64 protein-coding genes and 1 tRNA gene (2 of these 65 only partly in view) are annotated in these 57671 nt (G+C 42.1%); 46 read left to right on the forward strand and 19 right to left on the reverse strand.

Annotation, left to right across the window (positions count from 1 at the left end; translation table 11 throughout):
* The 4 genes in view from MgSA37_RS15500 to MgSA37_RS15515 are tightly spaced (at most 7 nt apart) and all read right to left on the reverse strand, a layout consistent with a single transcriptional unit that may run on beyond the window.
* A protein-coding gene (locus tag MgSA37_RS15500; protein WP_096353160.1) for an HAD family hydrolase crosses the window boundary here: on the reverse strand, positions 1-103 show its start. 491 nt of this gene lie to the left of the window's left edge; 103 of the gene's 594 nt are visible here — the first part of the coding sequence; it begins with the start codon at positions 101-103; the stop codon falls past the left edge of the window.
* Complete coding sequence (locus tag MgSA37_RS15505) at positions 100-831, reverse strand: SDR family oxidoreductase (RefSeq protein ID WP_096353161.1); 732 nt, start codon at positions 829-831, stop codon at positions 100-102. Before MgSA37_RS15505 ends, MgSA37_RS15500 begins: the two co-directional genes overlap by 4 nt.
* Positions 832-838: 7 nt before the next feature.
* The gene (locus tag MgSA37_RS15510) at positions 839-2176 is read right to left on the reverse strand and encodes an FAD-binding oxidoreductase (protein ID WP_096353164.1); all 1338 of its coding nucleotides are present in this window, start codon (positions 2174-2176) and stop codon (positions 839-841) included.
* Positions 2173-3069: a decaprenyl-phosphate phosphoribosyltransferase gene (locus tag MgSA37_RS15515; RefSeq protein WP_096353165.1), complete on the reverse strand. Its 897-nt coding sequence runs from the start codon at positions 3067-3069 to the stop codon at positions 2173-2175. Before MgSA37_RS15515 ends, MgSA37_RS15510 begins: the two co-directional genes overlap by 4 nt.
* A gap of 164 nt (positions 3070-3233) precedes the next feature.
* Here MgSA37_RS15515 and coaD point away from each other — a divergent pair, with 164 nt between their 5' ends.
* Positions 3234-3695: a pantetheine-phosphate adenylyltransferase gene (coaD, locus tag MgSA37_RS15520; protein WP_096353167.1), complete on the forward strand. Its 462-nt coding sequence runs from the start codon at positions 3234-3236 to the stop codon at positions 3693-3695.
* Between the two features lie 35 nt (positions 3696-3730).
* Here coaD and MgSA37_RS15525 read toward each other — a convergent pair whose 3' ends face one another.
* Positions 3731-4351 (reverse strand): NUDIX hydrolase, encoded by a 621-nt coding sequence (locus MgSA37_RS15525; RefSeq protein ID WP_096353168.1) that lies wholly within the window; start codon positions 4349-4351, stop codon positions 3731-3733.
* Here MgSA37_RS15525 and pyrE point away from each other — a divergent pair.
* The 6 genes from pyrE (at position 4350) to MgSA37_RS15555 (ending at position 8373) form a co-directional block, all read left to right on the forward strand.
* Positions 4350-4991: an orotate phosphoribosyltransferase gene (gene pyrE, locus MgSA37_RS15530; RefSeq protein ID WP_096353170.1), complete on the forward strand. Its 642-nt coding sequence runs from the start codon at positions 4350-4352 to the stop codon at positions 4989-4991. The genes MgSA37_RS15525 and pyrE overlap by 2 nt on opposite strands.
* A 67-nt stretch (positions 4992-5058) precedes the next feature.
* On the forward strand, positions 5059-5454 hold the full coding sequence (locus MgSA37_RS15535) for an SRPBCC family protein (protein WP_096353171.1): 396 nt from the start codon (positions 5059-5061) through the stop codon (positions 5452-5454).
* A 334-nt stretch (positions 5455-5788) separates the two neighbouring features.
* Entirely contained in the window at positions 5789-7417 is a 1629-nt protein-coding gene (locus MgSA37_RS15540; RefSeq protein WP_096353173.1) for an ABC-F family ATP-binding cassette domain-containing protein, read from the forward strand.
* Positions 7418-7541: 124 nt separating this feature from the next.
* Positions 7542-7614: transfer RNA gene (locus MgSA37_RS15545), tRNA-Lys, on the forward strand.
* A gap of 154 nt (positions 7615-7768) precedes the next feature.
* Entirely contained in the window at positions 7769-7996 is a 228-nt protein-coding gene (locus tag MgSA37_RS15550; protein WP_096353175.1) for a hypothetical protein, read from the forward strand.
* Entirely contained in the window at positions 7981-8373 is a 393-nt protein-coding gene (locus MgSA37_RS15555; protein ID WP_096353177.1) for a type II toxin-antitoxin system VapC family toxin, read from the forward strand. Before MgSA37_RS15550 ends, MgSA37_RS15555 begins: the two co-directional genes overlap by 16 nt.
* 278 nt (positions 8374-8651) lie before the next feature.
* On the opposite strand, the gene MgSA37_RS15565 is transcribed toward MgSA37_RS15555, so the two are convergent.
* On the reverse strand, positions 8652-9125 hold the full coding sequence (locus MgSA37_RS15565; RefSeq protein WP_096353178.1) for a hypothetical protein: 474 nt from the start codon (positions 9123-9125) through the stop codon (positions 8652-8654).
* Between the two features lie 437 nt (positions 9126-9562).
* Here MgSA37_RS15565 and MgSA37_RS15570 point away from each other — a divergent pair, with 437 nt between their 5' ends.
* From MgSA37_RS15570 to MgSA37_RS15645, 16 genes are all read left to right on the forward strand, one after another.
* Positions 9563-10180: a YhcH/YjgK/YiaL family protein gene (locus MgSA37_RS15570; RefSeq protein WP_096353180.1), complete on the forward strand. Its 618-nt coding sequence runs from the start codon at positions 9563-9565 to the stop codon at positions 10178-10180.
* Positions 10181-10200: 20 nt separating this feature from the next.
* Positions 10201-11226: a GntR family transcriptional regulator gene (locus MgSA37_RS15575; RefSeq protein ID WP_096353181.1), complete on the forward strand. Its 1026-nt coding sequence runs from the start codon at positions 10201-10203 to the stop codon at positions 11224-11226.
* Between the two features lie 468 nt (positions 11227-11694).
* Positions 11695-12807, forward strand: a complete 1113-nt coding sequence (gene rhaT / locus MgSA37_RS15580) for an L-rhamnose/proton symporter RhaT (RefSeq protein WP_096353183.1) — start codon at positions 11695-11697, stop codon at positions 12805-12807.
* Positions 12808-12947: 140 nt separating this feature from the next.
* Positions 12948-15068, forward strand: coding sequence for a bifunctional aldolase/short-chain dehydrogenase (locus MgSA37_RS15585; protein WP_096353184.1), 2121 nt, complete (start codon positions 12948-12950; stop codon positions 15066-15068).
* Positions 15069-15090: 22 nt separating this feature from the next.
* Entirely contained in the window at positions 15091-15405 is a 315-nt protein-coding gene (gene rhaM, locus MgSA37_RS15590; RefSeq protein ID WP_096353186.1) for an L-rhamnose mutarotase, read from the forward strand.
* Between the two features lie 17 nt (positions 15406-15422).
* Positions 15423-16697: a TIM barrel protein gene (locus MgSA37_RS15595; RefSeq protein ID WP_096353188.1), complete on the forward strand. Its 1275-nt coding sequence runs from the start codon at positions 15423-15425 to the stop codon at positions 16695-16697.
* Between the two features lie 12 nt (positions 16698-16709).
* Positions 16710-18095 (forward strand): FGGY-family carbohydrate kinase, encoded by a 1386-nt coding sequence (locus MgSA37_RS15600; RefSeq protein WP_096353189.1) that lies wholly within the window; start codon positions 16710-16712, stop codon positions 18093-18095.
* A complete protein-coding gene (locus tag MgSA37_RS15605; RefSeq protein WP_096353191.1) occupies positions 18092-18826 on the forward strand; it encodes a (Fe-S)-binding protein in 735 nt (244 codons plus the stop codon). The genes MgSA37_RS15600 and MgSA37_RS15605 overlap by 4 nt, the downstream gene beginning before the upstream one ends.
* 7 nt (positions 18827-18833) lie before the next feature.
* Positions 18834-20213 (forward strand): lactate utilization protein B, encoded by a 1380-nt coding sequence (locus MgSA37_RS15610; protein WP_096353192.1) that lies wholly within the window; start codon positions 18834-18836, stop codon positions 20211-20213.
* Positions 20213-20800: a LutC/YkgG family protein gene (locus MgSA37_RS15615; RefSeq protein WP_096353194.1), complete on the forward strand. Its 588-nt coding sequence runs from the start codon at positions 20213-20215 to the stop codon at positions 20798-20800. Before MgSA37_RS15610 ends, MgSA37_RS15615 begins: the two co-directional genes overlap by 1 nt.
* Positions 20801-21019: 219 nt before the next feature.
* Complete coding sequence (locus MgSA37_RS15620; protein WP_096353195.1) at positions 21020-21817, forward strand: M90 family metallopeptidase; 798 nt, start codon at positions 21020-21022, stop codon at positions 21815-21817.
* A 115-nt stretch (positions 21818-21932) separates the two neighbouring features.
* Entirely contained in the window at positions 21933-22508 is a 576-nt protein-coding gene (locus MgSA37_RS15625; protein ID WP_096353197.1) for a PhnA domain-containing protein, read from the forward strand.
* Positions 22509-22604: 96 nt separating this feature from the next.
* Positions 22605-23207 carry a class I SAM-dependent methyltransferase gene (locus MgSA37_RS15630; RefSeq protein WP_096353198.1) on the forward strand — a complete coding sequence of 201 codons (603 nt, stop codon included), beginning with the start codon at positions 22605-22607 and terminating at the stop codon, positions 23205-23207.
* A 225-nt stretch (positions 23208-23432) separates the two neighbouring features.
* Positions 23433-23624, forward strand: coding sequence for a cold-shock protein (locus MgSA37_RS15635; RefSeq protein ID WP_096353200.1), 192 nt, complete (start codon positions 23433-23435; stop codon positions 23622-23624).
* A 6-nt stretch (positions 23625-23630) separates the two neighbouring features.
* On the forward strand, positions 23631-24080 hold the full coding sequence (locus MgSA37_RS15640) for a cold-shock protein (RefSeq protein ID WP_096353201.1): 450 nt from the start codon (positions 23631-23633) through the stop codon (positions 24078-24080).
* A gap of 2 nt (positions 24081-24082) precedes the next feature.
* The gene (locus tag MgSA37_RS15645; protein ID WP_096353203.1) at positions 24083-24322 is read left to right on the forward strand and encodes a hypothetical protein; all 240 of its coding nucleotides are present in this window, start codon (positions 24083-24085) and stop codon (positions 24320-24322) included.
* 101 nt (positions 24323-24423) lie between these two features.
* On the opposite strand, the gene MgSA37_RS15650 is transcribed toward MgSA37_RS15645, so the two are convergent.
* A complete protein-coding gene (locus MgSA37_RS15650) occupies positions 24424-24672 on the reverse strand; it encodes a hypothetical protein (RefSeq protein WP_096353204.1) in 249 nt (82 codons plus the stop codon).
* Between the two features lie 16 nt (positions 24673-24688).
* Between MgSA37_RS15650 and MgSA37_RS15655 the strand changes: the two genes are divergently transcribed.
* Positions 24689-25369 carry a 2OG-Fe(II) oxygenase gene (locus MgSA37_RS15655; RefSeq protein ID WP_197706004.1) on the forward strand — a complete coding sequence of 227 codons (681 nt, stop codon included), beginning with the start codon at positions 24689-24691 and terminating at the stop codon, positions 25367-25369.
* An 11-nt stretch (positions 25370-25380) separates the two neighbouring features.
* Here the strand turns inward: MgSA37_RS15655 and MgSA37_RS15660 are convergent, their stop codons facing one another.
* A complete protein-coding gene (locus tag MgSA37_RS15660) occupies positions 25381-26499 on the reverse strand; it encodes a Gfo/Idh/MocA family protein (RefSeq protein ID WP_096353206.1) in 1119 nt (372 codons plus the stop codon).
* A gap of 199 nt (positions 26500-26698) precedes the next feature.
* On the opposite strand from MgSA37_RS15660, the gene MgSA37_RS15665 reads away from it, so the two are divergent.
* Positions 26699-28195 carry a nicotinate-nucleotide adenylyltransferase gene (locus MgSA37_RS15665; RefSeq protein ID WP_096353207.1) on the forward strand — a complete coding sequence of 499 codons (1497 nt, stop codon included), beginning with the start codon at positions 26699-26701 and terminating at the stop codon, positions 28193-28195.
* Between the two features lie 15 nt (positions 28196-28210).
* Here the strand turns inward: MgSA37_RS15665 and MgSA37_RS15670 are convergent, their stop codons facing one another.
* The 5 genes from MgSA37_RS15670 to MgSA37_RS15690 all read right to left on the reverse strand — a co-directional run bounded on the left by MgSA37_RS15670 (position 28211) and on the right by MgSA37_RS15690 (position 32572).
* The gene (locus tag MgSA37_RS15670) at positions 28211-28999 is read right to left on the reverse strand and encodes a DUF4261 domain-containing protein (protein WP_096357529.1); all 789 of its coding nucleotides are present in this window, start codon (positions 28997-28999) and stop codon (positions 28211-28213) included.
* 208 nt (positions 29000-29207) lie between these two features.
* Positions 29208-29669 (reverse strand): VOC family protein, encoded by a 462-nt coding sequence (locus MgSA37_RS15675; RefSeq protein WP_096353209.1) that lies wholly within the window; start codon positions 29667-29669, stop codon positions 29208-29210.
* Positions 29670-29840: 171 nt separating this feature from the next.
* Positions 29841-30836 carry an L-glyceraldehyde 3-phosphate reductase gene (gene mgrA, locus MgSA37_RS15680; protein ID WP_096353211.1) on the reverse strand — a complete coding sequence of 332 codons (996 nt, stop codon included), beginning with the start codon at positions 30834-30836 and terminating at the stop codon, positions 29841-29843.
* 438 nt (positions 30837-31274) lie between these two features.
* A complete protein-coding gene (locus tag MgSA37_RS15685; RefSeq protein ID WP_172885329.1) occupies positions 31275-31952 on the reverse strand; it encodes a hypothetical protein in 678 nt (225 codons plus the stop codon).
* A gap of 5 nt (positions 31953-31957) precedes the next feature.
* Positions 31958-32572, reverse strand: coding sequence for a glycosyltransferase family 39 protein (locus tag MgSA37_RS15690; RefSeq protein ID WP_096353214.1), 615 nt, complete (start codon positions 32570-32572; stop codon positions 31958-31960).
* Between the two features lie 191 nt (positions 32573-32763).
* Between MgSA37_RS15690 and idi the strand changes: the two genes are divergently transcribed.
* Positions 32764-33285, forward strand: a complete 522-nt coding sequence (idi, locus tag MgSA37_RS15695) for an isopentenyl-diphosphate Delta-isomerase (RefSeq protein ID WP_096353216.1) — start codon at positions 32764-32766, stop codon at positions 33283-33285.
* 30 nt (positions 33286-33315) lie between these two features.
* On the opposite strand, the gene MgSA37_RS15700 is transcribed toward idi, so the two are convergent.
* From MgSA37_RS15700 to ppsA, 5 genes are all read right to left on the reverse strand, one after another.
* Entirely contained in the window at positions 33316-34272 is a 957-nt protein-coding gene (locus MgSA37_RS15700) for a 1-phosphofructokinase family hexose kinase (protein ID WP_232010658.1), read from the reverse strand.
* Between the two features lie 7 nt (positions 34273-34279).
* Positions 34280-35383, reverse strand: a complete 1104-nt coding sequence (locus MgSA37_RS15705) for a baeRF3 domain-containing protein (protein ID WP_096353217.1) — start codon at positions 35381-35383, stop codon at positions 34280-34282.
* 112 nt (positions 35384-35495) lie between these two features.
* Positions 35496-36635, reverse strand: coding sequence for a sensor histidine kinase (locus MgSA37_RS15710; protein ID WP_232010659.1), 1140 nt, complete (start codon positions 36633-36635; stop codon positions 35496-35498).
* A 46-nt stretch (positions 36636-36681) separates the two neighbouring features.
* Positions 36682-37248 carry an HdeD family acid-resistance protein gene (locus tag MgSA37_RS15715; protein WP_096353221.1) on the reverse strand — a complete coding sequence of 189 codons (567 nt, stop codon included), beginning with the start codon at positions 37246-37248 and terminating at the stop codon, positions 36682-36684.
* 22 nt (positions 37249-37270) lie between these two features.
* Positions 37271-39685, reverse strand: coding sequence for a phosphoenolpyruvate synthase (gene ppsA, locus MgSA37_RS15720; RefSeq protein WP_096353222.1), 2415 nt, complete (start codon positions 39683-39685; stop codon positions 37271-37273).
* Between the two features lie 247 nt (positions 39686-39932).
* Here ppsA and MgSA37_RS15725 point away from each other — a divergent pair, with 247 nt between their 5' ends.
* The 19 genes from MgSA37_RS15725 (at position 39933) to MgSA37_RS15810 (ending at position 56558) form a co-directional block, all read left to right on the forward strand.
* Positions 39933-40274, forward strand: coding sequence for a hypothetical protein (locus MgSA37_RS15725; RefSeq protein ID WP_096353224.1), 342 nt, complete (start codon positions 39933-39935; stop codon positions 40272-40274).
* A gap of 64 nt (positions 40275-40338) precedes the next feature.
* Entirely contained in the window at positions 40339-41790 is a 1452-nt protein-coding gene (locus tag MgSA37_RS15730) for an MBL fold metallo-hydrolase RNA specificity domain-containing protein (RefSeq protein ID WP_197706005.1), read from the forward strand.
* 26 nt (positions 41791-41816) lie between these two features.
* Entirely contained in the window at positions 41817-42587 is a 771-nt protein-coding gene (locus MgSA37_RS15735) for an MlaE family ABC transporter permease (protein ID WP_096353225.1), read from the forward strand.
* Positions 42587-43360, forward strand: a complete 774-nt coding sequence (locus tag MgSA37_RS15740; RefSeq protein ID WP_197706006.1) for an ABC transporter ATP-binding protein — start codon at positions 42587-42589, stop codon at positions 43358-43360. The genes MgSA37_RS15735 and MgSA37_RS15740 overlap by 1 nt, the downstream gene beginning before the upstream one ends.
* A gap of 6 nt (positions 43361-43366) precedes the next feature.
* Positions 43367-44380 (forward strand): MlaD family protein, encoded by a 1014-nt coding sequence (locus tag MgSA37_RS15745; RefSeq protein ID WP_096353227.1) that lies wholly within the window; start codon positions 43367-43369, stop codon positions 44378-44380.
* Positions 44381-44605: 225 nt separating this feature from the next.
* On the forward strand, positions 44606-45262 hold the full coding sequence (locus MgSA37_RS15750; RefSeq protein ID WP_096353228.1) for a BON domain-containing protein: 657 nt from the start codon (positions 44606-44608) through the stop codon (positions 45260-45262).
* An 80-nt stretch (positions 45263-45342) separates the two neighbouring features.
* The gene (locus tag MgSA37_RS15755) at positions 45343-46200 is read left to right on the forward strand and encodes a universal stress protein (RefSeq protein ID WP_096353230.1); all 858 of its coding nucleotides are present in this window, start codon (positions 45343-45345) and stop codon (positions 46198-46200) included.
* A 29-nt stretch (positions 46201-46229) separates the two neighbouring features.
* Entirely contained in the window at positions 46230-46832 is a 603-nt protein-coding gene (locus MgSA37_RS15760; RefSeq protein ID WP_096353231.1) for a DUF4136 domain-containing protein, read from the forward strand.
* A 78-nt stretch (positions 46833-46910) separates the two neighbouring features.
* Positions 46911-47681 carry a porin family protein gene (locus MgSA37_RS15765; protein ID WP_096353233.1) on the forward strand — a complete coding sequence of 257 codons (771 nt, stop codon included), beginning with the start codon at positions 46911-46913 and terminating at the stop codon, positions 47679-47681.
* A gap of 141 nt (positions 47682-47822) precedes the next feature.
* A complete protein-coding gene (gene ftsH / locus MgSA37_RS15770; RefSeq protein WP_096353234.1) occupies positions 47823-49733 on the forward strand; it encodes an ATP-dependent zinc metalloprotease FtsH in 1911 nt (636 codons plus the stop codon).
* 221 nt (positions 49734-49954) lie between these two features.
* On the forward strand, positions 49955-50656 hold the full coding sequence (locus MgSA37_RS15775) for a DUF6629 family protein (RefSeq protein WP_096353236.1): 702 nt from the start codon (positions 49955-49957) through the stop codon (positions 50654-50656).
* A 123-nt stretch (positions 50657-50779) separates the two neighbouring features.
* Positions 50780-52297, forward strand: a complete 1518-nt coding sequence (locus MgSA37_RS15780; protein ID WP_096353237.1) for a PAS domain-containing protein — start codon at positions 50780-50782, stop codon at positions 52295-52297.
* A gap of 191 nt (positions 52298-52488) precedes the next feature.
* A complete protein-coding gene (locus MgSA37_RS15785) occupies positions 52489-52866 on the forward strand; it encodes a response regulator (RefSeq protein WP_096353239.1) in 378 nt (125 codons plus the stop codon).
* A 104-nt stretch (positions 52867-52970) separates the two neighbouring features.
* Positions 52971-53114, forward strand: coding sequence for a hypothetical protein (locus MgSA37_RS28270; protein ID WP_157750589.1), 144 nt, complete (start codon positions 52971-52973; stop codon positions 53112-53114).
* A 50-nt stretch (positions 53115-53164) separates the two neighbouring features.
* Complete coding sequence (locus MgSA37_RS15790) at positions 53165-53794, forward strand: hypothetical protein (RefSeq protein WP_096353241.1); 630 nt, start codon at positions 53165-53167, stop codon at positions 53792-53794.
* Between the two features lie 11 nt (positions 53795-53805).
* The gene (locus tag MgSA37_RS15795) at positions 53806-54099 is read left to right on the forward strand and encodes a DUF3892 domain-containing protein (RefSeq protein ID WP_096353242.1); all 294 of its coding nucleotides are present in this window, start codon (positions 53806-53808) and stop codon (positions 54097-54099) included.
* 398 nt (positions 54100-54497) lie between these two features.
* Positions 54498-54857, forward strand: coding sequence for a response regulator (locus MgSA37_RS15800; RefSeq protein WP_157750590.1), 360 nt, complete (start codon positions 54498-54500; stop codon positions 54855-54857).
* A 181-nt stretch (positions 54858-55038) separates the two neighbouring features.
* The gene (locus tag MgSA37_RS15805) at positions 55039-56184 is read left to right on the forward strand and encodes a PAS domain-containing sensor histidine kinase (protein WP_096353246.1); all 1146 of its coding nucleotides are present in this window, start codon (positions 55039-55041) and stop codon (positions 56182-56184) included.
* Positions 56185-56189: 5 nt separating this feature from the next.
* Positions 56190-56558, forward strand: a complete 369-nt coding sequence (locus MgSA37_RS15810; protein ID WP_096353247.1) for a response regulator transcription factor — start codon at positions 56190-56192, stop codon at positions 56556-56558.
* Between the two features lie 2 nt (positions 56559-56560).
* On the opposite strand, the gene MgSA37_RS15815 is transcribed toward MgSA37_RS15810, so the two are convergent.
* Positions 56561-57226, reverse strand: coding sequence for a nitroreductase (locus tag MgSA37_RS15815; protein ID WP_096353249.1), 666 nt, complete (start codon positions 57224-57226; stop codon positions 56561-56563).
* Positions 57227-57482: 256 nt separating this feature from the next.
* Between MgSA37_RS15815 and MgSA37_RS15820 the strand changes: the two genes are divergently transcribed.
* On the forward strand, positions 57483-57671 hold the 5' portion of the coding sequence (locus tag MgSA37_RS15820) for a DUF3943 domain-containing protein (RefSeq protein ID WP_157750591.1). Its footprint extends 1170 nt past the window's final position; the window shows 189 of its 1359 coding nt (coding positions 1-189); the start codon lies at positions 57483-57485; its stop codon lies beyond the right edge, outside the window.

The raw sequence follows: 57671 nt of genomic DNA on the forward strand, positions 1-57671 counted from the left end.
CGGTATAAAATTTTGTTTTGCCTTTATGATGCTTTATGACTTCAAAAAGGGTATCCCTGGTAGTTATAGTACCATCAAAATCAAAAAACGCAATCTTCCTCACAGTTTCATCTTTTTAAATTGAAATTCGGGGATATTTTTGATAATGAGCATAATATACCGCCAGAACCATTTGATGTAAACCACATTTTTCCTTTTTTCAAAACTCTTAAAAACGCTCTCAGCAACCTGGTTTGGTGTTGAAGTGAGCAGTGCCGGGAGCTTCATATTTTCAGTCATCCGCGTATAAACAAAACCTGGCTTAACCGTCATCACATGCACATTATCATCATAACATCTATTACGCAAGGCAGATAAATAGGCGTTAAAAGCCGCTTTTGAGCTACCGTAGATCATTTTACTTGCCCTGCCACGGTCGCCTGCTACTGAACTGACACCGATGATAGTTCCGTTTTTCCGCTTTATATAAAATTTAGCTGCAATATTCAATACGGATACAGCCCCGGTATAGTTGGTGTCGATCATCCGCTGGGTAAGGTTCCAGTTCTCAAATGCAACATCTTCCTCATCCATAATACCAAATATAGAAATAGTAATATCGGGTTTGGGGTTTAAATTTTCAAAGAACAGTGAATGCGTATGGTATTGCAGCGCGTCGAAAGCGTGTATGGTGCAATCTACGCCAAACCTGATCTTTATGTCAGACTGTACAGCTTCCAATTGAGCAGGTCTCCTGGCGGCCAGTTGTATATTATATTTTTCGGCAGCGAATTTTTTTGCTATCGCGATGCCGATGTCAGAAGTAGCGCCCAGGATCAAAACAGTTTCCATGTTATTTTTAGTTACCGGCAGTTAATAATAAACGATCAGACTGCGCAGACCTGATCTTTCCGTCAGGGTTATATTTTTTGATGATTTTTTTAAATTTTTCTAATTCCGGGTAACCGGCAACCAGCATTCCGGGTTTCATCCGGGCATCTTTTGACATATACAGCCGACCATGGTATTTTAAAACCAATTCGTCCAGTTCGTCCAAAAAGCTTAATAAACCCTTCCGTACCGGAAAATCCAGCGCCAGTGTATAACCTTCCTTCGGAAATGATATCATGCTTTCCTGTTTCCCGAAAACCTTTAATACCGCCAGGAACGAGCCAAGGCCCTCATCCGAGATCCGGTGCAATATCTCTATCAAACCTTCTTTAGCAGTTAAAGGCAAAACAAACTGGTATTGTACAAACCCGCTTGTGCCATACATCCGGTTCCAATGCAAAACAGCATCCAACGGGTAAAAGAAGGGTTCGTATGACACTACGTTATTAATCTCCTTTTTAAAGTTCTTGCTGTAATATAAAAAATTAAAAGCCTTAACGGTAAAGGAATTTAAAAACCAGGACGGCAGATTAAAGGGGAAAACGATCTGCTTGTTTTTGGGAAGCTTTAATGGATCTTTTCTGTCATTTTCCGGGATCTCCGCCAGTGTAGCATGTTCGCCCAGCATTAAAATACTGCGCCCAAAGTGTTTCCCCTTTTTAAGGCAATCTATCCAGGCAACAGAGTAGGTATAATCTTTGTATTCATCAAAAAGCGCTATCAGTTCCTGCAGGTTCGCCGCCTTTATTTGTTTTTGGCGGATCAGGGAAGTTTCGATTTTCTTCAATTTAAATTTAACCCTGGTTATCACCCCGGTAAGGCCCATACCGCCAAACGTAGCCTCAAAAAGATCAGGATAATTTTCAGGAGAACAGGTAACCATTTCGCCTGAAGCAAGAAGGAGATCGAAATCGGTTACATGGTTGGATATCGAACCATCTACGTGATGGTTTTTCCCGTGTACGTCGCTACCCAGCGCCCCACCCATAGTTATAAATTTAGTGCCGGGGGTTACCGGCAAAAACCATCCGGCAGGAACAATAACAGTAAGCACCTGATCGAGGGTTATACCGCTCTGGCATTCAAAAATACCCTCTTGGGTATCAAAGGAAAGGATCTTATCATATTTAAGTGTCGAAATAGTTCGTTCCCCCAAAGAGGCATCACCATAACAGCGCCCGTTTCCTCTTGGAATAAATGGCTGTTCTTCCTTGATCAAGACATCCAGCTGTTCATTAAAAACAAAGCTTTCTTCGTTGCTCTCAATAACCGGGTAATTACCCCAATTTCCTATATTCTTTTTCATTTATTAAAAATTGGGGTGTGTGGCAGATATAAAATGGTAAAAAAACAGGCAATCCATAAAACAATAGTTATTTGTATAAAACGGTCTTTATAAAGAATATCTGTTGGCGATCCGGAATCTTTCTTTACAAAAACCACCTGCAGGTAGCGCATTATCCCGGCTATTACAAATATACTGGTATAATATAACCTGTAAGTGCCCAGGCGCAAAATAGAATCGGGGGCAACGGTATAATTAATATAAGCGACAATAATTATAGCACTGAAAAGCCCCAGCATGGTATCCAAAAAACTAAGGTTATAACCGCTCAGGGATTTACGCATCGACGCACCCGAACTGTCCTGCAACAACACATCGTCCCTGCGTTTGCCAATAGCCATAAACAGCGCTAACAGAAAAGTCATGATAATGAGCCATGAGGAAGTTTCTACATTTGCAATAACAGCCCCCCCTTTTACCCGTAATACAAAACCTAATGCGATGATCATCATATCCAGTATGGCTATGTTTTTAAGCCCGAAGCAGTAAGCCAGGTTAACTATATAATATGCCCCTAAAATAACCAGGAACCAACCATCGGGATTTGCCAGCCATGCTAAAAAAACACCCAGTAACACAAGCAAACCGCTGATAACTATGGCGGCCCTGGCGGATACTTTCCCCGAAGCCAGGGGGCGTTTTGATTTAACAGGGTGTTTCCGGTCATTTTCAATATCCCGGTAATCGTTAATAATGTATATACTGCTGGCCATACAGCAAAAGGCAAAAAAACCCGCCAACAATATTTCAATTTTCTGAAGCAAAAAAAAGTGCCCAGCAAAAAATGATGGGATAAACAGGAACATGTTTTTTGCCCAATCTTTGGGGCGCAATAGCTTTATATAATATTTCATCCGTTTAACTAAGGCTAATACGATACCTATAACATAAGGTTACGATTACCGCCGTTTTGAGCAGTTAATTTATTATAAACAGGTATTTTGTGACCCTGATCGTTATTTACAGGATATTTAAATAATGATTTATAAATTTGTGTCCATATACTTAACCCCAGCTAATGAAGATAGCGCTTTTTCCAGGCTCATTCGATCCGGTTACCAAGGCCCATGTTGATATTGTAAAAAGATCTGTAAGCCTTTTTGATAAGGTTTATATCGGTATTGGTGTTAACAGTACAAAAAAAGGGCTGCTTAGCATTGAAACGAGAGAGCAAATGTTAAGGGCAGTTTTTCAAAACGACCCCAGGATCCATATCGTAGCCTATGAAGGCTTAACGGTCGCCTTTTGCAAAAGCATTGGCGCCGCTTATATGATCCGCGGCATCCGTACCGTATCCGACTTTGAATATGAAAAAGCCATTGCGCAAATGAACCACTCGCTGGAACCTGAAATTGAAAGCATTTTTATTGTTAGCAAGCCGGGTTATTCGTCCATAAGTTCAAGCATCGTTCGCGAAATAATGCGTTACAATGGCGATGTAAGCCAGTTTATCCCGAAAGAAGCACTGGAGTATCTTTAATATCGGGTAGAGACGCAATATTTTGCGTCTCTGCGTCAATCTTCCTTCACTATCCCGTCCTCCACCAAAACATCCATTATTGACGGAAAGGTATTGGCAATGATAGGTTCAACATGCTCCTTTTTAAACCAGCGCACGTCGGTTATACCTTCTTCTATTTGTGGCTTAAGCAAAAACTTTCCGGCGCACTCCATATCAAACCAGTGGGTTTTTTTTAACACCAATACGCCCCTGTTTAAATAAACATGGTAAGTTTTACATATTTTTTTGCCAAGCCCGCTAACTTTTACGCCGCATTCTTCCTCAACTTCGCGTACAGCAGCGTCTTTAACCTTTTCGTCTTTTTCAATTTTCCCTTTAGGGAGGTCCCATTTTCCGTTACGATAAATAAAAAGGTATTCCCCCATTTCATTTTTTACCAGGCCGCCTGCAGCTTCAATCAGCATCACACTTTTCTTCACCTGCTTTAAAAATGCCTTTGCATCCTTGCAAACCACGCAGAATAAATTATTTTTTCGCGCCGAAATCCAGGTATAAATTATTTTTAAATCAAATGCCTCATCATCAAGCAATTCATAACCTTTCTTTTTTTTAGGTTTAGATTCTGTTACCAGGATCACCTTTTCGTTAATATAAATTCTGTATTTTTGGGCCATGTTTGATAAATCCGAGATTGAAAACCAGGTTGCTGAATTTCTGCTGCAAATTAAAGCAATTAAATTACAACCCAATAATCCTTTTACATGGGCTTCAGGTTGGAAGTCGCCCATTTATTGTGATAATCGCATAACCCTGTCGCACCCTACTATACGCACTTACATCAGGCAGCAATTAACCCGCCAGATCCAGGAGGTTTTTGGCGCCGTTGGCTGTATTGCAGGTGTAGCAACTGCCGGTATTCCACAGGGCGCTTTAGTGGCACAGGAATTAGGCTTACCTTTTATCTATGTGCGCTCAAAACCCAAAGATCATGGCACAGGCAGCCTTATTGAAGGCGAAATATTAACAGGCAAACGTGTTGTTGTAATTGAAGATTTGATATCAACCGGTAAAAGCAGCCTGCAGGCAGTTGAAGCTTTACGCAGCGCAGGGTATGATGTTGCGGGCCTTGCGGCTATATTTACATACGGGTTTGATATTGCCACAGATAATTTCAAACAGGCAAATTGTCCATTTTTCACCTTGTCAAACTACAATGCATTAATTAAATATGCCGCTGAGCATCAGTATATATCCGAAAACGACATCCAGGTGTTAAAAAACTGGCGCGAGAATCCCTCTGAGTGGGGAAAGTAGGTAGTTTGCAGTAGCAGCCTGAATCAAACCACAAAACATTTAATTATCAATTTACTATCTCCAATAAATGAAAGTTTTTGAAAGCCGTGTAACTATTAACCGGCCCATACACGAAGTTTATAGTTTTTTAGCTGATTTGAATAATCATCAGCAACTCATGCCCGAAAATATTACGGATTGGGTTTCAACAAAGGATACTGCGGGTTTTAATGTGCAAAACATGGCTAAACTCAGCCTTAAAGCAGTAAGCCGGGTACCTGATAAAGAGATAAAAATTATCCCTGCTGAAAAACCGCCATTTGATTTGGAATTAAAATGGGAGCTGTTTCCAGTTAAGAATTACACAGATGTTGTATTTTCGATTTCAGCCGACCTGAACATGATGCTCAAAATGGTGGCTTCGGGTCCATTACAAAAACTGACAGATCATCAAACCCAAACTTTAGGTTCGATATTAAGTTAAACGTACTCTTCTCTTAAGCAATTATTCGGAATTAATATTCCTTCCTTCTCTCTAATTGTCTAACTAAAACTAATACGTTCACCATAATTAGCAATGCAATTAATAGTGCCATAATTATTAATAATTGGTTAAATTCTCATTCCCTGCTTTAACGTAAAATTGCTTATTCAAGTTACTATAGTGTTAAGTTAATTTATTAACATATTAACAGTTAAGATTACTGCATGTGGATAATGTTACACCAAAATGATGCCAAATGCCGGTTAATTGAAAGTTAAATCGTTAATTGATGAGTATTTAACGTATTTTTGCCGAAAAAAGTACAGCACACAGCATGATCACGGTATCCAATTTATCTTTACGTTATGGTAAACGTACGCTCTTCGAAGATGTAAACCTTAAATTTACCAATGGCAATTGTTATGGCATCATAGGCGCCAACGGCGCCGGCAAATCAACGTTCCTGAAGATCCTTTCGGGCGATATTGACCCTTCAAGCGGGTCATATAGCTTTACCCCCGGCGAACGGATGGCGGTATTGAGCCAGGACCACTATGCATTTGACGATTTTACGGTAATTGAAACCGTAATGATGGGGCATAAAGAGATGTATGCCATCATGAAAGAAAAGGATGCCATTTACCTGAAAGAAGATTTTAGCGATGCTGACGGCGAACGTGCCGGGGAACTGGAACACCAGTTTGCCGAGATGGACGGCTGGAATGCTGAAAGCAATGCTGCTACCCTATTGAGCAATTTGGGCATTAAAGAAGAATTTCATTACCAATTGGTAAAAGACCTTGATAATACGCAAAAAGTACGCGTTTTATTAGCGCAGGCCCTTTTTGGCAAACCTGACATTTTGCTGCTGGATGAGCCTACCAATGACCTTGACATCCATACCGTAGGCTGGCTGGAAGATTTTTTAGCTTCTTATGAAGCAATAGTCCTGGTAGTGTCGCACGACAGGCACTTCCTGGATACGGTTTGTACCCATGTGGTAGATATTGATTTTGCAAAAATGACCATCTACACCGGTAACTATACTTTCTGGTACGAATCGAGCCAGCTGGCTTTGAAACAACGTTCGGATCAGAATAAAAAGACCGAAGACCGGGTGAAGGAACTGCAGGAGTTTATCCGCCGTTTCAGCGCCAATGCTTCCAAATCAAAACAGGCCACCAGCCGTAAAAAGGCATTGGATAAGATCAATATTGATGAGATCCAGCCATCTAACCGTAAATACCCGGGCATCATCTTCAATAACCAGGGCCGCGAAGCCGGCGACCAGGTGCTGCAGGTAGAGAACCTCAAGAAGACTTTGAACGGGGAGCTTTTATTTGATAATGTGCGCCTGATGGTAAACAAAGGAGACAAAATTGCTGTCCTGTCGCAAAACAGTTTGGCAACTACCGCTTTCTACAATATTTTAACCGGCCGCGATAAGGATTATAAAGGCGAATTTAAATGGGGTGTAACCATTAATTATGCCGACATCCCTATTGATAACGCCGAATATTTTAAAGGAAAAGATGATAACCTGATCGACTGGCTGCGCGAATATTCAACCGGCGATAAAGACGACCAGTTTATCCGGGGCTTTTTAGGCCGGATGCTGTTTAGCGGCGAAGAGGTATTAAAGAAAAGCAATGTACTGTCAGGCGGCGAGAAAATGCGCTGCATGTTTAGCCGAATGATGCTGCAGTCGGCCAATTTGCTGATGTTTGACGAACCTACCAATCACCTCGACCTGGAATCTATCACCGCCCTGAATAATGGCATGAAGGACTTCCGTGGCACCATCCTGTTCACCTCGCGTGACCATGAACTGGTAGAAACTGTAGCCAACCGCATTATTGAACTTACCCCTGGCGGCACCATAGATAAGCTGATGACTTACGACGAGTATATCAACAGCGAAGCAGTGCAGAAGCAGCGGGAAGAATTGTACGCTATCGCGTAGTTATTAGAGACTGGAGATTAGAGATTAGAAAAAAGATGCAAAAACTAATCTCAAATCTCCAATCACTAATCTCTATTTTTTTTCAAAAAAAATCCGTTTATTTGCAGCCCGGAAAAAAATAAACGACTTGGTAGCTCAGCCGGTAGAGCAACTGACTCTTAATCAGTGGGTCGAGAGTTCGATCCTCTCCCAGGTCACGAAAGCCTTTCAGCATTGCTGGAGGGCTTTTTTACGTTTAAACGATAACAAGGAGCAGGGTTAAATAATTAAAACGGCAAGCATTGTACATTAGGCGTTTTGTTAAGTTGATATTTTAATATTACCTTAAACTAAATAGATTATCAATTATTTATGGAATTGAAGATGGAAATCGGCCTGGATCAGCTGATACAGGCTATTAAACAACTACCTGCAAAACAACTTATAAAGTTGCAGGCTGAAATAAACAGGACTATTCCTAATAGAACAGAGAAAGAAGATTTTAAAAACTTTCTGCTGCAGGCCCCTGTATTTAGTGAGGATCAAATATCACTTATTGAAGGAGCAAGAAAAAGCATAAATACGTGGGGGAAAAATTAGCATTACTTGATACGTCTATACTTATTGAGTTTTTCCGAAAGACCAACAAAGCAAATTCACGTTTTTATCAGCTATTCGACACCTTCGACTTGTTTTCCATATCAGTTATAACTGAATATGAGATATTTATAGGCGCAACCTCTGCGATTCAAAAAGATTATTGGAAAGATTTCCCGGAAAGAATCACTATTATTTCGCTTGATTCGGAAATTGTTCAAACTGCTATTATTTTAAGCGAGGAATTAAAAAGAACGAGGAACCTAATTGATTCGGCAGATCTTTTCATTGCTGCTACTGCCATACACCATGATTTGCCCCTGGCAACGCTAAACAATAAACATTTTGATAGGATAGGAAATTTAAAACTGGTTATTTAGGTTACAGACTGCCCAACAAATAAACTGTAGCTCAGCCGGTAGAGCAACTGACGCTTAATCAGTGGATCGAGAGTTCAATCCTCTCCCAGGTCACGAAAGCCTTTCAGCGAAAGTTGGAGGGCTTTTAGTATTTAGCTAGCGCTGGTTCAAGCATCTTTTTTTCACCCAATCTGTAATCAGCGTCGCGCTAATGTTGACAAACTTCAAACAGATTTATCGTCGGTTACGAATCGCCGTTGTGCTCCCGGACAATATTTCATTTCCCATATACGAGTCTATCAAAATTTCCACCAAGGTTTTTTTTTATTTACAATTGCCCGGTTTTTCTGTAAATCCGTTCCAAAATGTGGGTTGGGAATGTTACCCAAATGACCAGGATTGCCAATCTCTTCAAAATCCTGTGTTTCGGTTTGAGGCCTAAATTTCTGGCCAATTAAGTATACCTCAGCGTCATTCTTGTCATAAGCTTTAAATAAAACTGCATCATATTTTATGTCATTCGAGGTAATGTAACTATCGGATGCGTAGACAACAATATCCGGATCTTCTTCATCAATGGTCTTTTCGAACATCTTATCTGCATAATCGGGTGTATCACCTACAAAAGTCGTCAAGGTATTCTTTTCGTCTTTTATAACCACAGCGAACGGTATCATCGGATCTACGCCATCTCTTTTTAAATCCATACTGTGTTTTAGTGCAAATACTACTTGCTCCATCATTCGATCTGATGCTTCGTTGAGATTTTTCATAACATAAATATAATTATTACGACCGAGTTTTCAAAGAGTTAACGCTTTACCGCCGGGTCGTGCATTGAGTAAAAATCAAAGTTGATGCATATTAAGCATCAATATCAGCCACATGAATGGGAACTTACGCAATCAGCACTGATTGACGCCAAACGCTTTAAATTTTCGTATAAATAGTTTGAGTTTTGCATCACAGGGGCCACAAATGGCAAAAAACCGCATTTATTTTTTAAATGCGGTTTTTTATTTTTTAAATACCAACAAATGTTTTCGGCAATAAGTCACCTCGGCCTGCTGTCGGTTATAGACTGTTTTTTGTAACAATTGTTAGGGATAGCTGAACTATCGCATTTAATTAAGTAAAAACAAAACTACATTCCTTATTTTAGCGATCACCTTTTATAATCAGATAAATCGACAGTCCATTTTCAAAAAAAATGAATAGCTCAAACCGCAAAAAACTAAGCATCGTTTCTATTTTAATGATTGCGGGCAACCTGCTTTTCGCGCAGCAAACAGATTCTGCGGCTATGATAAAAAAAGCCAACAAATGGGTTAAAAGTCGTGTTTGGGCGCCTGAACTGAAAATTACGCCTGATAAATCTGTCAACAGCGCTGAATTTGAGAAACAATATGAAAGTAATAAAGCCATGTGGGATAAAGTATTCAGCTTTTTGAGTGACAGCAAAATTTCAACTTTGGCACCCGGCAGATACCCCGTTGATGGTGACAACGCTTACGCCACCATTACGTCTGGTCCGCCAAAAAACAGGGAAGATGTTAAATGGGAATCGCACCGAAAATATATCGACCTGCAATATGTAATTATGGGTAAGGTACAACTGGGCGTTTGTCCGCTGCCGCTGGCACAGGTGACAGAACCTTACGATGAAACAAAGGATGCTGCCCATTACAACGCTGAGGGGAAATATTATACGGCTACGCCTCAAAAATTCTTCCTGTTTTTCCCGACGGATGTGCATCGCCCGGATATTAAAGTAAAAGGCTTTGATACATTGAAAAAACTGGTGATTAAAATCCGTTACCAGCAATAAACCATTACGGTTACAGCTTTATGAAGAACTACCTCAAGATCCTTAAAATTGACGAATACTCGATCACTCCCAAATACATGCAGATCTGCAACTCCATATTAAGGGGTATTGAGGATAAAAAGATCGTAAAGGATGATGTCCTGCCGTCCATCAATGATTTGAGCACAGCGCTTGAGGTATCCCGCAATACGATTGACCGGGCCTACAAAGAGTTAAAGAAATATAACGTCATTAAATCAGTAGCAGGCAAAGGGTATTTTATCTCAACCACACAATTCAATCAGCCGGTTAAGGTGCTTTTATTATTCAATAAGCTGAGCAGCCATAAAAAAATAATTTATGATGCCTTTGCCGAAACTTTGGGCAGTAATGCCGCTATTGATTTTTATATCTATAACAACAACTTTAATTTCTTTAAAAAACTGCTCAACAACAATATTGATCATTATTCGAAGCTGGTGATCATCCCCCATTTTATTGAAAATGCTGAAAATGCGTTCACCATCCTCAATAGCTTACCGAAAGACAAGTTGATTTTGATGGATAAATTAATTGGAGGATTGACCGGGGACTTTGCTGCCGTTTATGAAGATTTTGAAAAAGACATTTATTCTGCACTGGAACAACTCCTGGAAAAATTAAGTAACTATCATACCATAAAAATCATCTTTCCCGGAAACAGCTATTATTCAAAAGATATCCTTACCGGCTTTGTTAATTTTTGTCATCAGTACGCCTTTGATTATGAGATTATTCCACATCTTAAAAACGAACAATTATTAAACGGCACGGTATATATTAATTTAATGGAAGATGATTTGGTGGAGCTGATAGAAAAGATAATAAGCGATAATTTGCAAATTGGAAAAGAAATAGGCGTGATATCGTACAATGAAACACCATTGAAAAAAATTATTTTAAACGGCATTACCACCATCTCCACGAATTTTAAGCTGATGGGGGAAAAAGCCGCTGAAATGATCCTCAAAAACAAAAAAGAACATATTGCTATCCCCTTTTATGTGACGGAACGAAATTCGCTCTGATCCTATAACCTGAGTTCGAAACAAGAGTTGAATATCATTCTGTAAACTCAAAACAGGATTAATCAGTAAAAAAGCGCGGCATTATAAAAATGGAACATGCTGACTATCAGACACTCCAGCGATTATGGCCAAATAAATTATTTTCGTTGGTGTTGATTATCAATTACTTACATAAACTCAGCTACTTGCAAAAAAATGAAACATACTGATAATGAGCGTGTTTCACAACGTTCCACGGTGTTCCGCGTGCGAAAAAATGGAACGCCGGAACGCTGGCATCGCCACCCGTTCAGAGCTTGACCCTGGGGAAAAATTTCCCATACCCGAACTTACGTTAATATAACCCCGCTTATTTTCACTAGTTTTATTCAGCGGTATTTGTTAGGTGACGGACAGGGACAGTTGAACTGTTTATTTGTTTTATCATTGCCTTATAATTATAAAATCAACCAATTTTAAATTTAAACCATGCAGGTAATCTTTGGCGTTATTTTCCACTTTATCGGTGGTTTTGCTTCAGGCAGTTTTTATATTCCCTATAAAAAAGTAAAAGGCTGGGCCTGGGAAAGTTTCTGGATAGTAGGCGGTATTTTTTCATGGTTGATTGTTCCGCCTTTAGCTGCCTGGTTAACTATCCCCCATTTTACCGAAATCATAACAGGCACCAATGGCGGCATTTTATTTTTAACTTTTTTCTTCGGGTTGTTATGGGGCGTTGGCGGTTTAACTTATGGCCTGGGCGTACGCTACCTTGGCGTATCATTGGGCAGCACCATAATTTTAGGTTTGTGCGCTGTGTTTGGCGCGCTTATCCCTTCTGTATACTATAATTTTTTTCCTAAGGACGGCAAGGACACCATCGCCACCCTGGCAACAACGCATTGGGGGCAATTAGTGCTAACAGGGATTTCCGTTTGCGTAATAGGAATAATTATATGCGGCAAAGCCGGGACGATGAAAGAGAAAGAGCTGGCCGCAGGCAAGGCTGACGTTGAAGACAATAAGGATTACCGTTTTGGCCTGGGTATTTTTGTTGCCATTGTATCAGGAGTTTTGAGCGCCTGTTTTAATTTCGGTATCGAGGCCGGCAAAACAATGGCCGATACTGCAAATACCGTTTGGATGGCCGCACACCATGGCCAGGGGAATTTTCTCTATCAAAATAACGTAACCTATGTGGCTATTTTATGGGGCGGCTTAACCACCAATTTTATCTGGTGTATGATATTGAACGCCCGCAACAAAACATTTAAAAATTATACCGATCCAAAGACGCCGCTCTTAAAAAACTATATCTTTTCGGCATTAGCGGGCACCACCTGGTTTTTGCAATTCTTTTTTTATGGCATGGGCGAAAGCAGGCTGGGCAATGGCGCCAGTTCGTGGATCCTGCACATGGCCTTTATCATATTGATAGCGAATATGTGGGGATTGATACTCAACGAATGGAAAGGTGTAAGTAAAAAAGCGCTGGCAACAGTAATTACGGGCATTGCCGTTATCATATTATCGGTGATCATTGTAGGAAAAGGAAATTCAATAAAAGCCGACGAAGTCGCGCAAGTTAAAACAAGTAAGTAAACGAGAGCCAGGAACCAGGAATCAAGAGCCAGGAATTAATAAAACATGATCAGGATGAAAAACATAGCCGAGTTGCCCTTTATCCTGACTCTTGCTTCTTGACGCTCAATTCACGTAAATAATAAAGTAAACTAAAATATATGTCTGCCAATACAACACAATTTAAACACGTAAGTTATTTATGGGACGATGCTAAAGCTGCAGAATTAGCGGGTGACGAAGTCGGATTGCTGATCTACCGCTCCAATTTATTGGGCGCGGACCTGCGCTTAACCAATTACGGCGGCGGCAATACCTCCTGTAAAGTAATAGGTAAAGACCCCTTAACCGGGAAAGAAGTTGAAGTAATGTGGATTAAGGGCTCGGGCGGCGACATTGGCACTTTGAAAAAAAGCGGCCTCGCAGCTTTATATGTTGATAGATTGAGAAGCCTCAAAAACGTTTACCGGGGGATTGAATTTGAAGATGAAATGGTGGAATTATTTAACCACAGCATCTTCGATTTAAACTCAAAAGCGCCTTCTATCGATACGCCCTTACATGGCTTTTTGCCATTTAAACATATCGACCATTTGCACCCCGACGCTGCTATTGCTATCGCGGCAGCAAAACACGGTAAACAAATCACGCACGACCTTTTTGACGGAGCCATTGGCTGGGTTGACTGGCAGCGCCCGGGATTTGACCTAGGGTTACAATTAAAAGAGTGCCTTGATACTAATCCCGGTATTCGCGGCATTATGCTCGGATCGCACGGCTTATTCACCTGGGGAGATACTGCTTATGAGAGCTATATCAACACCCTTGAAGTAATTGAAAAATGTGCTGAATACCTTGAACAAAACTACGGCAAAAAAGGGCCGGTATTCGGCGGTGCAAAAATCCAGAGCATTAACGGGACTGAACGTAAAAAACAGGCGGTGGCGCTTGCGCCGGTACTGCGCGGATTTTGTTCGTCCAAAACAAAAATGATCGGCCATTTCACCGACGATCCGCGCGTTTTGGAATATATCAATTCAAACGACCTGGAACGCCTTGCCCCTATGGGCACCAGTTGTCCGGATCATTTTTTACGTACCAAGATCAGTCCGCTGGTTTTATCGCTTAAACCAGACGAAGACATCACGGATATTATCTTACTGAAAGAAAAACTGACACCCGCGTTTGAGGATTACCGCAAAATGTATGGCGACTACTACAATACCTGCAAACACGCTAACAGCCCGGCCATCCGGGATGCAAACCCGGTGGTAATATTATACCCCGGTGTGGGCATGTTCACTTTCGCCAAGGACAAGCAAACGGCACGTGTGGCTGCGGAGTTTTATATTAACGCGATAAACGTAATGAAAGGCGCTGAAGCGATCAGCGAATACACCTCGCTGCCACGGCAGGAGGCCTTTGATATTGAATACTGGCTGCTGGAAGAAGCAAAACTGCAGCGCATGCCAAAGCCGAAAGCATTATCCGGGCGGATCGCATTAATTACCGGCAGTGCAGGCGGCATTGGCAAAGCCATCGCCAAAAAATTGGTGGAAGAAGGCGCCGTTGTTGTTTTAAATGACATGAATGCTGAACGCCTGGAGGGCGCCGGCGAAGAATTTAAAAAGAAGTTTGGAAAGGACGCTTATACCACCGCCCTATTGGATGTTACGAGCAGCGGCCAGATCCAGGAAGCTATGGCAACAGCTATTTTAGCTTTTGGCGGAGTTGACTTGGTTGTAAATAATGCAGGATTATCTATCTCCAAATCAATTGCCGATCATACCGAAAAGGATTGGGATTTGCTGTATAATGTATTGGTAAAAGGCCAGTTCCTGGTTACACAGGCAGCCGTTGCCGTGATGAAGAAGCAGGATATCGGCGGCGACATCATCAATATCGTCAGCAAAAACGCGCTGGTAAGCGGGCCTAACAATGCAGGCTATGGCAGCGCAAAAGCTGCGCAATTGCATTTAAGCCGCCTGAACGCAGCCGAATTGGGAGCAGATAAGATTCGTGTTAATGTGATTAACCCCGACGCAGTGATCAGCGACAGCAATATTTGGGCAGGCGGATGGGCCGAGGGACGGGCAAAAGCCTATGGCATTACCGTTGAAGAATTGCCTGCCTATTACGCCAAACGAACCTTGCTAAACGAAGTTATTTTACCTGAAGATATTGCCAACGCCTGCTTTGCTTTAACCGGCGGTTTACTGAATAAATCAACCGGCAATGTAATCAACGTTGATGGCGGCGTGGCAGCTGGTTTTGTGAGATAGTTTTAAACTTTGAACAAAAGATATGGACCGCGTAGCATTTAAAATGACGTTATTACCGGGGAATGAGGTTGAATATCAAAAACGCCATGATGAAATTTGGCCGGAGTTAACTGCGTTGTTAAAACAGGCAGGCATTTGTGAATATTCAATCTTTTTAGACCAGGAAACCAGCAGTCTTTTTGGATTTTTAAAAGCTGAAGACAAAACTCAACTGGATAGTTTAGCTGCGCAGGCCATTATGCAAAGGTGGTGGCTGTATATGAGTGATATAATGGTAACCAATCCTGATCATTCACCTATAAGCCAACCATTGAAAGAAGTTTTTTATTTACCCTGATTATCAATAAACCAGTTATGCAGATAGAAAAATATAAGATAGACGAGATCAACCAACAGCATTTAGCAAAGCACAGGCGCCAATTTGAATTTGTCGCCGCAGACGTTGCTAATCTAGATTTGGTACTTCAAAAACTAGGCGCTTTTAATATTGCCATTCCGAGCTGGGCATTAGGAACGGGCGGTACCCGGTTCGGGCGCTTTTCGGGTGGTGGCGAACCACGCAGCCTGGAAGAAAAAATCGAGGACGTAGGTGTTATTCATGCTTTAAACAAGTCGAGTAATTCTATTTCCCTGCATATTCCCTGGGATATCCCTGAAAATGCGGCGTCGATAAAAGCTTTGGCAGCCCAGGTTGGTTTGCATTTTGATGCGGTGAATTCAAACACCTTCCAGGATCAGCCCAATCAAAAGCACAGTTACAAATACGGTTCATTGCATCATGTAGATAAAGCGGTACGCAAACAAGCCATTGAGCATAACATCGAAGTGATCAAATACGGGGTGCAGCTTGATTCAAAAGCATTATCGGTTTGGTTGTCTGATGGTTCAAATTTCCCCGGCCAGCTAAATTTCCGCAGGGCTTTTCAAAATACACAAGAGAGTTTGCAGGAAATATACGACGCCCTGCCGGATGACTGGAAAATGTGGATCGAATATAAACCTTATGAGCCAAACTTCTATTCTACAACAATTGGAGATTGGGGACAATCCTATCTTTTAGCATCGAAATTGGGAGCCAAGGCAAGTACGCTGGTTGACCTTGGCCATCACCTGCAGGGAACCAATATCGAGCAGATCGTATCCATTTTGTTAATGGAGGGCAAATTGGCAGGTTTTCATTTTAATGATTCCAAATATGGCGATGATGATTTAACCGTAGGCAGTATTAATCCCTACCAGCTGTTTTTGATATTTAATGAATTGGTGGAGGGAATGGATGCCCGCGGAATGAACCATGCAAAGGATATTGGCTGGATGATAGATGCTTCCCATAACGTTAAAGACCCTATCGAAGATCTGTTGCAATCTGTTCAGGCTATAAAAATTGCTTACGCACAGGCATTATTAGTTGATAAAAACACCCTGGTAACGGCGCAAAACAACAATGATGTTACCCTTGCACAGGAAATACTGCAAACTGCCTACCGCACGGACGTAAGGCCATTAATAGCAGAAGCCAGTTTATTGGCAGGAGGATCAATTGACCCTGTGGGAACATACCGGAAATTGAACGTCCGGGCCAATTTGATTAAGGAACGCGGGTTAAAAACCGTAGCCACCGGTTTGTAAATAATTGTAACGATGAGCGCGATTCCGGTTATAGCCATATTTGATGTTGGGAAAACGAATAAAAAACTATTCCTGTTCAACGAGAATTACGAGATAGTTTTTGAAAGAACCGCCCGTTTTATTGAAACGGTTGATGAAGACGGTTTCCCCTGCGAGAACCAGGAAAGCCTCCGCTTGTCGATATTTGATTCATTAAGCGAGGTTTTCCGAATGAAAGAATTTCGTGTAAAAGCAGTCAATTTTTCAGCTTACGGCGCAAGCCTCGTTTACATTGGCGAAAACGGCCGGGCCTTAACCCCATTGTATAATTACCTTAAACCCTACCCCGAAGAACTAAGCAATAAATTCTATAACGCTTATGGCGGCCCGGATAAATTCAGTCTTGAAACGGCCTCGCCTGTTTTAGGCAGTTTAAATTCAGGCCTGCAATTATACCGGCTGAAGCAGGAAAAGCCCGAATTATTTACTAAAGTTAAATATGCACTGCATTTGCCGCAATATCTAAGCTTTTTACTTACCGGCTATGCGTACTCTGACCTCACAAGCATAGGCTGTCATACCGGTTTATGGGATTTTCAGAAAAACAGGTACCACGAATGGGTTCAGCATGAGCATGTTTCCGTAAAACTTGCGCCTATTGTGGTCTCTGATAAAGTTTCGCCGGCGCTGTTTCCTGGCACCAATTACAAAGTGGGTACGGGCCTGCATGATAGTTCGGCAGCACTGATCCCCTACCTGATCAATTTCCACGAACCATTTGTGTTAATTTCAACCGGAACCTGGTGTATCAGCCTTAATCCGTTTAACAATTCAGCATTAACGGCAGGTGAGCTCAAAAACGATTGTTTAAGTTATTTGCAATTTCAGGGTAAACCGGTTAAAGCTTCCAGGCTATTTTCGGGTTTTGAATACGAGCAAATGGTAAAACGTATTGCGGAACATTTTAATAAAGATGAAATTAAGTACCGAAATATTAACTTTAACCCGGAAATAATTAAACATATCAAAACAGGGCCTGTAGTGTTTCAAAACAGTGATGTTATAAGGAAAGAATCTGTTTTTAAGCTGCGGGATCTGTCCGGTTTTAAAAACGATCTGGAAGCTTATCACCAGTTAATGATTGATATTGTGCAACTGCAGGCATTATCCACTAACCTGGTATTAAAAAACTCGCCGGTAAAAAGGATCTTTGTAGATGGTGGTTTTAGTAAAAATAGTGTTTATATGAATTTATTAGCTGCAGCATTCCCGCAAATGGAGGTATTCGCCGCGTCAATGGCGCAGGCTTCGGCGGTTGGGGCGGCCCTAAGTATCCATCGTGAATGGAATAGTAAAGCCATCCCTAACGACATTATCGGGTTAAAATATTATTCAACTAATCAAAGTGCTGTTATATGAGGGTTGGACTATTTATTCCCTGTTACGTAGATCAATTTTACCCGGATGCAGCGAAAGCCACTTTACAATTACTCGAAAAACTTGGCGTTGATGTAATTTATCCTCCAAAACAAACCTGCTGCGGGCAACCCATGGCAAATTCAGGGTTTGAACATTTAGCCGGGGGCTGCAATGAGCTGTTCATCAAAAATTTTGCGGAATTTGATTATGTAGTAGCGCCCTCAGGCAGCTGTGTCCTGCATATCAGGGAACACCTTCATGACGACAAAAATCCCGAAGTAGCTGCGCAGTTAAGCAGCAAAGTTTATGAGCTGACTTCCTTTTTGACGGATGTATTAAAGGTTACTTATTTACCGGCTAAGTTTCCGCATAAAGTTGGTTTTCATCAAAGCTGTCACGGGCAGCGTGGCCTTCATTTATCGCAAATGAGTGAACTGGTTGCGCCTGGGTTTTCAAAACCAGGCAGCCTTTTAAATATGGTGGAAGGAATTGAGATAGTGCCGCTTAACAGGATTGACGAATGTTGCGGCTTTGGAGGCACATTTTGTGTAGTCGAAGAAGCCGTCTCCGCGAAAATGGGGAAAGACCGGGTGGAGGATCATCTGGAACATGCCGCAGAATTCATAACCGGGGTTGATATGTCATGCCTGATGCATATGGAAGGTATATTGAACAGGAAGGGAAGCAAAGTGAAGGTGCTGCATATCGCTGAAATATTAAATGGGGAATAAGATAATTATGAATATCGACGTCAAAGATCATGCAGCATTATCGGATGTTTTTAACGAGGACGAAGACCGTGTCAACTGGCATGATGAAACGCTTTGGTGGATAAGGCAAAAACGCGATAAGGCCGTTAACCAATTGCCTGAATGGGAAAGCCTGAGGGAAACCGCGTCACAAATCAAAAATAACGTACTCTCTTATCTAAGCAATTACCTGCAGCAATTTGAAGCCAATGCCACCAAAAATGGCATAAAAATCCATTGGGCGGCTGATGCTAAGGAGCATAATGAAATAGTGCTTGGCCTGTTGCAATCAAAACAGGTAAAGCAAATGGTTAAAAGTAAATCGATGCTTACCGAAGAATGCCACCTGAATGAATTTCTGGCAGAGAATGGTATCGACGTTATAGATTCTGATCTTGGTGAAAGGATAGTCCAGCTGGCAAAAGAACCGCCAAGTCATATCGTTTTGCCATGTATTCACAAAAAGAAAGAAGAAATTGGCGAACTATTCCACCAACATCTGGGCACCCCGGCTGGCAATGCTGATCCGCAGTTTTTAACAGAAACCGCCAGGCAACACCTGCGTGAAACGTTTTTAACCCGAAAAGCGGCGTTAACAGGCGTAAATTTCGCGGTAGCAGCAACCGGTGAGTTTGTTGTCTGTACAAACGAAGGAAATGCCGATATGGGCGCGCATTTGGCTGATATACACATTGCCAGTATGGGTATAGAAAAGATCATCCCTGAAAGGAAACATTTGGGTGTGTTTTTAAGATTGCTTACCCGCAGCGCTACAGGGCAGCCCATAACCACCTATTCCAGCCATTTCAACAAACCCCGGCCCGGGCAGGAAATGCATATTATAATAGTTGATAATGGACGCACTATACAGTTAGGTCGGGAAGATTTCAGGAATTCATTAAAATGCATCCGCTGCGGCGCTTGCATGAACACCTGCCCCGTATATCGCCGCAGCGGCGGGCATAGTTATCACAATGCCATATCGGGCCCTATCGGCTCTATCCTGGCGCCAAACCTGGATATGGAAAAATATGCCGACCTGCCTTTTGCGTCAACGCTTTGCGGCTCTTGCTCCAATGTTTGCCCGGTAAAAATTGATATCCACCAGCAATTGTATAAATGGCGGCAGGTAATTGTGAAAAACGGATACGCCACTACTGCAAAAAAAGCATCGATGCGTTTGATGAGTTTTACCCTCTCAACGCCTTCGGTTTACCACGTCGGCGGGAAGGCCGGAAGATGGGTTTTAAAACATGCGCCGTTTGCTGTAAACAACAAATTTAATCCATGGTACAAACACCGCGATATGCCTGAACCGCCAAAAGAATCATTTGGAGAATGGTACGCCAAAAACAAAAACGGTAGGTAATGAGCAGCAGAGATAAAATATTAGCCGCAGTAGCAGCAAATCAACCCGCAAAGGTTGACTTGCCTGATATTGATTTTCTAAATGGGGCTGCTGGAAATCACGTCGGGAAATTCACTGGTGTACTAACCTCAATCGGGGGGAAAGCAATTGAAGTAAATACCTTTGATGATGTTAAAGCTTATATCAAACAAACCACAAACCAAGGCGACAGGGTTGTAAGTACTTTTTCTGAAATGAGTGATTGTACCGAACTGATAAACGATTACCAGGGGCTGCCACACGACTTGCAGGATATTGAGCTTGCTGTTATCGGCGCTGACTTAGGAGTTGCCGAAAATGGCGCTGTTTGGGTAAAAGGTGATTTACTAAACCAAAGGGTTGTGCCCTTTATCTGCCAGTACCTGGCAGTAATCCTAAAAAAAGAAAAAATTGTTGCCACCATGCACGATGCTTATGAGCAGATTGGCAGCGAAAACTACGGTTTCAGCACCTTCATCGCCGGCCCGTCTAAAACGGCTGATATTGAGCAATCGCTGGTTTTAGGCGCGCATGGCGCACGAACAATGACCGTTTTTTTAATGGAATAATGTGATCCCGGCCTTTTGATTTCAAAAGCTTATAAGTAATCGTGTGGTCATTATACTTCCCTTTAATTCCCTTTTCTATGCCATGCAAAAACATGAATTGCAGCTTTATAACCAAAATAAGGGGAAATTATTAATTGGGAAACTGCAACTAATGTCTTTTTCAACACCGGTTTATTTGATCCTGGCGAACAGTTATCCGTTTTAAATGTATCTATGTATATGACCATATTATTCATCAGCATTCTGTGCGCTTGCGTTATCTACTTTTTATTTCGGCAAAACCGGCTTTCGGGTTTAACAAAAGCCGAAAAGCTTCCTGATGCATTAAAAATAATCCTGAATGCGCAGGTATTATACTATCAAAAGCTCAATAAAAACGATAAAGAGCGGTTTGAAAACCAGGTGAATGATTTTTTAAAATATGTAAGGATAGAAGGCGTGGGCACACCCGTGTCGGATATTGACCGTGCATTGATAGCGTCAAGCGGTGTAATACCCATTTTTGGCTTCCCCGGCTGGAAATATAATAACCTCACCAACATCATCCTTTACCCTGATACTTTTGACCAGGAGTTCCAGTTTGAAGGCGAAAACAGAAATATTATGGGTATGGTGGGTTCTGGTTACATGAACGGCCAGATGCTGCTCTCCAGGGCCGCACTGCTTAAGGGTTTTTCAAACCAGGCAGGCAAGGGAAACACGGCTATTCATGAATTTGTGCATTTACTTGATAAATCTGACGGAGAGACCGATGGCGTGCCTGAAAATCTGCTGCCGCATCAATATACGGTACCCTGGCTTAAAATGATGCACCAGGAAATGCATCGGATCGAAGCTGGTAAATCGGATATTGACGTTTATGCGTCCACCAGCGAAGCAGAATTTTTAGCGGTAGCGGCTGAATATTTTTTTGAAAAGCCGGATCAACTGAAACATAAACATCCGGAAATTTACCACCTGTTAAGTCAAATGTTTGGGCAGGACCCTGCTGTACCTTTTTCCCCGCCATTAGGCTGAACCTCGGCCAAATGTTGCCATTTTAAAACCGGGAAAATAAATAACGCTGACAGGGAGCGTCACCCAGCCGGAACTTTGTTCAAAAAGCTTAGCTTTGCGCCTTTCAAAATTCCATATGACAAGCTCCTTACTCACGGCACGCAGCGGAAATGCCTGCGAACTCTGCCATTCAACAACCCATCTGTCTGCGTATGCCGTTCCTCCGGCAAATCACCCTGACAATGAGATCATCATCTGCGGTGACTGCCTGGCACAACTTAGCGCCGCTGTACCGGATGCAAAATACTGGCGTTTTTTAACTGAAGCCATGTGGAGCACAGTCCCGGCAGTGCAAGTAGTGGCATGGCGCATGCTGTCGCGCTTAAAAACCGAGGGATGGGCTGCAGAAAACCTGGATATGCTTTACCTTGACGAGGAAACCCTGGCTTGGGCAAAATCTATCACCGTAGATGATATGCCCGCCGAAACTGAAGCGGTGCACAGGGATAGCCTTGGTGCGGAATTGCAAACCGGCGATACGGTGGTATTGACGCGGTCGCTTGACGTAAAAGGTAGTTCGCTTAACGCCAAAATGGGCACCGTTGTGAAGAATATCCGCCTGGTGGCTGACAACACCGACCAGGTAGAAGGAAAAATAGAAGGCCAGCAGATTGTGATCCTTACAAAATACCTGCGCAAGCAAAAGGCCTAGTCTTGAGTCGAAAGTCCTGAGTCAGAAAAGACTAATTGACTGTAGACCCAGGACAGCCGGCCTGATAATGTAATTCGTTTTTTAACTTTACCTGTAATGAATCCATTAAATGATCCGGCAGTAATTATTAATTATCACCGGATGATGGTGGGTACCTACGGCATGCAAAGCAGCCTTGCTTTAGGCTGGCGCGATATGGAGAGCCAACTGGTGCGTTTTGAAGCGCTGGCCGGGATTGCCGGTATGAGCGGATGCAGCGTGCTTGATGCCGGGTGCGGTTACGGCGATCTGCTCCCTTACCTTATTTCTCGCTATGGCCAGCTGAATTATACAGGGATTGAGCAGATCCCGGAGTTTTTGGATGAAGCCAGTAAACGCTATGGAAAATATGAAAACGCCGTTTTTATGAACGGCAATTTTGCATTGACAGACTTGCCACGGGCTGATTACGTGCTGGCTAGCGGTTCGTTAAATTACCGCAGCGAAGATCCTGATTTTATTTTTCGGGTAATTGCAAAGTTATATAGCGCATGCCTGCACGGCTTTGCCTTTAATCTGTTAAGGGCTATTGTGCCAAACGGACTCTTGGTTGCTTATAACTGCGAAAAAATAATGGCCTGTTGCAGTAAACTATGCCCTAACGTTAAACTGGTGAACGACTATGCCGAAGAGGATTTCACAATTTACATGCTGCGCTGATTAAACCGCTCTTAGCCGAAGTTTAAACTTTTTTACGGAAAATCTTGTGTTCCGTGATTTTATTTCAGAAAAAAATCAGGCAAAGTTATACGGAATAATGGCCGCTATCCTGTGTGAACGCATCATTCTGATATACAATAACCAAATCGGCAGGGTATACAAATTTTCTGAAAAACAAATACACCAATAAATAAATGTATATTGCGGCCATACATAAAAACAATCATGGCAACAGGAACAGTAAAATTTTTTAATGAGTCAAAAGGCTTCGGCTTTATTACACCAACAAGCGGTGGCAAAGAAGTATTCGTACACGTTACCGGGCTGATCGATCAGATCCGCGAAAACGATGAAGTAACTTACGAAGTAGAAGAAGGAAAAAAAGGCCCAAGTGCCGTTAAAGTTAAAATAGCTTAATACGCATTGGCAAGATCGACAGAAACTTTTAGTAAAAAGGAAAAAGAAAAAGCCCGTTTAAAGAAGGCCAAAGAGAAAAAGGAAAAAGCCGAAGACCGCAAAGCAAATGGCGGAAAAGGCAAAAGCCTTGAAGATATGATGGCTTATATTGACGAGTATGGAAATATTACGTCAACTCCTCCCGATCCGTCAAGGAAAATAAAGATCAATTCTGAAGATATCCAGGTAAGTGTAGCGCGGCAGGAAGACCTGCCGCACGACACTGTCCGGAACGGTACGGTAACGTTTTTTAACGAAGCGAAGGGCTACGGCTTTATCAAGGATTTGCAAACACAGGAAAGTATTTTTGTGCATATCAACGCCTTAACTGAGCCGTTAAAGGAAAACAACCTGGTTACTTTTGAAACAGAGCAGGGCCCGAAAGGGTTATCGGCCATTAAGGTTAAAAAGAAATAATTATGGTCGCCAAAACAACAGCTACAGCAATTCAAAAAGAAAATTTCAAACTCCGGTTTGCGGAGATCGTTAAAAACAATTCAAGTCTCAAGGATAAGTACACCATCCAGTTTTTTGAAACTGCTCAAAAAAGCAATTACGTTTTTTACGGTTTAAACGGGAAAACTATAAATATTTTGCTGACCCTGAGTTTAGAGGAAGCAGAAAAATATAAAACCCTGAAATTCGACTGGCAGAACTAAGTAGACTTTTTATGGGAACCGGAATAACTTTATTGGCCGGCCAAAAGCCACTATAAGCCTTTCAGCATAGCTGGAGGGCTTTTTTATGAATTAGCTTTTACTCAATAAAATTCGCCGATGATCCTTTGGCCAATTTCATTTACCAATTCTGAATCAACAAATTTGCTGTCAGTTACAAACCAGGTGTGCCGTCCGTAACCCACTTTAATATGGCCAAACAGTTTCCCGTTTGCAAGTACCGCAAAGCGGTCTTCTGCTGGGACAATGGTTAAGTCCATATTATCTCCTTTGTACATTGCCGGAAAAGTAAACTCCCCGTGTTTGGCGTAAATTGTTTTTGTGATGACCATATCTGGTTAAACGAGGATGGGGAGAATAAGTTTTGGATTTATATGCAAAATTAAGGCTACCTTCACCAAAAGTGCACCAGTGCCTTTTAGTACAGCGCGGATATTGAACGACAACTTTGACGAACTGATTGTTAGCTTTATGGCTGGACAATGCGGTATTTCTGGGAACTTCCTGACTGAAGAGCTGGCTTTTCGGCTAACTGCCAATCTTAAAAATCTTTTTACCGGCGGCAAACTGAATCCTGCAGGAACCGGCAATGAATTACTTGCTGTCTTTAACAAGTCAGTACGCGGCGACCAGATCTACTGGCTCGACCGCGAACACAATGACACCGCCGAAAATGAATTTTTCGACCTTATGGACGGCTTTGTGGCGCACCTGAACGAAACGTGTTACACAGGTATCACCGGGTACGAATTTCATTACACACTATATGAAACAGGTGCCTGCTACAAAAAACACCTCGATCAGTTTAAAACCAATAGCAGCAGGCAATTCTCCATGGTAATGTACCTGAACCCGGACTGGATAGCCGCCGACGGCGGCGAGTTGTGCATCTACCCTGACGGTATAGCACAATTAATCGCGCCCATGAACAAGACAAGTGTATTTTTTAAAAGCAATGAGCTGGAGCACGAGGTTTTGATAACGCATAAACCAAGGATGAGCATTACCGGGTGGTTGAAAAGGGATTAAATTATCCCTGCTTACAACTTCACTTCTACCTTCTCCCCTGTTTTTGCAGCCCGGTAAATCGCGTCGATCAGTTTCAAATCTTTTACAGCCTCATCGCCATCAATGGGCACCACCGGTTGTTTACCTTCAAAAATAATGGCAGCCATTTCATCCATTTGAACGGTTTGGTGCGTGGTGATGGGTTGATTTAATTCACCTTTATGGGTACGGCCCATGATGGGGCCATAGCCTGTAGAAGGCTGCATCTCGGCAAAACCATCCGTCCCGTCAAGGAAAAACCGGTCGAGGTTATTCATGGCGTATGTTGACAGGCATGATGCCGTAGCCCCGCTGGGGAAGCCAAACTGGAATTGGATGGTTTCATCAATGCCCTCCTTGAATTTTATGTGATCGGTTTTAGTTTCCTGCGCAGTAACCCAGACAGGGTCCTCTCCCGTCATATAACGGGAGCCGTTGATAGCGTAAATACCGATATCCATCATAGAGCCACCGCCTGATAATTGTTTATTTAAACGCCATTGGGTAGGGTCGCCGATGGTAAAGCCGCAAAGTCCCTGGAAGAATTTGATCTTACCAAATTCGCCCGCTTTCCGCATCCTGATCACTTCGAGCGTTTTGGGTTCAAAGTGCATGCGGTAGCCCACCAGCAGTTTCACACCGGCAGCTTTGCAGGCATCAACCATCTCCTGTCCTTCCTTAGCATTTATAGCCATGGGCTTTTCGCAAATGGCATGTTTGCCGGCCTTAGCAACGCGGATCACCTCGTCGTGGTGCAGCCCGTTGGGAGTGATCACATAAACTGCATCGATATCAGGATTATTTTTTATCGCGTCAAAATTCTCATAGTTATAACAATTCTTGGCGGGGATGCCATACCTGCTTTGCCAGGTTTTTATTTTTGACGGCGTACCGCTGACTACCCCAACCAGTTTTGCTTTTTTACAGCTGCGCATGGCCTCGGCAACCCGTTCACCATAACTACCCAGCCCCATAATGGCCACGCGCAATACCGGTCCCTCATCGGCTCCATGGTCATTAGGTAAACTATCCGCCCATCCGGCAATGGGCGCCAGCTGCAGGGCAAGGGCCGTTACCCCTAATTTCTGTAAAAAGTTGCGTCGTGAATTCATATCCTATTACTGCTGCGGTTAATTGATGCTTACAATTTAAACATTTTCAACCAATAACACCTTGCGCAACAAATATTTTGCAATCGTGGCGGCCGGTGCAATAAATTGCGTACAATTCTGCCGCCTGTTTCCCTAAAATTCCCTATTTTTGCGCTTCTCCTTAGTTCATGATCGTGGCAACTAAAACAACAGAAATTCAATGAGCAGTATCCATCATAAAGATATCGGGACCAAACAAAAAGCGCTTGCCATTAATCTCAACCCTCAAATTTATGGTTCTTTTGCCGAAATCGGCGCGGGGCAGGATGTGGCGGCTAATTTTTTTAAGGCCGGGGCCTCATCGGGTACTATTGCCAAAACTATGTCTGCCTATGACATGACCTTTTCTGATGCCATCTACGGCGTACAAACCATAAAGCGTTATGTAAGCGAGAACCGCTTAATCTCCATGCTTGATCATGAATATGGGCTATTGATTGAACGACTGGGTGTACAACGCGGAGAATCGACTACTTTTTTCGCTTTTGCAGATACCGTTTCGGCGCTTAACTACCATAAAACAAACGATGGCCATGGCTGGATGGGCGTACGTTTTCAATTGGAACCAAACGGCCCTTTTAACGATGTGGTGCTGCACGTTAAGCTACTGGACTACGATAACAATATGCAGCAGCAGGCTGTGGGTGTACTTGGAGTGAACCTGATTTATGCCTGTTTTTATTACCACCACATACCACCCATATTTTTGCTTTCGCTGATGGACGACCTCAGCAGCGACCGGATCCAGATCGATATGATCCGTTTTGAAGGCCCGGATTTCAGCAACGTGGATAACCGGCTGATGAGTTTGCACCTGGTGAAATACGGATTTTCCGACGCGGCCGTATTCGGGCCGGATGGTAAAAACCAGCAGCCAAGTGAAGTATTGCATAAAAAACATACCGTGGTGATCCGCGGCCGTTTCCGGCCGCTCATCAATGTGCATTTGGACATGCTGAATAACGGTGTTAAACAATTTTTACAGGAACCTGATGTTGATAAAGCCAACGTGATCGTGATTACCGAGCTTACCCTGCAGGCACTGAAAGAGCGGGACGCTGACCATACCGCCGATATTGATGAAAAAGACTTTCTTGAACGGGTTGATATCCTCTGTACGCAGGGGCAAACCGTGCTGATCTCCAATTTCCACGAGTATTATAAACTGGTGGCCTACCTGTCAAAAATCACCAAACTGAAGCTTGGCGTGGTAATGGGCTACCCTAACCTGGAGTACATTTTCTCTGAAGAGCATTACAACGACCTGCAGGGCGGCATCCTTGAATCATTTGCCACCCTGTTTAGCCGCAAGGTTAAGCTGTTTATCTACCCTACTTTGCGCGACGGCGTCATCCTGAACTGTTTGAAGTTTAACCCGCCGGCCCATTTAATGGACCTTTACCGTTACCTGATCGCCAACAATAAAATTGAAGACATCAGGCATTACAACGAAAATAACCTGAGTGTACAAACCGATAAAGTGCTGCAGCTGATTAAACAAGGCGCCGAAGGCTGGGAACAATATGTACCCGCCGAAGTAGCTACCATGATCAAAGATCGCTGCCTGTTTGGCTATGCCTGCGACGTGGAACCGGGTAAGGAAGATGTGAAGGCTGACAATGATGGTGATGGGGTTGTGATGGATCGTGAAGGTTAATTCAAGCTCATGCCCTTATATATCAAGCTTGATAGATTGTCCTTCAACAAATTGGGCTTTTGAAATAGTAATGTTTATTTTCTGATCAGATGTATACCCGACTGTTTGCCCATTTTTTAATGTGACGTCATTAGCGATCACATAGGATGCAATATTTCCCAAAAATTCCAATAAGTCTTCTAAACTTAGTGTCGAATCAATTATTTCAATTTCCTGTTTTTGAAAATATTTTAATCCATAAGTATAAGCTGAGTTGCCCGTTTTAAATTTCTTCAGTCCGATATAAACCCATAAAAAAACAGGGGTACCGTCTCTTTTAAGCTCTTCAATATTTTTTAAATATTGTTCTGAAGGAATCAGTAATGACTGGCTCCCTTGGTACACGCCTATCGAATTGGACGTCATCAAAATAGCGCATAGCACTTTGCTTAATAATTTAAACCTTTCCAACGGACCTTTTTGACCATCCATTATTGTTACAATGGCATGCCCGGTGTGATCTTTTAAGCTCTCAAGAACATTTGGCCAATTGTAAGCATATTGAGCAGTCCCTTCAATATCTCCCCATGGAATTGGTACGTCCATATTTGCTATAGCCACACTTTCGCCGTTTAACTTAAAAACAGCTACATTCTTATCTCCACTATAATCTGTAATTTCAAAGTTCCAGAATGTTTTAAGGTTGTCTTTTATTTTATCTATCTCGCACAAATCTCCATCATTAAACATCGGCATAGCTAACAAAGTATTACTTTCCGGCTTTGCCTTATTTTGTTCTTTCTTGAAAAGATCAAATAAACCCATTATATTACTACTGAAATGAATGACAAAATTAAGATGTACCAATATGTACATTTTCTCTTGAAAATGTACAATCAAGAATTTTAATTTTCCTTCAATGAAAGTTAGTTCCTCCAAAAACACAAAAAAGCCGAACTTTCCAGCCCGGCCTTCATTGATTGTCTTGATTTTTGTGAGATACTTATAAGGGGTTGCTTTTTATGCTGATAGTTTAAAACTTATCGTCGTTAACTTCTATCCAGATATTATCCGGATCCTGCAGGTACACCTGTTTTACGCCATCCGGACGTAACTGCGGATTTTTGGAGTCCTGTTTCCAGTTGCCGTATTTCACCTGCATTTGGTCCAAATGTTTGGTAAAATCCGCCAGGTTGGGCACGGTATAGGCAAAATGCGAGTTGATATCATGTTCGGTTACCTCAGCAGCGCCCTGTATCAGGTGCAGCTGGGAATGTTCGCCGGTGCGCAGCCAAACGTGTTTACCATCATGAAAAGGCTCCGGAATTACCGGGAGCATCATCACATTTTCGTAAAAGTCAGCACTTTTTTTAAGGTCTTTAACGTACAGCGCAACGTGGTCCGATGTCGGGCTTACTTGTGCGGACACATTGAAAGCCACTCCATTCAACAGCATGATGGACAAGAATTTAAAAATAATCGATTTTTTTATCATGGTTTGTTTAATTATAAACTGCTTCCTTGTGTTCTTAGTGCATTTCTTTGTGTTCCTTGTGGTAAAAAGCTAACCACTAAGGGCACTAAGTATTCACAAATATCATTATGACAAATCGCTTAACTCCCTTCTTCAATTAACGGGTACGTTTGTAGAGGGCCAGATATGTCTTTACTTCAAAATTTCATTTATCCTTTTCAACTCATCTTCACTAAAGGTGGTATTTTTAATACAACCGATGGAGTCCGTTACCTGCTCGGGCTTGCTGGCGCCGATGAGCACCGAAGTCACCCGTTTATCTTTTAAGATCCACGAAAGCGCAAATTGTGCCAGGTTTTGCCCGCGTTCTTTCGCTATTTCGTTTAAAGCCCTTGCCTGTGCAATTTTATCATCTGTAATGGCATCTTCTTCAATAGCGCCGTTACCCCGGTGCGTTGTCGCTCTTGAACCTTCCGGAATTCCGCTTAAATATTTATTGGTCAGCAGCCCCTGTGCCAATGGCGAAAACGGAATACAGCCCACGCCATTGTCTCCCAATACGTCCAATAATCCCCCTTCAACCCAACGGTCGAACATGGAGTATTTGGGTTGATGGATGAGGCAGGGTGTACCCAGTTCTTTTAATATCGCGATTGCCTTTGCCGTTTCTTCAGGCTGATAGCTGGAAATCCCCACATAAAGTGCCTTACCCTGGCGAACAATGAGATCGAGCGCTGTCATGGTTTCTTCCAGCGGGGTTTCCGGATCAGGGCGGTGGTGGTAAAATATATCCACGTATTCCAGGCCCATTCTTTTTAAACTCTGGTCGAGGCTGGCAACCAAATATTTCTTCGAACCCATATCGCCATAAGGGCCCTCCCACATCGGCCAGCCGGCTTTGGTAGAGATGATGAGTTCATCGCGGTATAGTTTAAAGTCATCTTTATAGATCTTGCCAAAATTCTCTTCCGCCGATCCCGGGGGCGGCCCGTAATTATTTGCCAGGTCAAAGTGGGTAATACCGGCATCAAAAGCAGTTCTTAAAATATTTTTCGCATTTTCCTGCTTATCAATGTCGCCGAAGTTATGCCACAACCCCAATGAAACGGCGGGCAGCTTCAATCCACTGTTACCGCAACGGCGGTATTCCATATCCTGGTACCTTTGTTTGTTTGCCAAATAGATCATATTCAAAAGTAATTTTAGGTTTAATTGAAATTAATAGCGCCTTTAAAAGGTCATTTAACCATCAACTGGATGGCCAAAGCGTTTCCACGGTAAAAATAACCAATACTTTGAGACTTCCTCATTCGTTTCATATTAAACAAGTGTTATGTCATTAATAAATTAACGTTCAGGCCTAATCAGAACAGCCTAAAAATACCTCGGGGAGATTATGTAAAACAGTGTAAACCTCATTTTAATGAAAAAGTATACAAATAACTCATTATTAGATATTTACAAAATTAAAATCCTTAAATATGTAAATCCTTTGTAAACCCCTTTTGTGCTTTTTGCGTTCAATGAACTTGTAGATTGAAGATTAGTCAATTTATGGTTGACACGACACTATCCATATTCTTTATACAACAGTTTCAGCACACTCCTCCGCCCCTGCCATCTCTATTAAATCAACATTTTCCATATTTTTTGTAATCGGAATTTTAAGCTTATAGTGTTGATATTTGAGAATAAAAATGCCATCCAGAAAAGCAATACCGGCACTATTACATCCAATTGCCGGGGGTAAGAACTTAAAGCCCCGCTGAGTGCCAGGTAAACACCTGTAATCAACAACAAAAACTTCACGGGGGAAATGATACGACGCCAGTTAAGCCAGCTCAAAATAATACCGGCAACCGAGGCCCATAAAATTAAAGAGCCAATGATAATATTTTCCACTATGGCCCCATCCTGGTAAGAGTAAGAATACGGAAAATTAAACAGCATCCTCGAAAAGTTATAGTAATAGTTCTTCAGGAATTTAAAGGGCTTCTTTTTGATATTTTCGAGGGCCTTTTGCTTAAAGAGCACGTCCTGTTCAAACTCATTGTGTTTCTGAATATCCTTAATCTCTTTTGAATGATTTTTCTTTAAAAGGTTAACAGCCTCTGCTGATTTAAAAAGTATCGGATATTGATTATTGGTCAGGTTGGGAACTTTCCAGTCGCCATATTCATGATCAAAGGGAGAGCTCATCCAATACAAACTCATTCCGCCTGAATCGCCCCAGTAAAATGCTTTGCCGGTAAGTGAATAAGTATAAACCAAATAGGGAAGCGTAACCAGCATTGCAGCCAGCAATATTTTTACAGGTTTAAGGTACTCCGCCCGGCTTTTTTGAACAGGAGCATGAATAAGCAGGCTGCTAAACAAATGATCAGCACATAGCCAAAAATAATTTTTGTTAGCGTGATATACCCCAATACAACACCTGCGAGGATGACATACTTTAGTTTATCCCTGACATAGCCCATCGCAACTAAATATATAAGCAATGAAATTAAAAAGCTGGTAAAAGCTTCGGTATACAAAATAGGTAAAATGGACTGATCGTCAGGATAAACAGCTAAAAGCAAGGCAGCAATAAGGGCTATCCTGTGGCTGGTAATTAAATTTAATACCTTGTATAAAAACACAACCGCCAGGTACTGGTATACCGCGTTCAATAAGGTAATGTATAAAACGGGTACATGTACAGCAATAAAGGGCACGAGGATGATTGGATAACCAGGACCGTTCCAAAGGTTAATATGAGGCGGCGAAGGCGAATAATACCCGTGGATCAGGTTATGGGCAAAATCCACGTACCTGATTTCGTCGCCGTATAAAGTTGGCCACTTGTTGATGATAACTACATATGCATAATAAAAAAGAAACGGAAGGAATATGAACCAGGGGTTACGGGTAAGTTTTTTTATCATGACAAGCGATCTGCAAATAAATATACAATTTATTTGTTTTGCAAGGTATTAAAAGGCAAAAGCATACGCCTTATTATTTGGCACAGGTAGTTTTCCGGTTTTCCTTTCATTCAGGACTTTTAAGATAAAACGCTAATCCCGTATATTTGCCGCCGGATAAGCAGCCCGGAATGAAATAAGAGGAATTTAAATTGACAGAGAGCGTAATTTTAGTTGACGGGCAGGATAATATGACCGGCACAATGGAAAAAATGGAGGCCCACAGGCTTGGTGTACTTCACCGGGCGTTCTCCGTTTTTATTTTTAATAAAAAGGGGCAATTATTGCTGCAGCAAAGGGCTTTTGATAAATACCACTCAGGCGGCAAATGGACCAACACCTGCTGCAGCCACCCAAACCCGGGGGAAGAAACCCTCGAAGCTGCCCATCGCCGGCTAAATGAAGAGATGGGCATGGAATGTACGCTGCGGTATGCCTTCAATTTTATTTACCGGGCGGGGTTTGAAGACGGCCTTTCGGAACATGAATTTGACCATGTATTTTGGGGTATAAGCGCTGACAACCCGGTGCCTGAACCAAAGGAAGTGGCCGCGTTTAAATTTATGAGCATGGATGATCTGGCTGCGGATATAGAAAGCAACCCCGCCCGGTATACCGAATGGTTAAAAATCTGTTTTGACAGGGTTATCGAGGTCCACGAACAATTATTTTAAGTACGGGCACCTATCGCGTAAGTACTGAATTCAGACGATCTCCGGTTTAACTTCCGCTTTTTTCTGTATCATTTCAAAAATAGCATCTGCGTCAGCTTTTGAACACAACTGCGTTCCGGCGTTAAGTGTTGCCGCCGACCCGCAGGCAACACCGTACTGAACAGCTTCCTCAATGCTTTTGCCATTCTCTAAACTCAGTACAATACCGGCAACCAGACTGTCTCCCGCTCCTACCGTGCTTTTTATATTTAATTCAGGAGGGGTTATTCTCAGCACATCAGTTTTGGTCACCATTAACGCTCCAAGCGCCCCCATTGAAACCACAATTACTTCACTCCCCCCGCTATCAATCAGTTCCCTTGCAAAATCAATTGCATGTTCGGGTTCAATGGTTTCTTCGCCTACAAGCAGCGCCAGTTCACGAAGGTTTGGCTTTATTAAGTACACCCCTTCTTCCAAAGCAAGTTTTAAAGCATCGCCTGAAGTATCCAATATCAATTTTGCGCCTGTTCTTTTTGCAATCCGTGCTATCCTGGCAAAAACATCAGCCGGAACACAATCAGGCAGGCTGCCGCTTGCAACAATAAATTTTACACCCTGCTCCAGTTCAATTCGCTGCAAAAAGGCCGAGATCTCCTCATCGGTAATTCTGGGTCCGGGCATATCAAAAAGGTATTGCACTTGTACCGAACTTTCGAAAACCACCAGGTTCTCCCTTGTTCTGCCGCCAATTTCTGTAACCATTGTTCCAACCTGTTCGTCCGCAAGTAAACGGCCAATCTCTCTTCCGGCGTCGCCGCCGGCAAGGAAACACGCAACTGCACTGCCGCCAAGTTTCCTGATAGCCCTGGCAACATTAATGCCACCGCCGCCTGGTTCATATATCGGGCTTGTACATTTTAGTTTTTTCTCCGGGATCAGCGCCTCAACCGTCACACTTTTATCAAGCGCCGGGTTAAACGTTATGGTAATAATTGATGGCATCATATTTTTATTAATTACTGTAATATTCAACCAGGGCTATGTGCTCATAATTATGAAGTGACCCATTGTCAACAAATTCAACTTCACCGCCACTTTCCAATACTTTTTCAATCACCTCGTCAACGGCATCCTTTATATAAAAGGGGCGGTTTAAACTTATATCCTCCTGGTAGATATTGTCAGCTGAAGGGCCAAGGTGCGCGGGATACATAAAATCTTTTTCAACTACCAGTAAGCGATTGTTTTTATGCGCAGCTGCCTGCCAAACCTCTTTCATGCCAACGGCCAGTTTTTTCTGATCCAGGGCCTTTTCCAGCTCAGCCAAAACAGCCGCCTGGTTTATTTTGCGCCAGTTTGATACGTGCGGAGCCATAATAGCGCGTATTTTGGTTTCTTCAGCTTCCAGCACATTTCCCTGTATAAATTCAGCAATATATTTCCCATTCCTGGTCATCTTTTTCAAATGGCCAAGCGCCCTGTCAGTGCCTAATATAAAAACAGGTAAATGATGTTGTTTTAGCACTTCCGTAAGGCTTTGGTCAACATGTTGCAGGTATTTATTTAACACTTCCTCTTTGCGATTTGCCGGATCTGAAAAGTTTGACACCCGCTCGCTGATATCATTTTCATATGCTTGGGTATCGAGCGGAAAAGCGCTCTTTAAATATTCAAATTCGTGGTCGCTCACCTGGCATAGCTTCGCATGCTCTGCGCTCAAAAGCAGCAATATATATGTCAGCGCCTGCGTTTTGTTGTAAACAAGGTCGCGGATCTCAAATGATTCATCGATGATCAGTTTCTCTTTCACCTCAGTATCAAGGTAAATTACTTTTTCGGTTAATGGTGAAACAAAAATCGCAATGCTTTTTTTAGCCATATCATACTTTAAGCCGGCAATTAGTTTTTGTAGTTTATTAATTACCACATAAGCCTTTTCATCAGGATAAACTGATAACAGTTGCCGTTTCGCCTCCTCAAGTGCGATCTTTAGTTTATGGTCCATTTCGCTTTTTAAGGATATTTTTGAGTCGAACGGTAAAATAACGGATACGGCCGGCCTGTATTTTATTGCTTCTATAACCTGATTTTCATCATTGGTTTTTATTGCATTCATATCAGTGGGTTTTTAGATGATCAAATATATTTTCAAATAGCGGCCTAAATCATGACGGGCGTCATTTAATAGACTGATGTTGGGCATAAAGCAGCTGCGGTGCGCTACCAGATTAATCATTGTTTTTTACCGGCAGAGATATGGTAAATGTGGTACCCACGCCCGGGTGACTGGAAACGTCAATTGTTCCCCCTAACGCTTCGACCTGGGTTTTAGTCATATACAAACCTAAACCCCTGCCTTCTTTGCTAAAATTAAACCGTTTATATAAACCAAAAAGGTCGGTACCTGCTTTACCCAGATCGATCCCGATCCCATAGTCGGTAACGATAAGCATAAGCCTGCCGTCAATTTTTTTTGCCTGGATGATAATACTGGGATGAAGATCTCTTTTACTGTATTTAATAGCATTACTCACCAGGTTGAAAATTATGCTGTTAACGTAACTTTTAATTGAATAGAAATTCATGGCATCTTCATCAATATATATTTGTAATGAAGTGCCGGATTCACGTATTTGGGTTTCAAGGTTATCCTGAACAGAATTAATTATCCCGGCTAAATTTACAAGCTCAATGTTTTGATTTTCGGCCCTGCTCACCGATAAAATATTGGTCAGGTCATTAATAACTTCATCCAATGATAGTGCTGAATCGATTAAATATTTAATCAGTATTTGTGCGTTATCATCATGGTTAACGCATTCATCCTTCAAAAGATCTATTAAACTTATGATCTTTGCTATTGGCGCCCTGATGTTATGCGATACGATATAATTAAACTGCATCATATCATTATACTTGCCGGTAAGGTCCTCAAGCAACCGTTCTTTTTCCTGTTCAAGGTCTTTTCTTTCGGTGATCAGTGTTCTTATTGAGAGATATTGAACTACATCACCGTTATCATTAAAAATCGGCGAAATTGTAGTATCAACCCAATAATAGCTGCCATCTTTTGCTTTGTTTTTAATTTCTCCGTGCCAAACACTTCCACTTACAATAACCTTCCATAAGCCTTTAAAAAATTCAGGAGGATGAAAGCCGCTGTTAACAATACGATGATTTTTACCCAATAACTCTTTACGGTTATACTTCGAAATTTCACAAAAAAGATCGTTTACGTATAAAATTTTACCGCCTCTATCTGTTATAGAAACGATTGCTGCTGTATTTACCGCTTTTTGATATGCATTTAATGAATGAAGTAAATTTTGCTTTGCATCGAATGCAGCGATCATGCTATTCCAATCCATTTTCGGTTTTCCTTTCATTCAAAAAAACTTTCCAGATTCAGCAAGTTTAAAAATCGTGCTTTAACTTACGCAGCTTTATAGACAGATGGATACGAAATATCCCGGCGCATATAAATGCCAGTCCTGTCCAGATAATGGTATTAACTACACCAAAAGCCAGATTTCCTAAAATCAGGCAGGCCAAAAGGATCACAAATATAGCCGACGTCAGCAACCAGCGCCAGTCAAGAAACCCATACGCCCGCATATCAATGGAGTTACCAATGGCAAAAACGCCCCTGAAAAGCATCCAAAAACCTATTATAACCGGCAAAATAACCATCGTAATTAACGGGTATAAAAACAGGTACCCGCCAACAAAAAGGTCAACCAATCCGCTAACAAGTGTCCATCCCCAGGCCTCAATACTCTTATGGTTATTTAAGGCAAAAACCACCTCAAAAATACCGGTTGCAAAAATCCCCATAGCAAATATTTTGCTAAGCGATAAAAATGATTGAAATGGTGAAGCTATTATCCAAATGCCCAAACCGATCAACACAATGCCTGCCAATAAAATCAACCACCAGTGCGAGATGGCGCTTTTATAGGTCTTATAAATAATAGTTGTCATTTCTTTTAAATTTTAAAATTCATTAAATAAGTAATTCATGTTCAACGGCTGGCTCTTTAACACATTTAGCCAATGCCTCATTTATATTTTCAATTCCCCTGAAAAGTGCATCTGAATTAAAAGCAATGCTGTTGATGCCGGCTTCAACCAGCATTTGAGTAAACTCAGGCGAATCGCTTGGCGCCTGGCCGCATAAACCCACTTTTTTGTTTAGCGCATTAGCCCTTTGGATCATCCTGGTGATTAACAGCCTGCTGGCTTCATTTTGCTCATCAAACAGGTCGGCTACCAGGGCCGAGTCGCGATCGATACCCAGCGTCAGTTGGGTAAGGTCATTCGAGCCGATAGAGAACCCATCAAAAACCTTGGCAAACTCATCCGCCAGCAGCACATTTGACGGTATTTCGGCCATAACAAAAATCTCCAGGCCATTTTTACCCTGTTGCAGGCCATACTCGCGCATTAATGCAATTACCTTTTTACCTTCGGCAACGGTGCGGCAAAACGGGATCATCAATTTAACATTGGTAAGGCCCATATCATCCCGCACCAACTTCATAGCCTCACATTCAAGCCTGAAGCCCTCTTTATAGCGTTCGTGATAATATCTTGATGCTCCCCTGAAACCGATCATAGGGTTTTCTTCTTTCGGCTCAAAGTATTTACCGCCAACCAAACCCGCGTATTCGTTGCTTTTAAAATCACTCATCCTTACAATTACTTCTTTCGGGTAAAAAGCAGCGGCAATGGTGGCAACGCCCTGTGACAGTTTGTCAACAAAATATTTTTCCTTATCAGGATAGTTATTCGTCAAATTCCTTATTTCCAACCGCTCAGCATCATCCTTCACCATTTTAAAATCAATTAAAGCCATCGGATGCACTTTAACCGAATTGCTGATAATAAACTCAAGCCGCATCAATCCAACACCATGATTTGGGTACATCGATAATTGAAAAGCTTTTTCGGGGTCACCAACAATCAACTGTGCCATAACCCCACCTGGTAATTTTATTTTGCTGGTATCGGTAATTGTTTCCTTCCATACCAGTTTACCGCGATATACATTCGCTGTTTTGCCTTCGGCACAACTCAGGGTGATCAACTCTCCATCCTTTATCGCTACTGTGCCATCGCCTGTGCCAACTATAGCTACCACCCCCAGTTCCCTGGCAATAATGGCGGCATGGCTGGTTCTGCCTCCTTTATTGGTTACAATGCCGGCTACTTTTTTCAAAATCGGATCCCAGTCCGGGCTGGTGGTATCGGTTACTAAAATATCACCTGAATTGAGCTTTTCGGCTTCTTCGGGCGACCTCAATATCCGCGCGTAACCACAGGTTATTTTTCCGCCTACTGCTTCACCAGTGGTAATTACAGCGCCTTTTTCCAATACCTGGTAGGCCTTAACCTCAGGGATCTTTTCCTGGCTGTGCACCGTCTCGGGCCTGGCCTGGATAATGTATAACTGATGATTTAAACCATCTTTTGCCCATTCAAAATCCATGGGCTTTTTATAGTGGTCTTCAATTAACAACGCCCAGTTAGCAAGCTTTTCCACTTCATGGTCCTTCAGCACAAATTTTTCCCTTAACTCCCAGGGGGTGTCTTTATTGATCGTTGAATTACCAGTACCGGTTTTATCAGCATAAACCATCATCTTATTTTTAGTGCCCAGGTTTTTCTGAATGATGGCATTCTTTTTTAATTTTAAGGTTGGCTTAAAAACCAGGAACTCATCCGGCGTAACGGTGCCCTGCACAATATTTTCGCCCAGGCCCCAAACACCTGCAATATGTACTACGTCCCTGAAACCGGATTCCGGCTCCAGCGTAAAACCGACGCCAGAACATCCCTTGTCGGCCCTGATCATATGCTGTACACCTACCGAAAGAAATACCTTACTATGTTCAAAACCCAGGTCTTCGCGATATTTAATGGCACGGTCGGTATATAATGATGCAAAGCATTGCCTTACTGCATTCAACAGGGCCTCGCTTCCTTTTATATTTAAAAAGGATTCATGCTGACCGGCAAAACTGGCATTGGGCAAGTCTTCTGCAGTAGCGCTGCTCCTGACCGCGACTTCCTGCTGCGTGTTTTGGAAAAGAAAATTATAGGCATCAATAATCTCGTTGCCCAGGTCGGCCGGCAGATACGAATTCATAATGGCTTGCCTGGCCTCTGCCCCAATGGTCGCCAGGTTTGCATATGTTACCTTGTTTAATTGCTGCATCAGGTTGTTCAGTTCCTCCTCCAGCCGGTTATATTTTATAAAATAACGGTACGCTGAAACGGTAATGGCAAACCCATCCGGCACATGTAAACCCAATGGGTTTAAATGAACAAACATTTCGCCAAGCGAAGCATTTTTGCCGCCAACTTCGGCAATATCATTCATGCTGATATCACTGAATTTTTTTATAAACTTTTCCATAACGATCTATATTAAAAAACAACTGTTACAGGCTACCGATATCTATTTAAAATCATTATACAAAACTACCTTGCCCGGCGCCGCGCTTACATGATGTAAATCAGCAAAAGGCATGATATGTATCACATTCATTGATTTAAAACCCGTCCAATTTTATTTATTCGGGGTTAATAAATAGTGAGCGAAATCATAATTTATAGTGTCCCCAGTCATTGGGCGCAGTCCATTTATAAGATACTCTTGTATCATGAAACAGATAAATATTAAGCAAATCAATGATTTGCATAACGACGCCTTAAGGGGTCTGGAGTTTTACAAGCAGGAGCTCACTATTTTGCAGGAAAGGCTGGAGGAAATAGCAGCTGATAACACCGACGTTGAAGTTTTAGAGAAGGTTGATCATTTCCAAAACCAGTTTATTATTCATCAAAGGTATATCGACGACCTGATGCATGATATTCGTAAAAACCTTAAGCACATTGAGGAGGAGGTAGTTACTACGTCCGGTTTTTTGGTGAAAGTAACTTTACTGAAAATGAGTATTTGTATGAGCAGTTTGTTACCGAGGAAAAAATCTTCAATGAATTAAGGCATGAGTTTAACCGCTTTGCGGCAAAATGGATGTGATAAAACGAGATTAAAATTAATTTACAATGAACGCCGATACAAATGAAATGACTTTCGGGGATGATAAAGCAATTTATATCCAATCCCTCGGCGCTGCAGAAACCGTTACCGGTTCAAAGCATTTACTACGGACACCGGGTTTGACTATTATGGTGGATTGCGGCTTATACCAGGGAATAAAATCGGTACGTGAAAAGAACTGGCAGCCATTAACGGTGAAAGCTTCGGCTATTGATGCGCTAATTATAACACACGCCCATCTGGACCATTGCGGCTACATCCCCTTATTGATTAAAAACGGTTACAGGGGCAAAATTTACATGAGCGAACCAACCCGGGACCTGACGGAACTAATTTTACGCGACAGCGCCAAACTACAGGAAGAAGATGCGCGGAAAGCAAACGAACGCGGTTATACAAAACATGCTCCGGCACTACCCTTATATACGATTGCCGATGTGGAAGCTTCGCTTCGCTATTTTGTGCCTGTTGACGCTGAAAAAAATTACGTTTTAAATGACCGCGTCAATTTCAGATTTTCCGTTGCGGGGCATATCCCGGGAGCCTGCTCCTTATTGATCAATTGTTATGGCAGGAAAATTGTTTTCTCGGGAGATATCGGTCGCCCGCATTCTGAATTGCTTCCGGCGCCAGTTCATTCAGAATCAGCCGACTTCGTAGTGATGGAATCAACCTATGGCGACAGGCTGCATGACAAAGACGATCCGGCCGACGAACTGGCTTTCCTGATAAATGACACTATTTTCAGGCGGGGAAATATCCTTATCCCGACCTTTGCCGTCGGGCGGGCACAGGAAATCATGCACATGTTATACCGGTTAAAAAAACAAAAAAGAATCCCACCGGCTATTCCTGTTTTTTTGGACAGCCCTATGGCGGCATCGGCAAGCCGGGATTTGCTGCAATACCCGGATTGGATAACTATTCCTGAAAAGGAATGCGCTCAAATGTTCAGCGGCATTACCATTAACGAAGATTATACCGGTACAGAGAAGATTATCAAACAAAAAGGAAGCAAAATTATCCTGGCAGCAAGCGGAATGCTTACAGGCGGCCGGGTGCTCGAATATCTTAAACATTATATTACCGATTCAAAAAACACCATCCTGATCATTGGTTTCCAGGCTGAAGGAACGCGCGGCAGAGCCCTGTTAAATCAAACCCACGAAATAAAAATCCATGGCCATTATTATCCTTCGTTAGCACGTGTGGAAGAGATCGGTGGTTTATCGGCCCATGCCGACCAGGGAGAATTGATCGGCTGGCTGAAAAAATTCAAAATACTTCCTCCCAGAGTTTACCTGGTACACGGTGAACCATGCGCCCAGGAAGCGCTGAGGGTAAAAATTAAAGATGAACTGAACATAAAAGCAACCATATTGAAAGAAGGGAAAAAGGAATTTCTTTTTGCAGTGACAGATTCACCTTCACCACAAACAGCTGCGGTTTTAACCTGATAACGATGATACCTTAACTTAAACAAATGGATTTTCTTGTAAAAATGCGTGAATATTTTAACCAAACCGGGAGCATCGCCAGGTTTGCAGGTAATTTTTTTACCATCGGAATGAAACCGCGTTACGAGATAAAGGAGCTGCTTGCCCAATGTTATTTCATTGGGTATAACTCCCTCCCGTTGGTAGGACTTACCGGTTTTATAATGGGTTTGGTGCTCACCATGCAGTTAAGGCCGTCAATGGTGGTGTACGGTGTGGCCTCGCAGCTACCCATAATGGTGGGTGTTGCCATTATCAGGGAAATCGGACCAGTTATAACGGGATTAATCTTTGCAGGAAAGATAGGAAGCAGTATAGGTGCGGAACTGGGCTCAATGAAAGTAACCGAACAGATAGATGCTATGGAAGTGGCGGGTACCAATCCATTTAAATACCTTGTTGCCACAAGAGTAGTCGCCACCACTTTAATGCTGCCCATATTAACCATATTAGGTGATGCGATTGCTTTATTTGGGGCTTACGTGGGCGTAAATATCCGTTCGGTGACCAGCTTCCACCTCTTTTTTTCTGAAATATTTAATAGCCTTGTTTACGGTGACATTGTACCTGCGGTAGTTAAAACATTTTTCTTTGGTTTTGCAGTGGGCATCATCGGTTGCTATAAAGGCTATTTTTCAAACAAAGGTACCAGGGGGGTTGGCAGTTCAGCAAATTCTGCCGTGGTGCTGGCTTCTGTACTGATATTTATTATTGATTTGCTTGCAGTACAGATTACCGACTTATTAGGTTTAAATTGATGGATATGAAAACGGCAGTTAACACATCAAAAACCAGCAGTAAAAAGGAACCTGTAATCGTCATCGAAAATCTATGTAAAGCCTTCGGTGATAACGTGGTTTTGGATGATTTTAACTTAACCGTACATAAAGACGAAAATGTAGTTGTACTGGGGAAATCGGGTGCGGGCAAATCAGTACTGATAAAATGCATTATTGGTTTAATGAAACCCGACAGCGGAAGCATCCTGGTTTTTGGAGATAACGTTGCCGAATTGAACCATGAAGAGCTTGACCGGATAAGAACCAAAGTAGGGTTCCTGTTTCAAAGCAACGCGTTGTATGATTCAATGACCGTACGGGAGAATCTTGAATTTTCATTACGCAGGCACTGGATTGAAGTTACCCAGCATGATATTGATAATTTGGTAAAAGAGGCGCTTGAAAACGTAGGGTTACCGCATACCGCTGATATGATGCCGGCTGAGCTGTCGGGCGGAATGGCAAAGCGCATAGCGCTTGCCAGGACGATGATCCTGAAACCGGAAATTATTTTATATGATGAACCAACAACGGGGCTCGACCCTGTAACAGCAAGAGAGATTGACAAGCTGATTGTTAAGTTACAAAAGAAATATAAAGCATCCTCCATTATCATTTCGCATGATATGAATTGTGTTAAAAATACAGCAGACCGAGTGGTGTTACTTTTGGATGGCAAATGTTATACAGACGGCGCCTATGAGGAGCTTCTGGTGTCGGCTGATAAAAATGTAAAACAGTTTTTTGAATAATTAAAAATGGCAAACCAGGGAGAAAACAATGTTAAACTAGGCTTATTTGTATCAATAGGGTTATTGGTGCTCATATTTAGTTTCTATATGATCGGTAAAAACCGGAATCTGTTTGGCTCAAATTTTCAGCTGAAGGTTCGCTTTTCCAACACAAGCGGCTTAATTGAAGGCGATAATGTTTTATATGCAGGTATACAGGCCGGTACGGTAAAAAACATCGGGATTGTTAATGACTCCACCATCGAAGTGCTGTTAACCATGGATGATAAAATAAAACCTTTTATAAAGGAAAATGCGATTGCTTCCATAGGAACCGAAGGGTTAATGGGCGATAAAGTAGTCAATATCTCGCCTGCAAAAATACCCGGGCACGGAGTAAATAACGGCGATATACTGGCAACCCGAAAAGCGATCAATACGGATGAAATGCTGCAAACTTTGTCCAAATCAAACAGTAATATCGCCGCGATCTCAGAAGGGTTAAAGACGGCTGTTACAAAGCTCAATAATTCGGCTATATGGGAGTTACTTAATGATAAGGGCGTAGTAAATAATGCTAAAATCACCCTGCAAAATATAAGTAAAGCAAGTGCCAACGCCAACGAGATGACAAAAGGCCTTACCCAGTTGGTAACGCATATAAAGCAAGGGAAGGGAACTGCCGGCCTTTTGCTGGCTGATACCGGTATGGCCGGTAATTTAAAAGAAGCTATGGCCAGTATCCAATCAGCGGGTAATAATGCTAATAATTTAACTATCCGGCTTAATGATATGGTAAAAGACCTGAACGGCAACCTGACCAACGGCAACGGAACGCTGCATCTTTTACTGAAAGACACTACTCTTGCAAAAAACCTGAATATAAGTATGGAAAATGTAAAAAAAGGCACCGATGGTTTTAACCAGGATATGGAAGCCCTAAAACATAATTTTCTGTTGCGCGGGTATTTTAAAAACCTGGAAAAACAAAAAAGAAACAAAAACTCCAGGATAGCCTTAAGGCGAAAGAACTTTCTTTGAAATAATTTTTTTAAAATATCGCAAAATTCCAGCATACCGCACAATGATCTGATCAATAATGATACGTCTGAAAATCATCGTTATAGGGCATTTTTAACCGCTTTTTATTGTTATACAAAACAACTGTAAGTATGCTTAATATCAGATAGTTATGTGACGACAGTCATTTTAATTCACCCATGTAATGAGGACTTTTGAACTATCATATCATTAATCATTACCATTATGAAAACAGATTCAGAGATCCAGAAAAACGTGATGGATGAGCTCAAATGGGAGCCTATTCTTAACCCAAGCGAAATTGGCGTTGCTGTGCATAACGGGGTTGTAACCTTGAGCGGCTATGTTGACAATTACGCTAAAAAGATTGCTGCTGAAAATGCCGCCTGGCGGGTAAAAGGCGTACAGGCTGTAGCAGAAGAACTTGAAGTTCGTTTCCTGGCAGGTGAAAAGTTGCCCGACAACGAAATTGCCGAAAATATTGTAAGAACCTTAAAGTGGCACACTACTATCCCTGATGAACAAATCAGGGTGAAAGTTACCGAAGGCTGGGTTTACCTTGAAGGCGAAGTAGACTGGAACTTCCAAAAGGAAGCAGCATTTAATGCGATCCGTTTTCTTCAGGGGGTAAAAGGTGTTAGTAATCTTATTGTGGTAAAACCCAGGGTAAATACCAACGTGGTAAAAGACAATATCAGGAAAGCGCTCGAACGAAACGCGGACTTTGAAGCAAATAATATTAAAGTAGAAACCCTTGGCAACAAGGTGATCTTAAAAGGAAAAACCCGTTCGCGCGTTGAGAAGAACTCCGCCGAAAGGGCCGCCTGGTCGGCACCTGGCGTAATGGCAGTTGAGGATCTGCTGGTTATCGATTATAATTAACGATGCCTGCCCGGCCACTAATATCTGCCGGGGCTGTTTAAGCCCCGGCGGTAAATAACAAACCTAATAATTACTGAGTCATGAAAACTATACTTGTTCTTACCGATTTTTCGGAAAATGCGACACACGCCGCAGCTTCGGCGGTATTACTTGGAGCAAAACTCCATACCAACCTCCTTTTATTTCACAATTACCAGTCGTTACCGGTAACTCCATTTTATGCCGGCAGCGCAATGGTAGCCGAGGAACCTGAATGGTTTGCAGAGGAAAGCAAAAAACACCTGGCTGAGCTGGAGAAAACGCTCGACCCTGTATTAGCAACTGTGGATGAGGATGATATTAAACCTCATATCCATTCTGAAAGTTATGAGGGCAATTTGGTTGAAAATATCAAATTAATAAGCGGCAAAAAAGAGGTTGAATTAATTGTAATGGGATCAAGAACAAAGGATCCTATAGATCATTTCTTTTTCGGAAGCGAAACAACTTCGGTCATCCACCATGCTAAATGTCCGGTGTTGATCATTCCGCCAAAAAACGACCTGAGTAATTTAAATAAGATAGTTTTTGCGACAGATTTTGACAAGGCAGATTTTGGCGCCATCCAGTACCTGATTAAAATCGGAAAGCTGTTTGACACCGAAATAGAGGTGATTCACGTAGTTGAACCCGGCGATACAACTGCCGTAAAAACCGCCAAGGAAACATTGTTCCGCGAACATGTTGCCAAACTGAAATACCCTAAGATTACCTACCGGAAAATAATTGGAAAGGATGTCGTAAAAAGGCTGAACCGTCTTTGCAAAGAAACCGGCACAGGGCTCCTGGCTATGGTACACCAACATCATTATTTATTTGTAAGGATGCTGAAGCATAGTGTTACCAAAGAAATTATGATCGACCAGAATATACCTTTAATGGTTTTTCCTTCAATGTAATTGACAATCGGTTTTTAAATTTAAATGGCATGAAAAATCTAATTAAAGTATATTTCCTGCTATTGCTGGTTTACAGCCTGTCGGGCTGTTCAGGCTATCAATATTACGCTGTACAAAGTACCGGCGCCACTTTTGCTAAATACCACACTTTTGCGTGGTTGCCTTCAACGGATACAGCAAAAACAAACGGCTATACCGATATAACAGATGAGAAAATTAAAGAGGTTGCAACTGAAAACCTGGAAAGCCGGGGGCTGCTTTTAAAGGCCGGGCGCCCTGATCTTTTAGTGCGCTATTCAATAGCGATTAACAACAAGGTAAAGTATTATAATAACCCGGTATATATTTATAACGGAGGATATTACCCGGGCATAGCCCGGTACCGCCATGGCCGGTACTATTATTTTACTTACCGGCAACCACTCCCGGTATATGTAGGTTCAGAGATTGAACAGGTGCCTTATAAAGAAGGCACACTGATTATCGACCTCATCGACCGTAAAACCAGGCATGTGATCTGGCGGGGATATGGCAGGGGAGAAATCGAAAATCCTGAAAAAGCAATTCACGATATCCCGGAAGTTGTAGGGGGGATAATCAATAAACTGCCGCTTAAACCGGTGGAAAAATGATCGTCATTTCTAATAGGTAAATGGCCTGAATCACCATTTATTATTTAATCATTTTAGGCGTTAAAAAAAACTATTATCATGAAAAAAGCTATCGTTTGCCTGGTTTTTACATTTACCTTTTTTTCCCTGTACACAGTTGATGCACAGACTTTCACGCTTGGGTTGCGCGGAGGCATCAGCATCCCGAATTTAACTGCAGGAAGCAATAACCGTAACCCTTTAAATACCGGGTACAGTTCAAGGCTTGGCCCCGATTTTGGGTTGTTTGGAGAATTCAGATTGTCCAAACTTTTTTCGATACAGCCAATGCTGGAATATTCCTCGCAGGGCGGCAAAAAAAATGGACTCCAGGCAATTACCACCCCCGACGAACTTGCGCAAATGTTTCAGCCCGGCCCTGCGCCTGCTTACCTTTATGCTAATTACAAAAGTGAGGCAAAATTAAACTACCTGCTCATCCCCGTTCTGGCAAAATTTGGCTGGAATTTCAATAAATCACCTGTGCGGTTTTATGCTGATGCCGGGCCGTTTGCAGGCTTTTTACTTTCGGCACACCAGGTAACCAGCGGCCAGAGTGAGTTTTATACCGACCCGGCCGGAACCCAACCCCTGCCGGGCGGACCTCAGTCATTTAATGCTAACACCGACGTAAAAAGCAGCCTGCATACTTTTAACGTGGGGCTTGAGGCGAATATAGGCTTTAACTATCAACTGGGCCAAAGCAGCATATTTATTGAAGGTGGTGGCAATTTTGGCTTTATGAATATCCAAAAATATGCCAAAGACGGTAAAAACAACACCGGCGCGGCCGTAGCTACCATAGGTTACAGTTACCGGTTTGGAAAATGACCGACTGTTAAAGCCCGGTTGAGTTGAAGCAATTATGAAGATAAGCACCCGCAAAACGACTACTAACAGGTAAAAGATGAAACCCCCAAAAAAATAAAGCAGCTACCGGAACAGCCTGAACTTAGAGGAAAATGGCCCGGCATGTTTTGGATTTACCTGGTGATTTTAGCGCTGTTTTTTATTTTCCCGGGCATAAATTATTCGTCGCCCAATGAGACTACCTGGCAGCAATTTGAAAAGGATATGCTGAGCCGTAAAGCCGTGGAAAAATTAACGGTAATAAACAATGAGAAAGTTGATGTTTATATAAAAAAGGCGTTTGCAGCCGATAAATATTTTAAAAAAGTTTTTGATACCGGTAATCCCAAAGAAACAAGCAAGGGCCCCCATTACCGGTTCACTATCGGCTCGCCGGAAATATTTGAACGAAAGTTAGATGAAGCAGAGAAAAACTTCCCCGTGGCAGACAAAGTGCCGGTAACTTACATCAAAGAAACCAACTACATCGGGAATATCATGAGTTGGATTTTGCCTTTTTTGTTGATCAGTGGATTCCTGTATTTTTTGATGCGGAGATCTTCCACCCTGGGACAGGGCGAAGGATCAATTTTTAACTTTGGCAAAACCACTGCCACTTTATTTGGAAAAGAAAACAGCGCCGTTACCTTTAAGGATGTCGCAGGGCTTGAAGATGCCCAAATGGAAGTAAGGGAAATTGTAGACTTTCTTAAAAATCCCGGGGTATACACCCGGCTGGGTGCAAAAATACCCAAGGGTGCAATTTTAGTAGGGCCGCCCGGTACCGGTAAAACATTGCTGGCAAAAGCCGTAGCCGGTGAAGCCCGTGTGCCATTTTTCTCTATTTCAGGTTCTGAATTTGTTGAAATGTTTGTGGGTGTTGGCGCTTCGCGGGTGCGCGATTTATTTAAACGCGCCAAGGAAAAAGCGCCCTGCATTATTTTTATTGATGAAATAGATGCTATTGGCAGGTCGAGGGGAAAGGGCGCATTCCTAACCGGCTCGAACGACGAAAGAGAAAGCACGCTTAACCAACTACTTACAGAAATGGACGGCTTTGGCACCAATAACGGCGTTATTGTACTGGCCGCCTCCAACCGGGCTGATATACTTGACCCTGCTTTGCTTCGGCCCGGAAGGTTTGACCGTCATATTTACCTTGAGCTGCCCAACCTTACCGAAAGGGAAGCTATTTTTAAAGTGCACCTGCGGCCTATCATAACTGACACATCCGTTGATGTACATTTCCTGGCAACCCAAACACCCGGCTTTTCAGGTGCTGATATTGCTAATATCTGTAATGAATCAGCCTTGATAGCCGCCCGCAAAAAAGAAAACAAGGTTAATAAACAGGATTTTACCGATGCTATTGACAGGGTGGTTGCAGGTTCAGAGAAGAAAGGCAAGATCATATCTCCTGAAGAGAAAAAAACAATCGCCTACCATGAAGCCGGCCATGCCATTGTAAGCTGGTTTTTAAAAAGCGTGGATCCGTTGATAAAAGTTTCTATTATACCGCGCGGCAAATCATTAGGGGCCGCATGGTACCTGCCCGAGGAAAAGCAACTGATCAGGAAATCGGCATTTCATGAAAACTTATGCGCCGCGTTGGGCGGCAGGGCTGCCGAAGAGGTAATTTTTGGCGAAGTTTCTTCAGGCGCCCTGGATGACCTTGAAAAAGCAACAAAAGAAGCTTATACTATGGTAGCTTATTACGGGTTTAACCAAAAGATAGGAAACACCAGTTACTACGATTCAACCGGGCAACGCGACAGCAGTTTCCAAAAGCCATTCAGCGAGGAAACAGGCAGGCTTATTGATGAAGAGGTGCGGAAGCTGGTGGATGAGGCCTATGAAAAAACCAAAGAACTTTTAATCGAAAAAAAACAATTCCTGGTAAATATTGCCGAGCTGTTGCTTAAAAAAGAAGTGATCTATAAAGAGGATCTTGAGGGTATCTTAGGAAAACGTGAAGGCGGGTTACCGGTTTGGCCTTCAAAGAAGACCATAAAAAAAGAGGCAATAATAAGATGACAAAGACCTAAAAAGGCCTCAAATCAACCAGCAAAGTGATTTTTTGCGGGTGTACGATACTTAAAAAATCAATTAGCTTTATTTATCATTCGCGTTCTTTCCCAAATCAGCAAAACCTTCATTAAGCACGCAAGCCTTTGTTAATCAAGGCTTTAGTTCTTAATGCTTGCAAAAACTCCTTTGGAAATTAATTTACATTTAAAATCAAAGGAGGATGTACCATGTGTTTTTCAGCGGGGGCAAGTTTTGGGGCGGGTGCCGTGTTGGCGATCGTTGGGATAACGGCTGTTAAGCAATCATGCAATCCATCTCAGCTGCCGTTTGCCTTTATACCTTTAATATTTGCTGTACAACAGGTTACGGAAGGATTTGTATGGTTATCATTGTCGAATCCGGCCGATATATTTTTACTAAAACCAGCTACCTTTATATTTTTAACATTTGCTTACGTTGTTTGGCCGGCGTGGGTTCCCTTTTCCATTTTGTTGCTGGAGAAAAATCCAAAACGAAAAAACATATTATCTGCAATATTAGCCATCGGCCTGGTGGTATCCATATACCTGGCTCACCGTTTACTTACTCAACACATTCATGCCGGGATAAGTGGAATGCATATTGTATATGACCTGGGCACCCCTGGCTACTTGCTGCATTATTCGGCAATTTTATATTTCGCGGCAACGGTTTTACCGGGCTTTATTTCAGGCACTAACAAAATGTGGATTTTCGGTTCATCGATAGCGATCGCTTATTTTGTTACCCGGATCTTCTTCCAAAACTATGAATTATCGGTATGGTGTTTTTTTGCCGCCATCATCAGCTCGGTTGTTTTTACCGTTATCCTTGGCTTAAAACAGGCCTTTTTGCACGACATGGCTGCAGGGGTTGCGACAGCCGGATTCCATTCGCACCCATCAAGCTGAAATGAGCAAAACACTAAAAATAAGTGCTTTACATCATTTTTTTATTTAACATCTATGTTCATTTTTATATAATACCGCTAATTCTGTCAGATAGTAAAATTTCAATTCAACTATTTATAAACGATGCCAAACAACACTGATAATCGTCTTATCGCATTGGGCTACAATGTTGCAAGTCATTCCAGTGCTATGCTTGCTTATTGGGACAAGGACCTGATTTGCCGCTTTGCCAACGATGCCTACCTGGAATGGTTTGGTATCTCGCCTGATGAAATGATCGATAAAATATCGCTTAAAACCGTATTAGGGGCCTTATATGAACAAAACCTGTTGCACATAAAAGCGGCATTGGCCGGAAAGATGCAGATTTTTGAACGGCTGATACTCACTCCTTCAGGAATAACAAAAATTGCCAGGGCAACCTATATCCCTGATATCATTGATGGTGAAGTTAACGGGTTTTATGTGCAGGTTGCTGATGTAAGCCCGCTAAACAATCATAACACAGGCGTGGATACAAATATTGCGGAAAAGGTACCCGGCCCCGTTTATTTTACGGATCGGCTGCTCGGCGAGGTAGTCCAAACCTTACAATCGTGCATTCTGACTGAATTCCCCGGTATTGGTAAACTTGCCAAAAAGCATTTTATTTCTGAATCAAAACTTAAAAGAGATTTTAAGGAGAAATACGATACTACCATTTTTTCCTATTACCGCGGCCTGCAAATGGAACTGGCAGAAAAATACCTGGCAGAAAAGCGTTGTAATAAAAATCAAATGGCGATTTTGCTGAATTTTTCAAACCCGTCAAATTTTTCGGCTTGTTACAAAAAATACTTAAAGGAAAAATCAACACGGGAATTGATCGCTCATATTGAGAAAGAACATGACGAAAGATACCAGACATTTATAGAGCAGGCCCCCGTTGAAATAGCGATGCTGGACAATAATCTGGTATACCTGGCAGCATCGCGCAGGTGGATAGAAGTTCATAGATTACAAAATACAGACTTTATAGGTAAAAGCATTCTTGATATTTCGCCGGTCATCAAATTAAAGTTCCGGAATATATTAGCTGACTGTTTAAGAGGGCATACCTCTAAATGCGATGAAGCATATATTGAAAGATTGGATGGCTCGCATTTATGGCTGCGCTGGGAAGTAAAGCCCTGGTACAAAAGGAATAAATCAGTTGGCGGTTTGCTGATGTATACCGAAGATATAACCGCACTAAAGCTAAAAGAAGAAGAAGCCCGGTTATTTTCGCTGATACTTGAAAAGACAAGCGAAATATCAAGAATTGGCGCCTGGCAGCTAAATTTCAGAACCGACACCGCTATCTGGAGTAAAGTTGTCAAAGAAATACTGGAGGTTCCGGATGATTTTAATCCGCCGGAATTGGATGACGCGCTGAAATTTTTTAAAGAAGGTGCAAGCCGTGGCCTGATACAAAGTAAACTGCTTGACGCTATTGAAAACAAGGAACCTTTTGATGTCGTTGCCGAAATGATAACTGCTAAAGGCAGGCAGATACGGGGACGGGTAATTGGCTATCCTGATTTCATCGACTTGAAGTGCGAAAAAATCTCCGGTATTCTTCATGAAATAACGGATAAGGAACTGAACCTTGAAAATGAATAAACCCTTCTGAAAGCTGCTTTTATTTTTGCAGCCAATCATCATGATATTATTTCCGCCGGGAAGAAACAAAGCCGTTCAAAGGGCTTTATATCAATGCCGTTAACAGGTTTAATTTGACCCTTCACAGGTTACTTATTTATTTTTTGAAACCTAATTTTATGCTGTGTTACAGCTAATTGCATAATAATGTCATGAAAAATAACATATTGCTTGTAGAGGAAAATGATGAAATCAGGGCTAACATAACAAAATCCTTATCAATTGAGGGCTATGATGTAATTGAGGCGGACTGCGGCGCCAAGGCTGTATTGCTTACCTCCAGGGAATTACCCTCATTGATTGTTTGTGATGTTTTGATGCAGTGCATGGATGGGTACGCTGTGTTTTTATCCTTATTTACAACAATTTATTTTCACAAGATCCCTTTTATTTTTTTTACTGTGGATAGTAATACGAAATCAGCAGACGTACTCAGCATTGAGAATTATCCATCCAGGCGGTTTTTAGAACCCGGCTTGCTGAATTATGTAAAAAAGATTATTCCGGTTGACAATAGGATTGCCAGCTGAAGCATCGTTTATTAAAATCGTTTACAGGCGCTAATTGGCCTTAAACAGGTTACTGTTTTTTCATTCACTTCGTAAATTTATAATATAAAGGCCCTGCACTAGCTATGAAAAACATCCTTGTATACAACGACAATTCAGCAGCGGCTACTCATGCTGCCGAATTTGCGTTGTATATAGCGCAAAAGATGGGGGCCAATATTATCCTGGCTAATACCTTCAAAAAACACGAAGCCCTGTTGAAAAAGTAACCGCCGGAAATGGTGATAAAAACTATTATCCACCGCTTGAAGAAGCAACGTTGAATGCGCTCCTGCTCAGGAACCTCGCGATTGAATATAAAACGCATGTTGAAATAGTTGACTTTGGGAATACAGGAACCGATCTGGCTGATTTTATAAATAAAAATAACATCTGGTTAACAGTAAAGGGAAACGGAAATACAGCAACAGCTGATTGCCGGGTTCAGCCTGTTAATGCGCATTTGATACTAAATAAAGTGCAGTGCCCCCTATTACTTGTTCCGGAAAGCTGGCAGATAAAAACAATAGAACAGATAGCTTATATAGCCGATTTGCGTTATTGCCGGATCCATGTGGTGCGCTTCCTTGCCGAACTGGCCCGGCCCTGGCGGGCATTTTTGTCTATTGCCCAGCTTACTGCCAAAGGCCTGCCCGAAATGCAGGAAAATTATGCACGAAACATTTTTAACGGGGAAATTTGTCCGAATGTTAATTATAAACGGCTTCTTTTTGACCATATCAAAGAAAAAGACTTTGCTACCGTTGTTGATGTTCTGGTAAACGGAATGCATAACGATATCCTTGTTTTGGTTAACCATCATTTCCATTTAGAAGAGATTTTGGGCCCGCACAGCGGCGATAAACTGGCTGGCCATATTGGTATACCCTTGTTGATTTTTCCTTATTAAAACGCAATAAAATGGCCGTACGCATTACCTCCATAAAAAAAGAGAAGGGCCCACACGAGAACCCTTACCTGGCGATAAGGTTTTTTGCGTGGGAAAATGAACAGATTAATGTACCTGGCATTACCGACAGGGCCGGAATTTATGACTGGATAAAAGATAACCGGGGTGAGGCATATATAAAAGACAAAAACGGGGTTAAAAGATACTTGCTTGCCGCGGTGAGCCCATTGGGAAACAAATATGTAAAAACCGTGGCCGACGAAAGCGAGCCCGACCAATTGCTCGAACTGCCGGAATCTGCATAATAATACTGCTGCTTATGAAAAATGTGATTTTAAATTTCATGATTTTTGTGTTGCTTCCCGTTTTGCTTGCTATTTGTCGTTAAACGTTTCCCACAAGCAACAAAACGTCATATAAAAAAGCGGTATCAATACTAACTATAAAAGTTAAAAATAGCTAAACCTCCACAATTAATAGATCACAACCTTGGCCCGGTTTTAAGAAATTAAAACCGGGTTTTTTATCGGCCTGCACTTTGCAAAAATCCAACCGTTTGCAAAGAGCAACCAGCAGCACGCTGAACTTAATGGCGCACCCGCAATAACTTCAGCAGCTATAATTTGGCCCTGTACAGGTAAATTACCGGGGTATTGAATGTTAATTTAGTATAGTATTTCATACGCCATTAAACCACAAAGTTTTGATATTGCTGATTGAAGATAACAATGATATCCGCGAAAGCTTTGAAGAGCTTTTAGTATTGGAAGGATTTGCCGTTAAAACGGCCAGCAACGGCTTTGACGCTCTTAAAATGGTACAGAATTTCATCCCGAAGCTGGTTATTTGCGATATATTGATGCCCGGCATGGATGGCTATGACGTAATTACTGCGTTCAAAAAAAATGTGGTTACACGCAATATTCCTTTCATATTTTCAAGCTCAAAATCAGAAAGTGCAGATGCGGCAAAAGCCGAAAAACTGGGTGCCCGTTACTTTTTGGTAAAACCTTTCGGAGAACCGGAGCTGATGGCCTGCATTAACGATTGCCTGCAAAAATAATGCACTTCCTCTTACGGTAATTCCCTACCTTTAAAAAACTTCGGGATTAAGTGATAAATACCGCATGCAATTTTAAATATGACAATCATTTAAAACTTGTAGGAATATATTTTAAATTAATATGTAAATTTGGCTTTCGTCATAAAGCCTTTTTTATGATTTGGTTAAAAAACAATCTCAAATGACCGAACATAGCACCTTGTCACTTGAAAGCGAGGCCGGTTTCAGGGCTTTATTTGAATACGCCACTGTTGGCATCCTGGTGATCAGCGCCGACGGGCGCATTGAACTGGCCAATCCATGTATTGAAAAACTTTTCGGGTACAAAAATGCAGAGCTTATAGGGCAACTGGTAGAAGTGCTAATACCCGAGGCCTTCCGGCACAATCACGTGCATCACCGCGATGGCTATTTTAACACGCCAAAAGCAAGGCCGATGGGCTATGGCTTAAGCTTATATGCGAGAAAAAAAGATGGTTTTGAATTTCCTGTAGAAATCAGCCTGGGCCATTATCAATTGGATGACCAGCAAATGGCCGTGGCATTTGTAACAGATATTACGGAAAGTAAACGTTCGCAGGAAGAGTTGGAGGCCAGGGTAAAAGAACGCACGCTGGAACTTACGCAATCACTTGAACGTGAAAAAGAACTCAACGATATGAAAACCCGTTTTGTTTCGATGGCCTCGCATGAATTCAGGACTCCGTTAAGCGCCATACTTTCAAGCCTCTCACTAATTGACAGCTATTCTACGGAAGATCAGCAGGAAAAACGAAAAAAACATATCGAAAGGATCAAATCGTCGGTAAAAAACCTTACGGCTATTTTAAACGACTTTTTACTGCTTGATAAAGCAGAGCAGGGAAAGCTGGAAATAAACAAAGAATGGTTTGACCTGGCGGAATTTACGGGCGATATTATAGAGGAACTCAACGGAATACGTAAGACGGGCCAGCAAATCGAATTTCACCAAACCGGCGAAATGGAAATATTGCAGGATAAAAAAATCCTGAGGAACATATTCTTAAACCTGCTATCCAACGCCGTAAAATATTCACCGGAAGGTAAAACGATCCATTTTTCAATTGAAATCAAACAAAAAACCGTTTTTGTTGAAATAAAAGATGAAGGGATCGGGATTCCGGAGCAGGAACAGCAAAATTTATTCGGCAAATTTTACAGGGCCTCAAACGTTAATAACATACAGGGTACCGGCCTTGGTTTAAACATTGTAAAAAGATATGTTGAATTGTTGGATGGAACAATTACCTTTACCAGTAAACAAGGACTCGGCACTACCTTTATAGTTGAATTTCCGCAAAAATAAACCTTATGATAACCATATTAGTAATTGAAGACAATGACGATATCAGGGAAAACACCTGCGAATTGCTCGAACTGGAAGGTTATAAGGCAATTACTGCTATCGACGGTAATTCCGGAATAATTGTGGCTAAAGAGCAGTTGCCTGATATTATACTTTGCGATATCATGATGCCCGAAGCCAATGGTTATGAAGTATGCACAGCGTTGAAAGATGACCCTTTAACCGCGTCGATCCCTTTTATTTTTATTTCGGCCAGCGTTGAAAAAAAAGCCATTGACGTAGGCATCAGCCTCGGCGCTGTTGAATACATTCAAAAACCTTTTGACCCCCAGGAATTATTTGACGCCCTAAAGCGCTGCTTAAATATTGCATAAGTTTACAGCAGTAATGTTCGTTTAAAAACATTCCTTGCCTTTTTGTCAATAAAAAAAGCATTATCTTTTTTTCTGTAATGAACCTCCGGAGTTTCGTCGCCATAACCCAAAATAACCGCGAGATGAACCTGGTCACCCGCAGGTACTCTTAATTTATAGTAAACGTCTGTTTGTTCAACAAATTTGGCCAACCCAACGGGGCAACTGTCCAAACCCAGCGCCTTTGCTGCCAGCATCATGTTCTGGGCACACATACCAATATCAAGAGCCGCCCACTCGTCAATTATTGGAGCAGTAATAAAAACCACCACCGGCGCATCGTGGAATATAGGGTCCGTCCCTTTTAAAAGGCTGGCCCCGTGAAATGCATACAATGGGTTACCGGTTGTTTTCAAAAGATTATTTTCACCTGTCCTGATAAATTCCTTTGCGGCAACAGCGGTAATTTCTGAAGAAAAACTCCTGATTGTGTCTCTATTCGTTAAAATAATAAAACGCCAGGGCTGTTTATTAATAGCAGATGGCGCCATGCGCCCGGCATCAAGAATCCTTTCAATGGTAGCATCATCAACCGGCTTGTTCTTGTATTTCCTTACTGCCCTTCTACCATAAATCATTTTTAAGCCTTCCGTGGCCCGCACGTCTTCGCTAAGCACTGTTGTTTCCATTGGGTAGATTTTTTGAGATTAAAACATAGTTGATTTTCAATAACAAAGTAAGTGCATGGACCCGTTGTTTAAAATGACCAGCGTCAACTAAAAGGCTGATGCTTGTCATTCTGCCTCAGTTATATAGCGTTACTTTTGATCTGTTGAAATACCGTACTCGTTTCCGGCTGAGGCGATGGTTAAAATGAACCTGTTTTATCTCTTTATAAGAAAAATAAAATATCCTTCCGTATGCAGGTTGGGGATTTTATTTTTTTTGTTTTTTTACTTTAGCCCGCATACCCTGGTTGCGCAATATAATTTCAGGCGGCTCCCCTATCCCGACAGCATTCCAAAATATAATTACCGGGATACGGCTGTAAAAAAAAGGTTTGGTAGGGCAGTTTTGCTGTTATCAGCTACAGAAGTGTTGCCATGGACATTTGATAGATTTGTTACCGGCGCC

This window comes from Mucilaginibacter gotjawali (genome assembly GCF_002355435.1).
GTDB classification, from domain to species: Bacteria; Bacteroidota; Bacteroidia; order Sphingobacteriales; family Sphingobacteriaceae; genus Mucilaginibacter; species Mucilaginibacter gotjawali.

Coding starts and splice junctions, on each gene's coding strand:
- MgSA37_RS15540 (WP_096353173.1), top strand. CDS start 5,789: ATGATCACGGTATCCAATTTATCTTTACGTTATGGTAAACGTACGCTC.
- MgSA37_RS15735 (WP_096353225.1), top strand. CDS start 41,817: ATGGATTTTCTTGTAAAAATGCGTGAATATTTTAACCAAACCGGGAGC.
- MgSA37_RS15815 (WP_096353249.1), bottom strand. CDS start 57,226: ATGGAAACAACAGTGCTTAGCGAAGACGTGCGGGCCACGGAAGGCTTA.
- MgSA37_RS15670 (WP_096357529.1), bottom strand. CDS start 28,999: ATGGGTTTATTTGATCTTTTCAAGAAAGAACAAAATAAGGCAAAGCCG.
- MgSA37_RS15610 (WP_096353192.1), top strand. CDS start 18,834: ATGAATATCGACGTCAAAGATCATGCAGCATTATCGGATGTTTTTAAC.
- MgSA37_RS15575 (WP_096353181.1), top strand. CDS start 10,201: ATGAAGAACTACCTCAAGATCCTTAAAATTGACGAATACTCGATCACT.
- MgSA37_RS15660 (WP_096353206.1), bottom strand. CDS start 26,499: ATGAATTCACGACGCAACTTTTTACAGAAATTAGGGGTAACGGCCCTT.
- MgSA37_RS15690 (WP_096353214.1), bottom strand. CDS start 32,572: ATGATAAAAAAACTTACCCGTAACCCCTGGTTCATATTCCTTCCGTTT.
- MgSA37_RS15630 (WP_096353198.1), top strand. CDS start 22,605: ATGAATCCATTAAATGATCCGGCAGTAATTATTAATTATCACCGGATG.
- MgSA37_RS15505 (WP_096353161.1), bottom strand. CDS start 831: ATGGAAACTGTTTTGATCCTGGGCGCTACTTCTGACATCGGCATCGCG.
- mgrA (WP_096353211.1), bottom strand. CDS start 30,836: ATGATCTATTTGGCAAACAAACAAAGGTACCAGGATATGGAATACCGC.
- MgSA37_RS15675 (WP_096353209.1), bottom strand. CDS start 29,669: ATGATAAAAAAATCGATTATTTTTAAATTCTTGTCCATCATGCTGTTG.
- MgSA37_RS28270 (WP_157750589.1), top strand. CDS start 52,971: ATGAAAAACATCCTTGTATACAACGACAATTCAGCAGCGGCTACTCAT.
- MgSA37_RS15595 (WP_096353188.1), top strand. CDS start 15,423: ATGCAGATAGAAAAATATAAGATAGACGAGATCAACCAACAGCATTTA.
- MgSA37_RS15740 (WP_197706006.1), top strand. CDS start 42,587: ATGGATATGAAAACGGCAGTTAACACATCAAAAACCAGCAGTAAAAAG.
- MgSA37_RS15585 (WP_096353184.1), top strand. CDS start 12,948: ATGTCTGCCAATACAACACAATTTAAACACGTAAGTTATTTATGGGAC.
- MgSA37_RS15565 (WP_096353178.1), bottom strand. CDS start 9,125: ATGAAAAATCTCAACGAAGCATCAGATCGAATGATGGAGCAAGTAGTA.
- MgSA37_RS15655 (WP_197706004.1), top strand. CDS start 24,689: ATGGGGAGAATAAGTTTTGGATTTATATGCAAAATTAAGGCTACCTTC.
- MgSA37_RS15525 (WP_096353168.1), bottom strand. CDS start 4,351: ATGGCCCAAAAATACAGAATTTATATTAACGAAAAGGTGATCCTGGTA.
- MgSA37_RS15745 (WP_096353227.1), top strand. CDS start 43,367: ATGGCAAACCAGGGAGAAAACAATGTTAAACTAGGCTTATTTGTATCA.
- MgSA37_RS15810 (WP_096353247.1), top strand. CDS start 56,190: ATGATAACCATATTAGTAATTGAAGACAATGACGATATCAGGGAAAAC.
- pyrE (WP_096353170.1), top strand. CDS start 4,350: ATGTTTGATAAATCCGAGATTGAAAACCAGGTTGCTGAATTTCTGCTG.
- MgSA37_RS15625 (WP_096353197.1), top strand. CDS start 21,933: ATGACAAGCTCCTTACTCACGGCACGCAGCGGAAATGCCTGCGAACTC.
- MgSA37_RS15705 (WP_096353217.1), bottom strand. CDS start 35,383: ATGAATGCAATAAAAACCAATGATGAAAATCAGGTTATAGAAGCAATA.
- MgSA37_RS15650 (WP_096353204.1), bottom strand. CDS start 24,672: ATGGTCATCACAAAAACAATTTACGCCAAACACGGGGAGTTTACTTTT.
- MgSA37_RS15615 (WP_096353194.1), top strand. CDS start 20,213: ATGAGCAGCAGAGATAAAATATTAGCCGCAGTAGCAGCAAATCAACCC.
- MgSA37_RS15605 (WP_096353191.1), top strand. CDS start 18,092: ATGAGGGTTGGACTATTTATTCCCTGTTACGTAGATCAATTTTACCCG.
- MgSA37_RS15765 (WP_096353233.1), top strand. CDS start 46,911: ATGAAAAAAGCTATCGTTTGCCTGGTTTTTACATTTACCTTTTTTTCC.
- MgSA37_RS15635 (WP_096353200.1), top strand. CDS start 23,433: ATGGCAACAGGAACAGTAAAATTTTTTAATGAGTCAAAAGGCTTCGGC.
- MgSA37_RS15700 (WP_232010658.1), bottom strand. CDS start 34,272: ATGATGCCATCAATTATTACCATAACGTTTAACCCGGCGCTTGATAAA.
- MgSA37_RS15620 (WP_096353195.1), top strand. CDS start 21,020: ATGACCATATTATTCATCAGCATTCTGTGCGCTTGCGTTATCTACTTT.
- rhaM (WP_096353186.1), top strand. CDS start 15,091: ATGGACCGCGTAGCATTTAAAATGACGTTATTACCGGGGAATGAGGTT.
- coaD (WP_096353167.1), top strand. CDS start 3,234: ATGAAGATAGCGCTTTTTCCAGGCTCATTCGATCCGGTTACCAAGGCC.
- MgSA37_RS15750 (WP_096353228.1), top strand. CDS start 44,606: ATGAAAACAGATTCAGAGATCCAGAAAAACGTGATGGATGAGCTCAAA.
- MgSA37_RS15780 (WP_096353237.1), top strand. CDS start 50,780: ATGCCAAACAACACTGATAATCGTCTTATCGCATTGGGCTACAATGTT.
- MgSA37_RS15785 (WP_096353239.1), top strand. CDS start 52,489: ATGAAAAATAACATATTGCTTGTAGAGGAAAATGATGAAATCAGGGCT.
- MgSA37_RS15570 (WP_096353180.1), top strand. CDS start 9,563: ATGAATAGCTCAAACCGCAAAAAACTAAGCATCGTTTCTATTTTAATG.
- MgSA37_RS15710 (WP_232010659.1), bottom strand. CDS start 36,635: ATGGATTGGAATAGCATGATCGCTGCATTCGATGCAAAGCAAAATTTA.
- MgSA37_RS15510 (WP_096353164.1), bottom strand. CDS start 2,176: ATGAAAAAGAATATAGGAAATTGGGGTAATTACCCGGTTATTGAGAGC.
- rhaT (WP_096353183.1), top strand. CDS start 11,695: ATGCAGGTAATCTTTGGCGTTATTTTCCACTTTATCGGTGGTTTTGCT.
- MgSA37_RS15725 (WP_096353224.1), top strand. CDS start 39,933: ATGAAACAGATAAATATTAAGCAAATCAATGATTTGCATAACGACGCC.
- MgSA37_RS15760 (WP_096353231.1), top strand. CDS start 46,230: ATGAAAAATCTAATTAAAGTATATTTCCTGCTATTGCTGGTTTACAGC.
- MgSA37_RS15515 (WP_096353165.1), bottom strand. CDS start 3,069: ATGAAATATTATATAAAGCTATTGCGCCCCAAAGATTGGGCAAAAAAC.
- MgSA37_RS15665 (WP_096353207.1), top strand. CDS start 26,699: ATGAGCAGTATCCATCATAAAGATATCGGGACCAAACAAAAAGCGCTT.
- MgSA37_RS15550 (WP_096353175.1), top strand. CDS start 7,769: ATGGAATTGAAGATGGAAATCGGCCTGGATCAGCTGATACAGGCTATT.
- ppsA (WP_096353222.1), bottom strand. CDS start 39,685: ATGGAAAAGTTTATAAAAAAATTCAGTGATATCAGCATGAATGATATT.
- ftsH (WP_096353234.1), top strand. CDS start 47,823: ATGTTTTGGATTTACCTGGTGATTTTAGCGCTGTTTTTTATTTTCCCG.
- MgSA37_RS15535 (WP_096353171.1), top strand. CDS start 5,059: ATGAAAGTTTTTGAAAGCCGTGTAACTATTAACCGGCCCATACACGAA.
- MgSA37_RS15730 (WP_197706005.1), top strand. CDS start 40,339: ATGAACGCCGATACAAATGAAATGACTTTCGGGGATGATAAAGCAATT.
- MgSA37_RS15600 (WP_096353189.1), top strand. CDS start 16,710: ATGAGCGCGATTCCGGTTATAGCCATATTTGATGTTGGGAAAACGAAT.
- MgSA37_RS15795 (WP_096353242.1), top strand. CDS start 53,806: ATGGCCGTACGCATTACCTCCATAAAAAAAGAGAAGGGCCCACACGAG.
- MgSA37_RS15715 (WP_096353221.1), bottom strand. CDS start 37,248: ATGACAACTATTATTTATAAGACCTATAAAAGCGCCATCTCGCACTGG.
- MgSA37_RS15755 (WP_096353230.1), top strand. CDS start 45,343: ATGAAAACTATACTTGTTCTTACCGATTTTTCGGAAAATGCGACACAC.
- MgSA37_RS15645 (WP_096353203.1), top strand. CDS start 24,083: ATGGTCGCCAAAACAACAGCTACAGCAATTCAAAAAGAAAATTTCAAA.
- MgSA37_RS15775 (WP_096353236.1), top strand. CDS start 49,955: ATGTGTTTTTCAGCGGGGGCAAGTTTTGGGGCGGGTGCCGTGTTGGCG.
- MgSA37_RS15805 (WP_096353246.1), top strand. CDS start 55,039: ATGACCGAACATAGCACCTTGTCACTTGAAAGCGAGGCCGGTTTCAGG.